Genomic DNA, 57671 nt, shown 5'->3' with positions numbered 1-57671 from the left:
GACGATCCGAGCGAGACCCCGGACGTCATCGAGTACATGACGATGATGATCGGGGTGATCTACGCGATCGTGCTGGGCCTGGCGATCGCCGGCGTCTGGGAGGGCCGCGGGGCCGCCCAGGAATACGTGCGCCAGGAGGCCCAGGCGCTCCACGAGGTGAGCATCCGCTCCGAGGTCTACCCGGCTCCGGTGCGCACCCGCATCCGCGCCGACGTCGACGCCTACGTGTCCCACGTGGTCACGAAGGAGTGGAAGGAGATGGCCGACACCGGAAACGTCTCGAACGAGGGCACCGCGATGCTCGACCGGATCCGCCGGGACGTGACCGACTACGAACCGCGGACCGACCACGAGGGGCAGGCCTACCAGCCGCTGGTGGACCAGGTCGCCATCGTGGACGACGCCCGCAGCGCCCGGCTGCAGAGCGCGGGGGCCACCATGCCGGGGGTCGTCTGGTTCGGCCTGATCACCGGCGCGCTCGTGACGGTGGGGCTGATCTTCACCCTGCAGATCCGGCGGTCCTTCCGGGAGCTGTTGCTCGCCGGGCTGTTCAGCGCGCTGATCGCGTTCCTGCTGTTCCTGATCTGGGATTTCGACGCGCCGTTCAGCCGGGGGGTCTCGGCCACCGCCGAGCCGTTCTTCCAGCAGTTCCCGCACCTGGGGCTCGGCGACGACTGATCCGCCGCCCCGGCGCCGCCCTGCGGCGACACGCCGTCCGACCGCCGCGGGCCCCGCCGGGCCCGCGGTCCGCGCAAACCGGGGACGGGGCGTCCTTCCCCGGTTCGGCGTAGCGCTGTGACCCGTTCGCCCGTTCCTGATCGCGGGCCACGGCGGGCGGACCTAGCGTGGCGGACATCGAGGCGCACGACCCCCCACGTGCGGAAACCGTTCCGCAGCTGCTCCTCGGGGATCCGGAGAAGAACATGGGCGCGATACGCACGTCAGCCACCGCTCTCCTCGCAGCCGGGGCCGCGGGCACCCTGCTGGTCTTCGGCGCTGCCGGCGCCGTCGCCGCGGAGGCACAGCCCGTCACGTCGTTCGGCTTCGCCGTCGCACCCTCCACGGTCGCGCCCGGCGGCACGGTCGTGCTCTCGGTCAGCGGCTGCGTGGCGGCGAGCACCACCGTCTCCTCGGGCGTCTTCGACACCGTCAGCGTGCCCAAGGGCCAGACCGTGCGGGTCACGGTGGACCGGGACGCCCGGCGCGGAGCCCGCTACTCCGTCAACTTCACCTGCAACAACGAGACCGGTTCCACCGACCTCACCATCGCGGGCGGTACGAGCACCCCCACCACGCGGTCCACGGCCGCGGTCCGCGGCGTGCGCGGCGGTCTCGGCGGCAGCGTCGCCGGGATGGACGTGCGCGAACTCGCGGCGGGCGGGGGTCTCCTGCTGGTCGCGGCGGCGGGTACCGGCTACCTGGTCCGGCGCCGTACGCAGACCCGCGGGCACTGACCGGGCGGCCGGCGGAACCGCTCCGCACCGTCCGCCCCACCCGCACCACCGTCTCCCGCACCGCCGTCTTCACGCACCACCCCATCGACCGCCGGTCGCCCCGAGTCCTGGCCAGGACTCGGGGCGACCGGCGGTTCACGGGCTGCCGGGCACGACCGGGGAGGCTGCCGGTCAGACCCGCCCGTGGACCGGGCGGCGACGGCGCACCACGTGGATGCCCGCGCCGAGGGCCGCCGTGCCCACGAGCCCCGCGCCGATGGCGGTCTCGGTGGCGGACGGCCCGATGGAGCCGCCGAGGCCGCCCTGTGCGCCCCGGCCCTCGAGGACCCGGAAGCGGTGCGTGGCGACGAGGCTGTTGTCGTGGCACTTGACCGAGAGGGTCTGGTCGCCGGTCCGGGCGTTGTGGCGGATGTGCACCGTGGCGAAGGCGGGAGACCCGCCCGACAGGTTCGCCTGCTCGAAGTTGCCGGGCGACCAGACCGTGCCGCCGCGGTTGCAGCCCTCCACTTTGACCTCCATCGAGGCACCGGGGTGCACCGAGTACGGGGAGACCGCGACGTTCCTCGGCCCGCCGCCCTGGCCGCCGGGCGGACCGCCCGCCGGCTGATTGGTTGCGCCGGCGAACGGGGTGGCGAGCCCGACGGCGGCGAAGGCCGCCGCGGTCACGGTGAGAGCGCGAGAAGCACGCATGGTGGAACCTCCAGCGGGAGGCGCCCCGGAGCGGTGGTCGCCCGGGATCATCGACGAGAACGTCTCCCAAGACGAACCCTCGGTCCGGTCCGCAACCAGCGCATTTCCGACTTTGGGCCGCCCGGTTGAGCGACACGCCGAGGCGCGCGCGGCCGATCTGACGGATCCGCAGGTCACGACCCGTCAGTCATTTATGTGACGATTACCTGGATGGGCGCATCCCGTACGGCCCCCCGCCCCGGCCCGGCCGCGGCCCGCCACCCGTTCGCCCCTCCCCCCTCGCCGTCCCGCGCGGACGCCCTTAGCGTGCGTGAAGCAGGGCGTACGAAGCAGTGCATCGGGGTGGGACGCGAACGCGGGTCGGGACCCCCGCGTCGGGAAGGGAGAACCATGGGCTGGGACGAGACCGTTCCGTCACGAAGACGCTCTCCATGGGGAGTGCTCGCCCTCGTCATGCTCACCGGCCTCGCCATGGTCCGGAACGGGGCGGAGTTCGAGGAGGGGCCGCCCCAGCCGGCCGCCGCGGCGGCCGTCGGGGTGCGCCCCGGGCAGCCGCAGGCGGCGCCGAGCACGCCCGCACCTGAGCAGCAGTCGGCGCAGCAGCCGGACCAGGCGCCGCAGCAGCTGCCGGAGCAGCCGTCCGGGCCGCCGCCGGAGCCGCTGGAGCACTCGTCGGTGCAGCGGGTGCGGATTCCGGCGATCAAGGTGGACGCGCCGGTGATGACGGTGGGGCTGGACGCGGAGGGCTGGATCGACGCGCCGCCGCCGCAGGACCCGAACCTGGCGGGCTGGTACCTCAACGGCATCTCGCCCGGCCAGACGGGTTCGGCGGTCATCGTGGGGCACGTGGACAACGCGAAGGGCCCGGCGGTCTTCTACGGCCTGGGCTCGCTGCGCAAGGGCAACCGCATCGAGGTGCAGCGCTACGACGGGCGCACGGCGGTGTTCGAGGTGTACGGCGTGGAGGTCTTCGCCAAGGACACCTTCCCCGGAACCCGGGTGTACGGGGACACCGGGGCTCCGGAGCTCCGGGTGATCACGTGCGGCGGGGGCTATTCGAAGGCCCGCGGCTACGACGGCAACGTGGTCGTCTTCGCCCGGATGGTGGAGACGCGCTGAGCCGGCCGGCCCGCGGTCCCACTGACGGATCGTATCTTCAGTGGGGCCGCAGGCTCGGCAGGGTCATCCGGTAGCCGCGGGCGAGCAGCTGGGGCAGGTAAGAGCCCAGCGCCTGGACGCTCTGCGTCCGGTTGCCGCCCGCGTCGTGCGACAGCACGATCACGCCGGGGGCGGCTCCCTTGAGGACCCGCGAGACGATCGTGGTGGTGCCCGGCTCGGTCCAGTCCAGGGAGTCCACGGTCCAGGCCATCGGCTCCATCCCCAGTTCCGCGCCGATCTCGAAGGCGGCCCGGTTCCACGCGCCGTAGGGCGCCCGGAACCAGCGCGGGGCCTCGCCCGTGGCCTGCTGGACGACCTCGCTGGTGCGGCCGATCTCGGAGGCGAGGTCGGGCCGGGTGAGCTTCGGGATGAGGGGGTGGGTCCAGGTGTGGTTGCCGATGACGTGGCCCTCGTCGGCCATCCGGCGGATCAGGTCCCGGTTGTCGGTGGCCATCTCCCCGCAGACGAAGAACATGGCGCGCACCCCGTACCGGGCCAGGGTGTCCAGGATCGCCGGGGTGTAGCGGGGGTCGGGGCCGTCGTCGAAGGTGAGCACCATCCTGCTCCCTACGGCCAGGTCCCCCGGCGCACCGGAGAGGTCCAGGATGGGGCGGGTGCGGACGGGGGGCATGGCCCGACGGTAGCGCGCCGGGGTGTCGGCGGCCATCGGGCTCAGCCGGTAGGTGTTGGCGGGCGCTCCCCGTCCGTTCGGCGCGGGCGCTCCGGGAGCGCCCGCGCCGCCCGCCGCGCGGCCGGGTCCGGGTGCGGGCCCGGCCGGATCCGCGGCCTCCTCCTCCCCGAGCAGGCCGGAGGCCGCGGCGGCGATCCCGAGGAAGACGGCGGTGCGCAGGAGCACGCGCCGCCCTACTGTCGGCTCGTCAGTTTTCATTACTACTACGTATCAACGACACCGCCGTGCGGCCCGGGAGACGCGGACGCGCCACCGGCCCCTCACCCGATCAGCTCTGGCGCACCAGCGGGAACGGAAGCGTCTCGCGGATCGTCAGACCCGTGAGGAACATGACGAGCCGGTCCACGCCGATGCCGAGCCCGCCGGTGGGCGGCATCGCGTACTCCAGCGCGTCCAGGAAGTCGTTGTCGATCTCCATCGCCTCCGGGTCGCCGCCCGCCGCCAGCAGCGACTGGGCGGTGAGCCTGCGCCGCTGCTCGACGGGGTCCGTCAGCTCCGAGTAGGCGGTGCCCAGTTCGGTGCCGAAGGCGACCAGGTCCCAGCGTTCGGCCAGCCGCGGGTCGCGGCGGTGCTGGCGGGTGAGCGGGGAGACGTCCGTCGGGAAGTCCTTGTAGAAGGTGGGGAGCAGCGTCCGCTCCTCCACCAGCCGTTCGTACATCTCCAGGACCACGTCACCGCGGGTGTCCTCGGGCGTGTGCGGCACCCCGGCCCGGTCGCAGTGGCGGCGCAGCGCCGCCTCCCCGGTGTCCGCGTCGACCGCCTCGCCGAGCGCCTCGCTGATCGCCCCGTACATCGTCTTCACCGGCCAGGCACCGGAGATGTCGTGGACGACGAGCTTCCCGTCGGGGCCCGCCTTGTGCGCGACCGGGGAGCCGAAGGCGGCGGTCGCGGCCCCCTGGATCAGCTCGCGGGTCAGGTCGAGCATGACGTCGTAGTCGGCGAAGGCCTGGTAGGCCTCCAGCATGGTGAACTCGGGGTTGTGCTTGTAGGAGACACCTTCGTTGCGGAAGGTGCGGCCCATTTCGAAGACCTTCTCCATGCCGCCGACGCACAGCCGCTTGAGGTACAGCTCCGGGGCGATGCGCAGGTAGAGGTCCATGTCGTAGGCGTTGATGTGGGTGCGGAACGGGCGGGCGTTGGCGCCGCCGTGGATCTGCTGGAGCATCGGGGTCTCGACCTCCAGGTAACCGCGCTCCAGCAGCCCTTGGCGCAGTGCCTGCACGGCGGTCGAGCGGGCCCGTACGACCTCGCGCGCCTCGGGACTGGCCACCAGGTCGAGGTAGCGGCGGCGGACCCGGGCCTCGGGGTCCGCCAGGCCCTTGCGCTTGTCGGGCAGCGGGCGCAGGCACTTGCCGGTGAGCTGCCAGGAGCCGACGACGACGGAGAGTTCGCCGCTCCTGCTGCTGCCGATCTCGCCGCTCGCGACGACGTGGTCGCCGAAGTCCACCTGGCTGGTGAAGGTGCCGAGGACCCCGGTTCCCGCTTCGTCGCGCGTGAACATCAGCTGCACGTCACCGGTCCAGTCGCGCAGCACCGCGAAGACCACGCCGCCGAGGTCGCGCACGACCATCACGCGTCCGGCGACGGTCACCTCTTCGCCGGTGCGCGCGCCGGGCGGGGGCGCGGGGTGCTCGGTGCGCAGCCGTTCCGCGGTGTGGGTGCGCTGCCGGATGCCGACCGGGTAGGGGTCGGTGCCGCCCGCGCGGATGCGTTCGAGTTTGCGGTGGCGGACCCGGACCTGCTCCGGCTGCTTCTCGGCCGCCCCCTCGCCCCGCTCCCCCACGGCGTCGAGGCCCAGGGAGGCGATCGAGGGGAGGTGAGCGGTGTTGGCGGGGGCCGTGACGCCCTTGGCGTGCCCCTTGCCCCACAGGGTGCGAAGGCTCGGTACGGAGACGAACCCCTCGGCGATGCCGGAGGCCAGGCTGACCCGGGCGAGGGAGCCCGCGTCCTGGTAGCAGAGGAAACGCGGGTACCACTCGGGTCCGTACTTGACGTTGGAACGGTACAGGGCTTCCAGCTGCCACCACTTGGAGAAGAACAGCAGGAGCCCCCGCCAGAGCTTGAGGACGGGCCCCGCGCCGATCCGGCCGCCCTCCTCGAAGGCGGAGCGGAAGACGGCGAAGTTGAGGGAGATCCGGCGCACGCCGAGCCGGGGCGCGGTGGCGCACAGTTCGGCGACCATGAACTCCATGACGCCGTTGGGCGCGGCCCGGTCGCGGCGCATCAGGTCCAGGGAGATGCCGTCCTTGCCCCACGGGACGAAGGAGAGCAGGGCGATGAGTTCGCCCTGCGCGTCGAAGGCCTCCACCAGCAGGCAGTCCCCGTCGGCGGGGTCGCCGAGCCGGTCCAGCGCCATGGAGAAGCCGCGCTCGGTCTCGGTGTCGCGCCAGGAGTCGGCGCGGTCGACGATCCGCTTCATCTCCTCCTCGGTGAGGGCGCAGTGGCGGCGGATGAGGGTGGTGGCGCCGGTGCGCCGGACCCGGTTGACGGCTTGGCGGGTGACGCGCATGTCGCGGCCGTCGAGGTCGAAGTGGGCGACGTGCAGGATCGCCTCGTCGCCGAGCTGGAGCGCGCTGAGCCCGGAGCGCGCGAAGGCGGTCGCGCCGTCCTCGGAGGCGCCCATCACGGCGGGCTGCCAGCCGTGGCGGCGGGCCACGCCGAGCCAGGCGTCGATGGCGGGGGTCCAGGCGCCGGGGTCGCCGACGGGGTCGCCGCTGGCCAGGCAGACGCCGGCCTCGACGCGGTAGGTGACGGCGGCCTTGCCGTTGGGGGCGAAGACGACGGCCTTGTCGCGGCGGGTCGCGAAGTAGCCCAGGGAGTCGCGCCGGCCGTAGGCGCCGAGCAGGGCCCGGATGCGGGGTTCCTCGTCGCCGTGCAGGGCGGCGGTCATGCGCTGCGAGCGGAAGAGGGTGGAGGCGGCGTTCAGCAGGGCGAGGGCGCCGAAGAGGCCGAGCAGGAAGTAGAGCGGCCGGGGCGGGTGGCCGTCGAACTGGCGGGCGGAGAAGAGACCGCCGAAGACCTGTTTGGCGGCCCAGTCCAGCCACTGGCCCTTGGGCAGGCTGCCGGGGAACAGTGCGACGAGTCCCCAGCCGAGGAAGACGGCGGCGAGCAGTCCGAGGCCGAGGACGAGCAGGGCCCGCCACAGGGCGCCGGGTCGCGTGACCGCGTAGAACTCCTTGCGGGCGGCGATCAGCAGCACCATGGCGGCGAGGGCGATGACGCCGGAGACCAGGGAGACCCAGTAGTCCCCGTCCGCGAGGATGACGACGTCGGCCAGGATGAGCAGGGCCAGATAGGTGACGACGATCCACCAGGCGACCTTCTTGCGGGTGCCGAGGGCCGCGGCGAGCAGGAAGAGGAAGACGGCGTAGGCGAGGTTCTCGCTGACCGGGACCACGAACATGTCGAGGAAGCGGACCACGGGCCGCAGCAGCCGCCGCAGGGTGGGGGACAGCGCCAGTACGGCGCACACCAGGCCCAGCGTTCCGAAGAACGCGCCGAATCCGTCGGGCACCCGGTTCAGGAAGCGGTTCCGGGTCCCGCGGGTCTGCTCCGCGGTGGCAGTCATGGTTCGCACTGTAGGGAGGCGCGCGCCGCTCCGCGCGCCGAACGAGCTACTGTCGGTGGGGTGACGGAGCACGTGAGTACGGGGTTCGAGCGGGGTACCGACGGTCCGAAGGTGATCCTCGCCGGAGTGGACGGAACGGATTCGTCGCTGCGCGCGGCGGCCTACGCGGCGGGGCTGGCCCGGCGCCAGAACGCCCTCTTGGCGCTGGTCTACGTCCAGCCGGTGCTGGCGGCCGGGGCCGCGATGGGTGCGGCGGTGGCCGGGACCACCGAGGAGATCGCGGAGGGGATCGTGGCGGAGATCCGGGAGTCCGCCGAGCGCCTCAAGGGCATCTTCGAAGTGCGCTGGCAGTTCCACACCTTCCGCGGGGACCCGTACGCGGGCCTGGTGACCGCCGCCGAGGAGCTGACGGCGGACGCGGTGGTCGTCGGGGCCTCGGAGCAGGCCGGTCACCGGATCATCGGGTCGGTGGCGGTCCGGCTGGTGAAGGCGGGGCGCTGGCCGGTGACGGTGGTGCCGTAGCGGGGGCCGTGCCGCGGGCCGGGCGGGGGCGCGAGCCGCTCAGCCGCTGCGCTACTTGCCGAGGGTCAGGCCGTCCTTGGCGGCGCCGCGGCTGAGGACGGCCTCGCTGATGGCTTCCTCCGCGGCCCGGTACGCCTCGTGGTCCGGGTCCTTGGCGCGGGCGGCCGGGAGGTTGACGATCCGGCCCGCGGTGAGGTCCATCATCTGCGGGACGTACGCGGCCCGGGTGACCCGCCAGCGCTGCCCGGGCGCGGCGGGGGGCTCGAAGGTGAAGCGGGCGAGGGAGCCGTAGTTGCCGCGCGGGTCGCGCTCGCCCTCGTCGTTGAACATCTCTCCGGCGATCTGGTCGCCCATGCCGTAGACGATCCAGGTGCCGTTGACCTTCTCGTAGGCCTGCGGGATGTGCGCGTGCGTGCCGAGGATCATGTCGATGTCGGGCCGGCCGTCGTGTGTCGAGGCGGTGAGGGCCTTGCCGAGGGTGAGCTGGCGCTCGTCCGGCGCGGTCTGCCACTCGGTGCCCCAGTGCAGGCTCACCAGCACCACGTCGGCGCCCGCCTTCCGGGCCGCCCGGGCGTCGGCGACGATCTTGTCCTGCCGCATCAGGTTGACCGCCCAGGGCTGCCCGTCGGGCAGGGGGTGGCCGTTGGTGTCGTAGGTGTAGGCGAGGTGCGCGACCTTGGCCCCGCCGGCCGCGTACGTCGCCGGCGCGGCCGCCTCCGCGGCCGTCCGGGCCGAACCGGCGTGCCTCAGGCCGACCTTGTCGAAGGCGTCCAGGGTCCGCTTCAGTCCGTCGGCGCCGTCGTCCAGGGTGTGGTTGGAGGCGGTCGAGCAGCCGTCGTACCCCGCGTCCTTCAGCGCCTCGGCCACCTGCGGCGGGGAGGTGAAGTCGGGGTATCCGGTGAAGGGGCCGCCGTCCTCGCCGTAGACGGTCTCGCTGTGGCAGAGCGCCAGGTCGGCGGCGGAGACCAGGTCCTTGACGCCGGCGAACATGGGCTTGAAGTCGTAGCCGCCGCCCCCGGTGGCCGCCGCCCTGATGATCGAGTCGTGCGGGAGGACGTCACCGCTCGCGACCAGGGTGAAGCCCTTGCCCGCCGTCCCCGGGGCCGCCTGGGTGCCCTGGGTCCCGTGGGGCGCCGTGGTTCCCCTGGCCGCCGGGTGTCCCGGGGTGCCCGGCGAGCCGGAGCAGGCCGCCGCCGCCGCGGAGAGCAGGACGGCCGACAGGACCGCCGCGGTCCGCCGCGTGCGCTGGGTCATGGGGTCCCGCTCCCTTTAGTAGGACTATCCGATGATCTGCATCCTTAAGGGTGGGTCGCACAAGTCAAGGAAGGGCTCGGTACGGCGCCCCGCGCCCACCCGTGTGGCGGCGCGCCCCGCCCCTGCGGCGGGCTGCCGCTCACCGCGCCGTTCGACCGTTCACCGCCGAGGGGGGCCGCCCACCGGACGGCCGGGGTGGTTGGGCGCAGCAGCTCCACCCGAAGGTTCCCGGGCGGCCCGCCGCAGGTCAGGGTGTTCATGTCGACCCGCACCCAGCCGGAAGGAGCCCTTCGGTGTCCCCCTCCCCCACCCTCTGCCGCACCGATCCCGAAGCACTCGCCGAACTCCAGCGCGAGCACGGGCGGGCCCTGTTCGGATTCCTCCTCGGCCTCTGCAACGGCGACGCCCAGCGCGCCGAGGACCTGGTGCAGGAGACCCTCGTACGCGCCTGGCAGCACCCGGAGGTCCTGGAGAGCCCGCACGCCTCCACGCGGCCCTGGCTGTTCACCGTCGGGCGGCGCCTCGCGATCGATGCCCGCCGGGCCCGGCTCGCGCGTCCTCAGGAGGTCGAGCCGGCGGGCCTGGAGCAGACGCCCGCGCCCCGGGACGGGGTGTCCCGCTCGGTCACCGCGATCGACGTGCGACGGGCGGTCGGCAGCCTGGGCGCGGAACACCGCGAGGTGCTGATGCAGGTCTACTTCCGCGACCGGTCGGTCGCCGAGGCCGCCCGGGAGCTGGGCATCCCGGCGGGCACCGTCAAGTCCCGCACGCACTACGCCCTGCGCGCCCTGCGCGAGGGACTCCAGGGATACGGACTCGGCGCCTGAGGCTGCCACAGAACTGGCCGGGAACCGCTCAAGGTTCGACCGGAGTGCGCGTGCGGGGCACTCGATTCGGTCGCAGACCGTTCAAGTTGAGTAAACATCGCCCGTCCTGCGAGCCGCGGAGGGAAGGCTCTGACCGACGGCGGGAAGCTCGACACGCGGGAGAAGGTGGAAACGGTGCAGCCCGAGGGTATGAACGGCACCAGTGACGGCGGGCTCGCGGTGCCCATGGCGTGGCTCTACGCCGAGTACATCGCGGACGAACTGCTGCGCACGGGGCGGCTGATCCCGGTCAGCACCCTGGAATTCCGGGCCGGGCGGGACACCCTGGCACTGACGATCTACCTGTCCGACGCCGCGGGCGAACTGTCCGGGATCCGGGTGGTCTCGCAGCTCGACGAGTGGCTGTCCCTGACGGCCTACGGCCACCCCTGGCGCGACTGGGTGCAGACCCGGTTCCTCCAGCTGGGCGAGGAGGCCCGGGAGCGCGGGGCGGGCGGCGATCCCGACCTCGAACTGGCGCGGGACGCGTGGAGCTGGCTGGAGCGGACGGAGCTGTTCGCCACCAATCTCGACCCCGGGCGCCACGGCCTGGAGGACCCCTCGCCGGGGCTCGACGAGAATGCCCGGGTGTGGACACCGGCGTGGCAACTGGGCCTGCCCCTGGGCCACTTGGCGATGCACCTGTTCTAGGACTGCCGGGGCCCCGGCTGGATCGGCGGGCGGCTAGGCCGGGGGTTCGCCGGGGGGCTCGGTGACCAGACCGGTGAAGTCGGCCTCGTTGCGCTCGGCGCGTACGACGTACCGGTGGGCGATCAGCCACATCACCGGGTACACCAGCACCCCGAGTCCCGCCCACACCAGCGGCCCCGAGGCGGTGTGCGGCAGGGAGAACAGCAGGGGCAGCGTCCCGACGAGCGCCAGCAGCGCGGTCAGCGCCGTCAGACCGGCCCGCAACTGGCTGCGCATCAGGGCCCTGACGTAGGTCGCTCCGAGCGAGGTCTGCTGGGAGATCTCCGAGCGCGCGGGGGTGTGCGCGGGCGGGCGGCCGCGGGCGCCGCGGGCCACCCCGGTGACGGTCTCCCGGCGCGATCCCGCGGGGGCCGGGGGCTGCCGGTGGCGGTCGTCGTCGGACATGGTGCGCCAGTGTAAGCGGGGCGCCGGCCACCGGGCGCGGGACGGGTCATTTCAGCAGGCGGGACAGGCGCCGGTCGGCGAGCGGCTTGCCGCCGGTCTGGCAGGTGGGGCAGTACTGGAGCGAGGAGTCGGCGAAGGACACCGAGCGGATCGTGTCCCCGCACACCGGGCAGGGCTCGCCGGTGCGGCCGTGCACCCGCAGCCCGCTCTTCTTCTCCGCCTTCAGGTTTCCGGCGGCCACGCCGTGCGTACGGTCGAGCGCCTCGCGCAGGGTGGCCCGGACCGCGTCGTAGAGGTGGGACACCTCGCCCTCGTCGAGCGAGGAGGCGAGTTTGAAGGGGGACATCCGGGCGTGGTGCAGGATCTCGTCGCTGTACGCGTTGCCGATCCCGGCCAGTACGCTCTGGTCGCGCAGGAACCCCTTGAGCCGGCGCCGCTCCCCCGTCAGGAGCGCCGCGAACTCCGCCCGCCCGAAGTCCTCGGCGAGCGGGTCGGGCCCGAGCCGGGCGATGCCCGGGACGTCCTGCGGGTCGTGGACGACGTACACCGCGAGTCGCTTCTGCGTCCCCGCCTCGGTGAGGTCGAATCCGCCGCCGTCCTCCAGGACGACGCGCAGGGCGAGCGGGCTCTTGCCGCCGGGCCTGGGGGGCTGGGCGGGGAAGGTGTCGTGCCAGCGCAGCCAGCCGGCCCGGGCGAGGTGGGTGACGAGGCACAGCGCGCCGATCCGCAGCGCGAGGAACTTGCCGTGGCGGGCGGTGGCTCCGGCGGGCTGCCCTTCGAGGGCGGTGAGCGGGGGATCGTAGGTCTTGAGCACGCTCACGTTGAGCGGGAGGACGCGCTCGACCACCCGCCCGGTCAGGTGTTCGTCGAGGAACTCCCTGAGGGCCTCGACCTCCGGCAGCTCCGGCATCCTCCCAGGGTGCCGCGTCCTCAGGCGAAGCGCGAGCCGGGCACCGGTCCGGGCGAGTCGAGGCGGTCGCGGGTGCCGCCGAGCCAGCCGGGGGCCACGGCCGCGGCGTAGGCCCGGAAGGCGGCGTCCGGATCGGCCGGGGTCTGCCCGTCGCCCTCGTCCGGGGCCGGGTCGGCCTCGATGACGGCGCGGGCGATGTCCTCCTCGGGGCGCCCGTCGGCGGGCCGGTCGCCGTGCGCCGCCCAGGGGGCGACGGCGTACTGGCACAGGAGCGCGCTGGAGTCGGCGCTGACCGCGGGCGGATCCGTCCAGCAGGTCAGGTGCTCGTGGAGGACCTGACCGGTGGCGCGGGTGCGCAGGGTGCGGACGAGGTCGGGGTCGCAGGCGTTCAGGTCGTGGGCGACGACGACCGTGTCGGTCCGCGCCGGGTCGTAGGGCACGGCCGGCAGTCCGAGCACCCCCGCCGCGGCCAGGCCGAGGATCCGGTCGGCGCGGCCGGGGAGCAGCGAGACGCTGGTGGGGCGCTGACCGGCGGCGGCGAGGGCGAGCGCGAGGCGGTCGAGGCCGCGCCGGGCCAGTGCATGGCTGTCGCCGAGGAAGGCGTAGCGGCCGGTCATCCCGGCGGCGTAGCCGTACGGGGAGAGGGTGCCCAGCAGGGAGCCGGTGAGCGCGAAGTGCCATCCGCGCAGGTCGCGGCCGTCGAAGGGGCCGGCTTCGCGGGCCAGTTCGGCGCGGCCCAGCATGCGGCGCTGGCGGCCGTGGGCGTCGATCCAGGCCTCGTCCTGCGGGGCGGGCAGCCGGATCGCGGCGGCCCGGGCGCCGTCGAAGTCCCCCGCGCAGAGCGTGTTGTGGACCAGCAGGTAGGTTTCGGGCCAGGCGGGCAGGCGGTCGCCGCGCGCGGCGAGCAGGGCGGCGGCCTCGGCGTGCCGGTGGCCGTCTTCGAGGGCGGAGACCAGTTCGGCGAGGAGCCTGCGGGAGTCGGGCGCCAGGGCGAGCGCGTGGCGCAGCGGGGCGACGGCGAGGAAGGACACGCCGCGTTCGACGCAGGCGTAGCCGAAGTCGTACAGCGCCTGGGGGTCGCGGGGTCTCCTGGCGGCGGTCTTCGCGGCCCGGGCGAGGTCGGCGAATCCGGCGGCGTCGGCGAGTTCCCGTGTCGCCTTGGCGAGTTCGGCCGGTGACGCGGTCTCGGCGTGGGGCCGCAGGGCGCGGACGGCTCCGGGCAGGTCTCCGGCCTTCAGCGACCGGCGGACGTCGTGCGTGGCGGTAGTCATCGCGTCGATCCTGCGGCACCGCCGCCGCGTGCCGCAACGGACTTTGGGCCCGACCGGGCCCGGCGGGTGTTCCGGTCGCCCTCCGCTCGGGTTCCGGTTCCGGTGGGCGCCCGCCGGACCGTCCGTGGCCGCGCGCAGGGCCCGTTCCCGTGCCGGTCCCTGGTCCCGGCCCCCCGGTCCGTCCCCCTGTCCGCCTTCCGTTCGGGCCGTCACCTCATGACGAACTCGCACCACACGCACTTGCCGCCGCCGCGGGATTCCACGCCCCACACGTCCGCCAGCCGGTCCACCAGCATCAGCCCGCGCCCCGAGACGCCGGAGTCGCCGGCGTCCCGGCGGCGCGGGAGGGCGCTGGAACGGTCCTCGACCTCGACGCGGATGCGGCGTTCGGGGCCCGTCAGGACGCGCAGGGTGACGATCGCCGGGCCGTCGGTGTGCATCAGGGCGTTCACGATCAGTTCGTCCGCGACGAGTTCGATCTCGTCGCCGCGGTCCCGGGCGCCCCAGGCCCGGACCGCCGCGCCGATCATGTGCCGGGCGGAGACGAGGGCTTCGGGGTCGCCGGGCGCCACGTGCTGCTGGAGGCGGCCGCCCGCCTGCGGGGCGTCCTCGGCGTGGCGGCGCAGCAGGAGCAGGGCGACGTCGTCCTCGCCGCGCTCGTCGGCGACCCCGACGAGCCGGTCCGCGAGCAGCTGGAGGTCGGCCGGGCCGGAGCGGACCATGGCGGTGAGGTGCCTGATTCCGTCGTCGAGGTCGGCTCCGGGCTGTTCGACCAGGCCGTCGGTGCACAGGAGAAGCGTTTCCCCCGGCGCCACTTCCACCGTGGTCACCGGATACTCCAGGCGGCCGAACTCGGCCGAGAGGCCGAGCGGCATGCCGCCCTCCACGGGGAGCCTGCGGCAGTCGCCGTCCGGTGAGCGCAACAGGGGGTCGAGGTGGCCCGCGCGGACCAGCTGGAACACCCCGGTCGCCAGGTCGGCTTCGACGTAGGTGCAGGTCGCGAAGCGGTCGGTGTCCAGTTCGTGGAGGAAGACGGAGGCGCGGGCCATGACCGTGGCGGGGGCGTGGCCTTCGGCGGCGTAGGCGCGGAGCACGATGCGCAGCTGGCCCATCACGGCCGCCGCGTGGGTGTCGTGTCCCTGGACGTCGCCGATGACGGCGCCGACCCGGCCGCCGGGCAGCGGGATGACGTCGTACCAGTCACCGCCGATGTCGCGGCCCATCCGGGCGGAGCGGTAGCGCACCGCGATCTCCGCGCCGGGCACGGCCGGGATCCGGCGCGGCAGCATGGCCTGCTGCAGTCCCTCGGCGAGGTCGTGCTCCTGCTCCAGGAGCATCGCGCGCTGGAGGCTCTGGGCGATGCTGCTGCCGAGGGCCACGAGCAGGTTCCGCTCGTCCTGGGTGAAGCCGTCCTTGTCCTGGTAGAGCAGTCCGATCGCGCCGATCGGGCGGGCCTGGGCGATCAGCGGCAGATAGGCGGCGGCGGAGATCCGCATGTACGAGATCTTCGACCACAGCCCGGGGTAGGCCTCGGCGAACTCCGCCTGCGAGTCGATGAACCGGGGCTGGAGCGAGCGGACCACCTCGCTCATCGGGTACTGCTCGTCCACGCGGGTATAGCGGGTGCCGGGGACGAAACTTCCCTCGGGCCCTTCCGCCACCAGGTGGATGCGGCCCGCTTCGACCAGCCCCATCACCATGCCCATGGTGCCGAGGCGCTCCAGGCCGTGCGCGTCGCTGAGCGCGTCGATGACGTCCCGCACGGTGCGCGCGTGGGCGAGGGCGGCGGTGGTGGCCTCGACCACAGAGGTCTGGCGGCGGCGTTCCTCGTCCAGGCCGAGGCGTTCGGCGGAGTGGCTCAGCTCCTCGGTCGCGTCCCGGACGATGCCGATGATGCGGAACGGGCGCCCGTCCCCGTCGCGCATCACCCGGCCCTGCGTGTGCGTCCAGCGCAGCCGGCCGTCGCGGCAGCGGATGCGGAAGTAGGCGCCGTAGCTGTCGACGCCGCTCTTGAGGGCGCTGGAGACGAGCGCGTCGAGGCGGGCGGCCTCGGTGGCCGGGACCCTGGGCGAGAGGGACTCCGGCCGATCGTCGTAGTCCTCGGGGAGGGTGTCGAAGACGTCGAGGGCGGGCGCGTCCATGTGCATGAGGCCGGTGACCAGGTCCCAGTCGAAGCTGCCCATCCGGTTCAGCGAGAGCGACCGGTCCGGGTGGGCGGGCCAGTCGTCCGGCAGCGATACGGTGCTCGGCACCGGTCCACCATGACACACGGGCGCGTCAGACGCTTTCGAGCGAGTACCCGGGGTCCGGCGTGAAGTGCCGGTCGGGGACGGCATAGGGGTCGGTGGGGTCGCCCGGGTCCACGGGGCCGTTCGGGTCGCCGGGCGCGTAGGGGTCGTACGGGCTCACGCTCGGCCCGTCGGGTGCGGGCGGCAGGTCCGGCGGGATCTCGGCCGGGGGCGGGTCGGAGCGGGGCGTCTCGGCGAGCGGCGGCCCGGTGGGCGGGAGCGGCTGATCGGGCCGGCCCGGGGGGTTCTGCGGGTTCGGCGGGTTCGGCCGGCTCGGGGTGTCCGGCGCGGTGTCCTGGGGCGGGGGCGGGGCCGGGGGCGTGGCCGTGGTGGTCCCGGACGGCGGGCAGTCGCCCGGGCCGGGCGGCGGCGGGACGGCTGCCTTGGGCGGTGTTGAGGGCGGCGCCGGGGGGCTGGTGCGGGCCGGGCTGCGGGGATCCGGGCTCGCGCAGGGCTGCGGCGGCGCGGAGGGGTCGGCCGGGCTCGTCGGATCGGCGGGCGCAATGCCGTCGGCCGGATCGTGCGGGGGCGGTACCCGGGGGGTCTTGTCCTGGGCGCCGTCGTCGCCGCTCTTGCGCTCGATCCAGGTGTTGTCGGCGATGTTCGCGATGACGAAGCTGTCGATGACCTGGACCGTCGGTTCGATGACGATGACCTGGTGGGGGTCGTAGCCGGTCCACTGGTCGCCCTTGAGGACCGGGGCGCCGTTCGCGGTGCGCGGGGACTGGAGCGGGTTCCCGCACGCGCAGCGGACCCGGGGCATGCCGTGGTCGTCGACGAGGACGGCGGTCCCGGCCTGGAGGACGGACTGGAAGCCGCTGGCCCGGCCGTCCTTGAAGCCGTGGCCGGTGACCCGGGTGTCGGCGCGCAGGACGAGGGGGGTCAGTCCGCGCAGGAATTCGGGGATCTTGGGCCGTTCGATGCCGGAGGCCTCGGCGAAGGCCTTCGCCTTGGCGTCGTCGGAGGTGAGGTAGCCGACCTGGCGTTCGACGTCGCAGCTGCCGAGCCGCTGGGTACCGCCGTAGAGGCCGGGGGTGGCGCCGCCGACGGTGCGGATGCCCTCCCCCGTCGCGTTGGGGACGGGCGGTTGCAGCGGTGCGGACTCCGCCGTCGCGGTGGAGGTGCTGAAGGGGTCGGGGCCCGCGGAGGCGACCGGCTGGAGCACGACGTCCTGACTCTCGGGGGCGGCCGCGGGCGCGGCCGCGCCGTCCGCGGGGCCGCCGCAGGCCGCGGCGAACAGCCCGAGGACGGCGAGGAGGGCGGCCCCCGGGGCGTGACGGCGGACCGGCCGGGGGGACGCCCGGCGCGGCGGGGGTTGCGGTACGTGCTGATCCGTCACGAGGTTCTCCCTGTCGGCCCCTGGTGCCCTGCTGCTCCCTCTTGTCTGCCGCATGTCCGGGGGTGTCGCAAGCGGAGCGTCACGGCGGGGCGGGGGCGGCGGTAGCGGCGGGGCGCGGCCGATCGGCCCCGGTCTTGAACATGTTCAAGAGAGCCCCTAGGCTCAGACCGTGAGTTGAACGCGTTCAAGCGTTCGGCCGTACGGGGGAGGGCTGTCCACGGTGACGACGCTGGTGAACCTCATCGTCACCGTGGGCATGCTCTGCGTACTGCCCGCCGGGCTGCGTCTGATCGACCCCGTCCGGCTGCGCACGACCGCCCGGTGGTGGCCCCTGCTGGCCGCCCCCGGAGCCGTGTGCCTGTGGCTGCCGCGCGGCGCCACCGCGGGCGCGCTCGCCGCCCTCTACGCGGCGGCCATCCTGGCACCGGCGCTGCACGCACCGGCCCGGCTGCTGCGCACCCGTTCGCTCGACCCGCCCGAGATCGCGGTGCTCACCGCCCTGGTCACGCCCACCGTCGCCGGGGCGGCGCTGGTCGCCGAGCGGAGCGGGCACCGGCTCTTCGGCTTCCACCTGGAGATCCTGGCCCTGACGGTCCCGCACTTCCACTTCGCCGGATTCACCGCCGCCCTGATCGCCGGTCTGGTGTGCCGGGCCGCCGGGCCGGGGCCGTGGGCGCGCTGGGCCGCGTACAGCGTCCCGGGCGGGACCCTGCTGGTGCTCGCCGGCTACTTCGTCGACGACTGGGCGGAGCTCGCGGGGGCCCTCGTCCTCACCTCGGGGATGTGGGCGGTGGCCCTGCTGACCTGGCGCGAGATCCGGCCCGGGGCGCGCGAGCGGGGCACCCGGGCGCTGCTCGCCGGTTCGGCCGCCGTACTGGCCGTCACGATGCTGCTCGCCCTGTGGTGGGCGCTGGGCGAGGCGAGCGGCCTCCCGCATCCCACCCTGACCTGGATGGCCGCGACCCACGGCCTCGGAAACGCCCTCGGCTTCGCACTGTGTTCGGTGCTGGCCTGGCGACGCCTGGAGGAGACCGCGTCATGACCCGCATCATCAGTGAGGGCGCCCGCCGGTCGCGCGACGCCGCCGGCCGGCCGGGCCGGCTCAGCTATCCGGACCGCGGGGCGACCCGGCTGCGGCCGCTGCCCCGCGGCTACCACCACCTGGAGCACCGGGTCCGGGTCGGTCACGGCCGCGCCGCCTTCGAGGCGGCCGGCGCCGCCGTCACCACCTTCGCCCTGCACCGCGCCACGGGGATGCGGGTCCGGGCCGAGCACGGCGCCGTCCGGCCCGGGACCCGCGTCGTGGTCGGCATCGGCCTCGGGCCGCTGCGCATCGACGCGCCGTGCGAGGTGATCTGGACCGCGTACGAACCGGGCCGTGCGGGCTTCGCCTACGGGACCCTCGACGGGCACCCCGAGTCCGGCGAGGAGTCGTTCCTGGTGGAGCTGGCCGAGGACGGTTCGGTCTGGTTCTCGGTCACCGCCTTCAGCCGCCCGGCCGCCTGGTACACCCACCTCGCGGGCCCACTGGTCCCGGCGCTGCAGCTCGGCTGCGCCCGGCTGCTGGGCCGCACCCTGCGCACCCTGGTGGCGCGCGGCTGATCCGGGGGCGCCCGATACTGGAGGCGATGGACTGGTTCACGGCGCCCGGCTACTGGCTCGGCCGGCTGGTCTTCCAGCGGGCCCTGGCGGTGGTCTACGTCATGGCCTTCGCCGGGGCCGCCCTCCAGTTCCGGGCCCTGATCGGCGCCCACGGCATGCTTCCCGTCCCGCGGCACCTACGCCGCGTGCCCTTCCGCGCGGCGCCCAGCCTGTTCCACCTGCGCTACTCCGACCGGCTCTTCGCCTGCTGCGCCTGGGGCGGGGCGCTGGTCGCTACGGCGCTCGCCGCGGGGGCGGGGGACGCCGTACCGCTCGGCGCGGCGATGGGGATGTGGGCGCTGCTGTGGGTCCTCTACCTGTCCATCGTGAACGTGGGGCAGACCTGGTACTCCTTCGGCTGGGAGTCGCTGCTGCTGGAGGCGGGCTTCCTCGCGGTGTTCCTGGGCAATGCCCGGGCGGGGCCGCCGGTGCTCGTGCTGTGGCTGCTGCGCTGGGTGGTCTTCCGGGTGGAGTTCGGGGCCGGGCTGATCAAGATGCGCGGCGATCCGTGCTGGCGCCGGCTGACCTGCCTGTACTTCCATCACGAGACGCAGCCGATGCCGGGCCCGCTGAGCTGGTTCTTCCACCGGCTGCCGCGGCCGGTGCACCGGGTGGAGTGCGCCGCGAACCACGTCACCCAGCTGCTGGTGCCGATCCTGCTCTTCACCCCGCAGCCGGTGGCGTCCGTGGCCGCCGGGATGATCGCGGGGACCCAGCTGTGGCTGGTCCTGTCGGGGAACTTCGCCTGGCTGAACTGGCTGACGATCGCGCTCGCGCTGAGCGCCGTGGACTTCACCGGCATCGCGGGGCCGCCGCCCGCCGCCGCGGCGCGCACCGGCCCGCTCTGGTACGTGGTGCTGGTGTGCGCGCTCACCGCGCTGGTGCTGCTGCTCAGCAGGCACCCCGTACGGAACATGCTGTCCCGGCGGCAGGTGATGAACCGCTCCTTCGACGCGCTGCACCTGGTGAACACCTACGGGGCGTTCGGGACCGTCGGGCGGATCCGGGACGAGGTGGTGGTGGAGGGCACGGCGGATCCGGCGCCGCACCCGGACGGGGCGTGGCGGGAGTACGGCTTCAAGGGCAAGCCGGGGCGGCCGGACCGGATGCCGCGCCAGTTCGCCCCGTACCACCTGCGCCTCGACTGGCTGATGTGGTTCGCGGCGCTCTCGCCCGGCTACGCCCGCGACTGGTTCGGGCCCTTCGTGGAACGGCTGCTGGCGGGTGACCGGGACACCCTGCGCCTCCTCGCCCACAATCCGTTCCCGGACGCCCCGCCGCGCTACGTGCGGGCCCGCCTGTACCGCTACCGGTTCACCACCTGGCGGGAACTGCGCGCGACGGGCGACTGGTGGACGCGCCGCCTGGTGCGGGAGTACCTGCCGCCCACCCGGCTGGCCGGCTCCGGTCCGGGGACGCGCGCGGAGCGCGGGTCAGGCAAGTAGGGCCGCCTCCTGCTCCGCGGTGATGCCGGGGGCGTTCCGGTCGGCGCGCTGCGGGGCCGCGCCGCCGAGACCCTGGAGCCAGCTCCAGGTGTCGGCCACGGTCTCCTCCACCGGACGGCACACGAGTCCGGTGGCCAGCGCCCGGGAGACGTCGCCGCCGAAGAGGTAATCGTGCAGCTCGCCCTGCGGAAGCCAGATGGGCAGCTCGGTCCACGGCTGCACCCCGGCGTCCGCTATCCGTTCCGGGGCGGTCCAGCGCAGTTCCGCGCGGCCCCCGGTCGTGGCGGCGACGGCGTCGAGGAGGGAGCCCATCGTGGCGTGCCCGAGCGGCGAGGCGAGGTTGTACGCTCCCCCGCGGCCGTCCCGGGCCGCGTCCAGCGTCCAGCGCGCGAGGTCGCGCACGTCGACATACTGGAGCCGCAGTCCGCGCGGACCGGGCGCGGCCATCGGGCCGCCGCGGGCGGCGCGGTTCAGCCACCAGGGCAGCCGCCCGACGTTCTCGTAGGGCCCGATGATCAGTCCGGCGCGCACCAGCAGGGCGTGTTCCGTACCGAAGGCGTCGAGGGCGGCCAGCTCGCCGCCGCGCTTGTCCTGGGCGTAGGCGACGAGCTGCGCGTCCGGTGAGCCCTCGACGACCGGGGCGTCCTCGCCGAGGCCGGGGGGCGAGGGATAGGCGTAGACCGAACGGCTGGATATGTACGTGTAGTGCCGGACCCGGCCGTGCAGCAGCCGGGCCGTGTCGTGGACGGCGATGGGCGCCCCGCCCCAGGTGTCGACGACGAGGTCCCACTCCCCCGCCGCGAGGGCCTCGAGCCCGCCGGGCCCGGTGCGGTCTCCGTGCAGCGAGGCGGCTCCGGGCGGCGCGGCGTGCCGTCCCCGGTGGAAGACGGTGACGTCCCAGCCCCGGTCCAGGGCGTCCTCGGTGATCGCCCGGCCCACGAATTCGGTCCCGCCCAGCATCAGCAGTTTCATACCGGTCAGCCTGCCCGGCGGACCGGTACCCGGTAACCGTTGATCGCCCACAGCGATGACGCTGTCGGCGTAGGGGGGTCCGGGAACACGGGCGGGGCACCGGACGATCGGTTCGCGGGCCGGGGGTCCCGCGTCGGGGGCTCACGCATCAGCGGCCCACGCGTCGACGGCTCACCCACCATCGGCCCACGCGGCGCGGCCACGCACCGCGCCCCCGCCGCCGGGTGGGCGCGGGGGCGCGGTACGAGCCGGGTACCTCAGTCGATTCCGGGCAGGATGTGCGGTTCCGCCAGGTCCTCTTCGTATCCGGCGAGCCGGATCGGTGCGGACCGGGCCCACACTTCCAGGCTTCCCAGCTCGTCCGAGCGGGTGCGGGAACGGTAGTCGGTCCGCTCCAGCAGTCCCTGGTCACGCTTGGTCAGTTCTGGTGTCACCGCGCACTCCTTCGTGTCGCGTAACCCGGCGGGCGTACCGCTGCCGGGCAGGGAAAAGGACATCCGGACGCGGTGGCGCCGTGGTTCTCGATACGGAGCGTGGCCTTGGTGAGGCCGTCCGTGTCCTCAGGGTACACATATGAGCGGGGCCCCGCTCGATGGAAAGGTAAAATCCGCTGTGTACCCCTTGTTTTCTCCCGGCGTTACCGGCCGCGCAACCCAGTGTGTCCAGAGCTGGTGGAGGACCGCACGAGTGCGCCCCGGCCCCCTGGGGAGGGGACCGGGGCGCATGGCCGTCCGCCGCGCGGCGGGAGCGGGAGGGACGGGGATTACCAGTTGCCGGGCGCGTAGTCCTTGAGGAATACGCCGAACAGGTCCTCGCCGGCCTCGCCGCGGACGATCGGGTCGTAGACCCGGGCCGCGCCGTCGACCAGGTCGAGCGGGGCGTGGAAGCCCTCCTCCGCGAGCCGGACCTTGTCCGGGTGCGGGCGCTCGTCGGTGATCCAGCCGGTGTCGACGGCGGTCATGAGGATCTGGTCCGTCTGGAACATCTCCTGGGCGCTGGTGCGCGTCAGCATGTTCAGCGCGGCCTTCGCCATGTTGGTGTGCGGGTGTCCGGCGCCCTTGTAGCCGCGGCCGAAGACGCCTTCCATCGCGGAGACGTTGACGACGTAGCGGCGCTCGGCGGCGGCCGCGGCCATCGCCGGGCGGAGCTTGCTGATCAGGATGAACGGCGCGGTGGAGTTGCACAGCTGGACTTCGAGCAGCTCGATCGGGTCGACCTCGGACACCGTCTGGATCCAGCTGTTGGTGTGGTGCAGGTCCGGAACCAGGCCGCCCGCGTCGATGGCGGTACCGGCGGCGATCCGCTCCAGGGACGCCGAACCGGAGACCAGGGCCAGCTCGGTGACGTCCTGGGCGCTGAGCTTCTCGCCCTTGCCGGTGGGCAGCGCCGCGACCCGGTCGACGGTGCCGCTGCCGAAGGTGCCGATGACCTCGGAGGCGGGCAGTTCGCCAGCGGGCAGCGGGGCGTTCTCCGCGGCGACCAGTTCGCTGTACGCGCCCGGGGAGCGGCGTACGGTCTGGGCCGCGTTGTTGATCAGGATGTCGAGCGGGCCCTCGGCGGCGACCGAGTCGGCCAACGCGACGACCTGCGCGGGGTCGCGCAGGTCGATGCCGACGATCTTCAGGCGGTGCAGCCACTCGTGGCTGTCCGGCATCGCCTTGAACCGGCGGACCGCGTCGTTCGGGAAGCGGGTCGTGATGGTGGTGTGGGCGCCGTCGCGCAGCAGCCGCAGCGCGATGTACATACCGATCTTGGCGCGGCCGCCGGTGAGCAGGGCGCGGCGGCCGGTGAGGTCGGTCCGGGCATCGCGGCGCGCCCGGTTGAAGGCGGCGCAGTCCTGGCAGAGCTGGTGGTAGAAGGCGTCGACCTCGACGTAGCGCGTCTTGCAGACGTAGCAGGAGCGCGGGCGCTGGAGTATGCCGGCGACCGGGCCCTTGGTGGCGGTGCTCAGGGCGTTGCCCTGGGTCTCGTCGTCGATGCGGTCGGCGGAGCCGGTCGCGGTCGCCTCGGTGACGGCCTTGTCGTTGGCGGTCTTGGCGGCGCGGCGGTCCTGGCGGCGGCGCTGCTTGACCGTGCGGTAGATGCCGGCGGTCGCGCGGCGTACGGTGACGGCGTCGGGGTGGTCGACGTCGAGCTTGTCCAGCTCGTCGAGCACGGCCAGGCAGACGGCCAGGCGCTCGGGGTCGATGCCCGGGCCGTACGTCTGGATGTCTTCGGTCACCGTCATGGCCGTTGCCGTTCCTCGATCAACTCGTCCGCGTCCGCGTGTCGCGAACTCCCCAAAAGAAGAACTGTACGGATCCGACGCGCCCGGAACCAAACCCGCTCGCGGCCGCCTCACGGGCAGCGGCCGGATCATCACGTTATGTACGCGGGGGACCTGTTGCAGGCGCCGTTCTGCGGGGTGGCGAAGGGGCCCGGAGCAACCCCCGGGCTACATCTTCGCTCGACGTGTACTACTCAAGGAGTACAGGCGATCACCACCTGTGGGACGAGGAATACTCGAGCCGGACCGGGCATTGTGGCCCACATGAGTGCCCTAGCCCTGTCAGTCCTCCTCTGCCTGATCTCCGCGCTCGCCTACGCGGGTGGCGCGATCGTGCAGGAGCGAGTGGCGGAAAGCAGCCCCGGGCGGCCGTACGCGCCGCTGGCCCGGGGCGGCTGGTGGCTGGCCGTGGCGCTCAACGGACTCGGCGCACTGCTGCACGTGGTGGCCCTCGCCTACGGCCCGCTCAGCCTGGTCCAGCCGCTCGGCGCGCTCACGATCGTCTTCGCCCTGCCGATGGCCGCCGTCCTCATCGGCCGCCGGGCGGGCACGGCCGCCTGGCGCGGAGCGGTGCTGGCCACGGTGGGTCTGGCCGGCCTGCTGGCCCTCACGGGGGGCGACGCGCGCGCCGAGGAGACCCTGTCGGGCGGTGAGCGCACCCTGCTGCTCGCCGTGACGGCCGGGCTCTCGGCGGTCCTGTTCCTCGCCGCCCGGCGGGTCCGGCGTGCGGTGCTGCGCAGCGTGCTGCTGGCGACGGCCGCCGGCAGCGCCTTCGGGATGGGCTCGGTGTTCACGAAGTCCGTGGCGGAAGGTTTCGAGCGGGGCGCCGTCTTCGGCCAGGCTCCGCAGCTGGCCTCGATCGCCGCGCTCGCGGCGGCCGGGCTGGTGCTGTCCCAGGCGGCCTACCGGGGCGCCGGGCTGACCGCGCCGCTGGCCACGGTGACCGTGGTCAATCCGGTCGTCGCGGCGAGCGTCGGCATCTCGCTCTTCGGCGAGGGCTTCCGCTACGGCGCGCTCGGCACGCTGGGCGCGCTGGTGAGCGCCGCGGTCGCGGCGGCCGGCCTGATCCTGCTCACGGCCGTACCGCCGCACACCCGGGTGTCAGCCGCCCCGGCCGCGGCTCCCTCAGATGCCGACTCCGTGGCCGCGGAGGTACTTGAGGGGATCGATGTCGGTGCCGTACCCGGGCCCCGTCCGGATCTCGAAGTGCAGGTGCGGTCCGGTGGTGTTGCCGGTCGAGCCGGAACGGCCGATCCGCGTTCCCCCGCTCACCTGCTGACCGGCTTTGACGCCGAGGGCCGACAGGTGCGCGTACTGCGAGTACCGGCCGTCGGTGTGCCGGATCACGACCTGGTAGCCGTAGGCGCCGGCCCAGCCCGCCGACACGACCTCGCCGGGAGCGACGGCCTTGACGGAGGTCCCGGTCGCCACCGGGAAGTCGACGCCCGTGTGGTAGCCGCTGGACCATGAGGAACCGGCCACGCGGTACGCGGTGCCCATGGCCGCGTCGACGGGCGCGCTGAAGCCGCCCCGGGCGGGGGCGGGCTTGGCCGCCGCCGGTTCGACGGGCTTGACGGGGTCCGCGGTGCGCGGCGGCTTGTCGGGCGAGGGCGTCGGCTTGGGTGTCGGCGTGGGCGCGGGCGCCGGGGTGTCCCTGGGCGGCGGCGTGACCGGCGGCTTCGGGGTGACCGGCGGCCTCGGGGTGACCGGCGCGGCCGTGACGCGCAGGGTGAGCCGCTGGCCCGGGAAGATCAGATCCGGGTCGGCGCCGACGGTGGCCCGGTTGGTCTCGTAGAGCGCCTGCCAGCCGCCTTCGACGTGCTGGCCCCGCGCGATCTCCGAGAGCGAGTCGCCCGGGGCGACGACGTACGGATTGGGCAGGACGGTCGTACCCGTCGGGGTGGGCGCGGCGGACCGGACCTGCTGGGGCTGGGGCTGCGGCTGCGGCTTGACGGCCTGCTGCGGCTTCACCGCTTCCGGTGCGGCGGTCCGCGCCTTCGGAGCCACGGCGGGTTTCACGCCGCCCCGGCTGAGCCCCGCCTCCTTGGAGCAGACCGGCCAGGCCTGCGGCCCCTGCGAGCCCAGCACCTTCTCGGCGACCGCGATCTGCTGGTCCCTGGTCGCCAGGTCGGCGCGGGCGGCGTAGGCCGTGCCGCCGAAGGCGCGCCAGGTGCTCTGGCTGAACTGGAGCCCGCCGTAGTAGCCGTTGCCGGTGTTGATGTGCCAGTTGTTCGTCGACTCGCAGGCCGCGACCTTGTTCCACGTGTCGACGGTGGCGGCGTGGGCGGCCCCGGCGCCGATGAAGGGCAGCGCGATTCCGGCGCCGCCCGCGGTCACCACCAGCGAAGCCCGGTTGATGGTGCTTGGCTGGTACCGGCGGTGCCGGCCCCGTACGCCCATGGGAGCCCCCTTGCAGACATCAGGAACCGCACAACCTAACGTCGCGACGAGGCCCTGACAAGTGGCGCAACACGGCGCACGGCAAGGGGTGTTGAGCGCTCCGGGCGTGGGCTTGATCCATCGGCGGGCCGCCCGGGGCAGCGTCGCCTTCATCGCCGCCGAGTCGGCGAAGGAGTTCGTCGACGCGCTCGAACGCCCCCGGCGCCTCGTCATCATGGTGAAGGCCGGCGAACCCACCGGCGCCGTGATCCGCGAGTTCGCCCCGCTGCTCGAAGGGGGCGACGTGATCATCGACGGCGGGAACGCGCACTTCGAGGACACCCGGCGCCGCGAACGCGAGCTGCACGAGCGGGGCATCCACTTCGTGGGCGTCGGCATCCCCGGCGGCGAGGAGGGGGCGCTGCTCGGCCCCAGCATCATGCCCGCAGGATCGCCCGAGTCGTGGGCGTCGCTCGGCCCGATGCTGGAGAAGATCTCCGCCAAGGCCGCCGACGGCACGCCGTGCACCTCGCACGTGGGCCCGGACGGCGCCGGCCACTTCGTGAAGATGGTGCACAACGGCATCGAGTACGCCGCCATGCAGCTGATCGCGGAGGCCTACCACCTGCTCCGCGAGGTCGCGGGGTACGCGCCCGCCCGGATCGCCGAGACCTTCCGCGCGCGGAACCGCGGGCGGCTGGACTCCTACCTGATCGAGATCACGGCGGAGGTGCTGGCGCACACGGACGCGGCGACCGGTCGCCCGTTCGTCGACGTGGTGGCCGACGCGGCCGAGCAGAAGGGCACCGGCCGCTGGACCGTGCAGATCGCCCTGGACCTGGGGGTTCCCGTGTCCGGGATCGCCGAGGCCGTCTTCGCGCGCGCCGTCTCCGGCCACGCGGAACTGCGCGCCGCCTCCCGGACGCTGGGCGGGCCCTCGGCGTCGCCGCTGCCGCAAGCGGAGGCCGACGCCTTCGCCGCCCAGGTGGCGCAGGCGCTGTACGCGTCCAAGATCGTCTCGTACACCCAGGGCTTCCACCAGATCCAGGCCGGCAGCGCGGAGTACGGCTGGGCCGTGGGCCCCGGCGCGGTGGCTTCGCTGTGGCGCGGCGGCTGCATCATCCGGGCCGCGTTCCTGGACCGGATCCGGGCCGCGTACGACGCCCGGCCGGACCTGCCGAGCCTGCCGGCCGACGAGCGGTTCGCCGAGGAGATCGGTGCGGCGCAGGACGACTGGCGCGGCGTCCTGGCCACCGCCGTCCGCCAGGGCGTTCAGGTCCCGGCCTTCGCGGCCTCGCTGGCGTACTACGACGCGCTGCGCGCGGACCGGCTCCCGGCGGCGCTGACCCAGGGCCGGCGGGACTACTTCGGGGCGCACACCTACCGGCGCACCGACCGGGGGGCTCGTTCCACACCCTCTGGAGCGGTGACCGCTCCGAGGTCCGGACCGACTGAGGGGCAGTGGCCGGGCCCGGCTCCTCGCGTGGTCGTCCTTCGCCTGCGGCTTCGCTCAGCTGAGGGGGCCGGGCTGCGGGAGGGGTGCGGGCCCCGGCGGCGGCGGGATCGGGTCCGGTTCCGGGACGGGGCCGGGCACGGGCGGCGCGGGCGGGGGAACCGGCTGCGGTCGGGGCGTGCCGGGGTCGGGCCGGCCGGGGTCCGGCCAGGGGCTGGGGAACGGATCCGGTACGCCCGGATCCGGTACTCCGGGCTCCGGTACGGGCTCCACCCCGGAGGGCGCGTCCGGCACGGGGTCCGGCTCGGGCACGGGCGCGGGGTCGGGCTCCGGCACCGGTCCGGGGGGCTGGTTCTCTGCGTATCGCACCATAAGCCCCACCTTCCCGCGATCCGGGACGCTACGCCCGCCGGAGCGCGCCGACCGCCGCCGCGAGCCCGGCCGAGGGACTGGTCAGCAGCGGTACCTGCGTCGTGACGCGGTCCACCGCCCCCGCCATCGACACCTGGGCCAGTACGATCACGTCCGCGCCGGTCACCGCGTCCGCCGCCGCGGCCACCAGGGCCAGGCAGCCCTCGGCGTCGCCCGCCTCGAACCGCTCCCACGCGCCCGGCACCACCCGCGGCCGCGGGGACAGGGCCGCCGCGCTCCCGGGGCGCTCCCGGTCCAGGGCGGCGGCCTCCTCCCGGAGCAGGGCCAGCGTCGGGGCGAGCGTGCTCTCCACGGTGGCGAGGACCGCGACGCGGGGGCCCGTACGGACGGCGGCCGCGGCCATCGGCCGGTCGACCCGCAGCACCGGGCGGCCCAGGGCGGGACCGAGGCCCTCCGCGACCGCGCCGATCGTCGAGCAGGTGCACAGCACCGGCCCGTCCCCGCCCCCCGCCGCGGCGAGCAGGGAGCGGACCTCGTCGGCCACCGCCGCCGGACCGGCCGCGCGGGCGCGGTCCAGCAGGGCGGGCTCGACCAGGTGCCGCAGTACGGTCCCGGGGTGGTGCCGGTCGCGCAGCGCGTCGAAGACGGGGACGTGCACCGGGGAGGTGTGCAGCAGGGTCAGCCCGCCGGGAGCACGGCCGCCGCTCACGGGGCGGAGTCGGCGTCCAGTTGCCGCTCCGCCGCCGCCACGACCTCCGCCGCCGGCTGGGGCGCCTCATCGGGGTGACGCGCGGCCCACTTCGCCGCGTACGGGCAGAACGGCACCACGGCGACCCCCTCGGCGGCCGCCATGCCGTAGAAGGCGCGGACGAGGTCCCCCGCGATCCCCCGGCCCTCGTGGCCCGGCTCGACCACGGTGTGCACGGCGACGAGGGCGCCCGCACCCGGCCCGGACGCGAGCACGAAGTAGGCGATCACACCGACCCGCTCCGCCCCCTCGAAGGCCCGCAGCCGCCCGGCCGCCCGGTCGTCCTTGATCTCGATCGCCATGCGGGCCGTCCTCACTTGCTCTTCGGGGTCATCTGTCGTCATCACGGTCCACGCGCGGCCCTCGGGCCGCCGCCGCGGGGTCAGATCGCGACCGCGTGCGGGCTGCGCCGCTGGTCCGTTCCCGGGACCGGGGCGGAGGGGTCCGCGCCGAGTTTGACGATCCGGTTGTCCGCGTCGACGTGCACCACCCGCGGGACGAACGTCCGCGCCTCGGCGTCCTCGAACTGCCCGTAGCTGATCAGGATGACCAGGTCACCGGGGTGCACCAGATGGGCGGCGGCCCCGTTGATCCCGATCACCCCGGAACCGCGCTCGCCCTCGATGACGTACGTCTCCAGCCGGGCGCCGTTGTCGATGTCGACGATGTGCACCAGCTCCCCGGGCAGCAGATCCGCCGCGTCGAGAAGATCGGCGTCGATGGTCACGGACCCGACGTAGTGCAGATCGGCCTGTGTGACGGTGGCCCGGTGGATCTTGGACTTGAACATTGTACGCATCATCGAGGTACCCCTGGATCTAGGCTCCCTGCCTGCGTTTTTGCAGGTCAAGGGCAGTTTCCCTACCTTACAACGAGTCGCATGTTCGGTCGGCTTTCCCCATGTTTTTCAGGACTGATGCTGACCAATTGCTGACTTTTCCGACTCACCGTCAGCTAACTTCGGAGGGGTTGAGGAGCCTTACCCACTCCCCCGCCGCGACGACGACGTCAGCCTACGCAACGACCCTCGGCAGCCACTAGCTAGGAGCCGAACGGGCGGTACTCGGTGCGGGGGCAGCGAGGGAACGTCTTCCGGCGTGCAGGACGAGGTAAGGGGACGTCACGGTGTCGCACCGGATGCGCCGCCGAGCGGCGGAGCCCGGCGAGGCGCAGCGTCGATTCTCCGAGCTGTCGACGCGGCTGCAGGGCCAGGTCCCCCCGGGCAGTGAGATGGCCGTCTGCGCCGACTGCCGCGCGTCCCGGGACTTGGCTCGTCCTCCCCACCCACGACCAGATCCGGCTGCGCTGCCGGACCGGTCACCCAGCAGCAGGAGATGCGCCTCGACACCGCCTGGTACAACCGGAGCGCCGGGCCGGGCCCGAGGCGAAGGCCACCTTCACCTACGCCGGCAGCAACAACTCGGAGGTCTCCGACGAGCTGTACAGCGACAGCGCGAACACGCCGTCCGACGGCATCGGCCGGATCTTCGACGCCGTGACCGGCTGTCCCACCTGTCAGCTCGGGGACGAGCAGTGGAGTCAACTACTGACGTTCTCCGCTGGCGGGCGAAGCACCTGGTGAAGCAGACCGCGGTCCGCGACGGCAGTCTGCTGCTGCTCGTCTCGGGCTCCCCGGCCCCCGTCGACCGTCACCTTGAGAAGGCTCTCGCCAAGGCGGAAAAAGTCGGCTGACCGGCCTGGAGATGCTGCTGTCCCCGACCGTCGCGGTCGAGGGCAGCAGCGCGTTGGCGCACGAGCGTTCCGTGCCTGCGCAGGAGCCGCTCCTGGGTGGCCTCGGGCCGTACCTGCCGAGGACCGGTGCGGTCGAGCTGAGGGCGGTGGCGAAGGCCGCACGAGATCGTGCGGGACGCTGGCGCCGAAGGACACCGCCCACAGGCATCGAACTTACCGCAGGACCCCACCTCGATTTACCGGCCGCGAACCGCTCCGCCACATCTGGCGGAAGACGAATGCGAGGGTCCGGCCCCGCCCGCCGGCGCGGGGACCTCGGGCACGTCGTGAGCGAGTCGGCATCGAGGGGGCTGCCGACAGCCCCTTCGCTCGAAACTATCCGCTTGCTGCGCCCTGGCTTATGGCACGGGCACGCTCGTCCAGTTCTCGGGCGAAGCCGAGCCAGGTCTCTGCATACTGGCGCGCTAGAGCGACGACCAGATCGCCGCAGTGGGAAGGCACCACATCGGCCAGCTTGGCCCACCCCTCATCCCCGATCGCATTCCGCTGTAGCAGCCTCAGCAACTGCCGCCCTTCCTCCTTGTAGCGAAGGGATGGATCCAGCAGCAACCGGTCGACCAGGGAGCCGGGATCCGTCGCGGGCAGCCGGGATGCCGGTGCAGCGCGGCGCTGCACCGGCACCACGGCGCAGCTGTCCTGATCTCCGGTGGACACGTCGCCGGGCTTCTCGGGCACAGGCAGTTCGCCGACCTGGAGCCGCTTTCGGACGTCACTCACGGTGGCCGGGGAGATGCCGGCCAACCGTGCGATCTCGCGCAACGAAGCGTCAGGGTTCTCAGCGATGAGCTCCGCGGCTCTCCTGCGCCCCTCGACACTGTTCAGCGGTCTGACTTTCCCGTCCAGCCCGACCCTGGCGTTCAGCTCCGGTGTGCCGTCGCCCGAACGCCGACGGATCGCCGCAACCGCCCGGGCACCCAGCCCCGAGGCCCTCGCGATCGCCCGGTCCGACATCTGCGAATGTGACGCGATGATCCGCCCGGCCGCAGCCACCCGGTCCGATCGCGAAAGCGGCAGACCATGTGTCACATTTGCTTCTACAGCCCGAAGGAAGGCTTCTTCGGCAGTCCCGTCGAAAAACTCGACATTAATCGTTTCGTGACCCTTGAGGAAGGCGGCCACCAGACGGTGCATTCCGTCAATTACCTGAAGTGTGCGCCGATCGACCAGAATGGGGGGAAGTAACCCCTCAAATTCCACCAACCGCGCGACGTGATCCGCATCCTGCCCTTCGGAACGCGGCGATTCGCCCGGGAGCAGCGATGCTATCGGGAACGCCACGACTTCCCGGACGGAAGGTTCGCTGGGTGCAGTTACTCCGACTGGGTTAACAGCATGCCCATCCCGCACCAAACCAAGTGGACTGACATCTTGACGATTCAAACTCATCCCCCGTTGGATGTAAGAATCTATATTTCCCGAGAATCATAAGATCAAAAGGACTCGCGGGTTGATATGATCATACGAAGTCGACCGATGTGTGCGGCCAGGCCGATAGAGGGCATGCCAAAGGCCCCCCTCTCTCATTGACCCCGCACGACCTCCAACCCCGAGCGTCACACCTGCAACAGCACGTCTCATACTGGCTGTTGGAGCAGGAGCTGTCGAGCGACGCGTTCAAGTCTGGCCGAAATCGAGTCGATCTTGAGGGGTGACGCCCCGCAGACACAGACCATCGCCACTGCCGCCCGTGTTCAACTGCTGCGCTACGCCGTTTGAACCTTCCGCCAACTCAGTCGGGTGGGCGGTTCCTCACGTACGCGCAGGTCCGGCTCAACTCGGCAGGTTCGCGCCATAGTGCCGGTGCCGCGCACATGCAGGGTCGCCAGCCGGCCGTCAAAACTCCGGGCGTCTCTACGTTCGCTCTCAGGGCGGCGTCCCGATTTAACTCCGCGGCAAGGGCCTGGCGGTGAACAAATGGAATCGAGGGCCTTCGGTCACGTGGGTAACAGGCTCCCAGCCGTTCTTCTGCCAACGGTACATGCTGTAACCAAGACTGACGGTGAGGCTACGGATCAGGCTGCCTCGGGCAGCGTCACACCTCACGAAATGAGCGTCGTCTATTTCCAGCAGGATCGAGGGGCGATCGCGCAGCAGGGTATGGAAAGCCCCGACGAGCGCGGCCTCGAGGTCCTCCGAGCCGAGCTTTATGAAGTTGACCTTTGTCAGCCCCACCTGCCGGCACAGGTTGTCGATGGTGCCGGGCCGCTGCCGCCCGTCTCCGGAAACCATGGCGTGCAGGGTGACGTTGCCGCAACCGAGCAAGATCGTCCCAAGGGCCAGCCGGCCGATCGGTCGGAGCCGTCGCTCGATGCTGTGGACCTGTCCGGTCGGCCCTGCGAGCACGGCCAGGGCCCGGGTGTACCGACCGTGCTTGGCGCGGACATCCAGACAAACGTCACCCGAACCCACCAGTCCGGACAAGCCGACCAACTCCTGTACCGCCCATAGCCCCCCCAGACAGGAAGCCCACCGCAGAGCGGCTGCCGCAGATCTGAGGCGAATGCCAGGCCGTCGGCCGTTGTCTTCGTCGGGACGGTTCTGCCTGCCCGGGTGCGGCGAGCTGTGACCCATCGACCACCTTCCGAAAATGCGCTGCTCCGGTATGACGGCCGCGGTGATCGAAGGTGCCCCGCGGCAGACTGATGCGCGCACGAGCCTAGGGGCCATGACTACGGCGGCGCATCAGCCCACGGGTGACATCGGATGGCCTCCGGGCGTACCTCTTTGTCATCCTGAGGTGTACTCATGAACGAGGAGCGCAGCACGTGTCAGGTGGTGTCGTGGCTGGTCAACCGCTGGCCATGCGCCTGATGTGCCTCGGATCGGTGCGGTGACGTGGTGGCATTTCCGTGGTGGCCCGGCTCGGCTCGAGGATGCCCACCCTGCGGCCTGGTCGCAAGGTGCGCGGAGGACCGCAGCCGAAGCGTCCCCGCCGACGGCGGGAGTGGGCAACTCCACTGTCTGAAGGCGAAACCACGCGCAGCCGACACGCCCTTGCGGCGGTCGGCTGCGCGCGCTGCGGAAGCGCCTACTTTTCCATCGCCGCTATCAGGCTCTTGGGGCGCATGTCGGTCCACGACTTCTCGATGTAGTCGAGGCAGTCCTGGCGCGCGGCCTCGCCGAACACCGACTGCCAGCCCTCGGGCACGTCGACGAAGACCGGCCAGAGGGAGTGCTGGCCCTCGTCGTTGACCAGGACCAGGTAGTTGGCGTCGGGGTCGTCGAACGGATTCGTCACCACGTCGTCCTTTCTCGGGGGCATGATGTGGACCGCTCGGCCCAACCGGACCCACTATGGCCCAGGCCTCTGCGGACAAGTCAACCACCGGCCAGGAGTGCTGGCTTCTCCGCGTTCAACTGTGCCGACGCGTCAGTTGGACAGCCTGTTCCGCGCGCCACCGACTCCTTGATCAGCGTGCCGCGACGGTGCGAAGGTGAGGCTCGGGTAGTGCCGTATCTCGGCCGGAACACCCCCCTCCTTCCAGCATCGGGAGACACCCTTGTCCACGACGACCGTCAGCGAGGGTGCGCCATGCCCTTCGTGAAGACCAACGGAATCCAGCTGTCCTACCAACGCGCCGGCCGCGGCCAGCCGGTACTGCTCATCATGGGATCGGGCGCGGCGGGCCATGTCTGGACCCTGCACCAGACGCCCGCGCTCCATCAGGCCGGGTACGAGACGATCGTGTTCGACAACCGGGGCATCGCGCCCTCGGACGCGCCCCCCGGCAAGTACTCGCTCGATGACATGGTGGCGGACACCCGAGGTCTGATCGAGGTGCTGGGCATCGGCCCGTGTCACGTCGTAGGGACCTCCATGGGCGCCATGGTTGCGCAGGAGCTGGCTCTTGAGGCGCCCCACCTGGTGCGGTCTGCGGTATTGATCGCCACCCGGGCGCGCTCGGATCTGGCCCGACGGGCGTTGTGGACGGCGGACCGGGCACTTCGGGACAGTGGCGTCGTGCTGCCCGCCAAGTACGCGGCCATCCGCCAGGTGCTCGAAATGCTGTCGCCCGCGACCCTGAACGACGATGGCGCCATTTCGACCTGGCTGGAGATCTTCGAGCTGACCGGTGGCGGCGCGGACGCGGACGGGCAGAGCTGGGTGGACCGGACCGGGGACCGCCGCGAGGCGCTGGGCCGGATGACGGTGCCGTGCCACGCCATCGGTTTCACCGATGACCTGATCTGTCCGCCCCACCTGGTTGCCGAGGTCGCCCATGCCATCCCGGACTGCGATTTCGTGGAAATCCCCCACTGCGGCCACCTCGGAAACCTGGAGCGTCCGGACGCGGTCAACACCGCGATCATCGAGTTTCTCGACAAGAACTGACGGACCACCACGAGAGCGAGGCAGGTTTCCATGGCGCCAAAAGGCGGCCCGCCGCTGAGGCCATCCAGGCTGCGGATGGAGAACAACGGGATCACCAACCAGCGGGTCAAGCCGGGTACGGTGCGGCGGATCCTGCCGTACGCCCTGCGCTACCCCTGGCATCTGACCCTGCTGCTGCTGACCACGATCGCCGACGCGGTGGCCACGGCGGCCAGTCCCCTGATCCTGAAGCTGATCATCGATGACGGCATCATGCCCGGACGCACCGGTGTCGTCGTGGGCCTGTGCGGGGTCGTGGCCGGGATAGCCGTGCTCAACGGGGGCGGCCTCTACGTCCAGGCCTGGTGCTCCGGCCGGATCGGCGAGGGCTTGGTCTTCGACCTGCGCACGAAGGTGTTCGCGCACGTACAGAACCAACCGCTGGCCTTCTTCACCCGTGCTCAGACGGGTTCCCTGGTCAGCAGGCTCAACGCTGACGTGGTGGGGGCCCGCCAAGCCCTGACCACCCTGCTCACCACAGCGGTGTCCACCGTCTTCACGCTGATCCTGATTCTCGCTGCGATGTTCTACCTCTCCTGGCAGGTGACCCTCGGCGCGCTGCTGATGATTCCGCTCTTCCTGCTGCCAGTGCGCCTGATCGCCGGCCGTCTGCAGCGGCTCACCCGGCAGACGATGAACCTGGACGCCGAGATGAGCTCCATGATGAACGAGCGGTTCAACGTCTCGGGCGCGATGCTCGTGAAGCTCTACGGCCGTGCCTCGCACGAGTCCAGCCTGTTCGCGAGCAAGGCAGGCCGGGTCCGCGACGTCGTTGTCATGCAGGTCGTCTACAGTCGGATCCTCTTCCTCATCACCTCCTTGCTCACCGCGCTCACCACCGCCCTCGTCTACGGTCTCGGCGGCAGCCTGACCATCGACGGCACCCTGCAGATCGGCACCCTGGTGGCCATGGTCACCCTGCTGATGCAGCTCTACGGGCCGATCAACCAGCTGTCGACACTTCAGGTGAACGCGATGACCGCGCTGGTCAGCTTCGACCGGGTATTCGAGGTGCTCGACCTGGAGCCGCTCATCAAGGAGCGGCCCGGGGCCCTGGAGCTGCCCCCGGCGGGGGACGGGGCCGAGGCACCGGCCGTCGAGTTCGAGCGGGTCTCCTTCCGCTATCCGAAGGCCGACGAGGTATCGCTCGCCTCGCTGGAGAGCATCGCGCACCGGCTGCCCGAGCGCGCGGACGAGACGTGGACGCTGGAGGCTCTGAGCTTCACCGCCCCGGCCGGTAAGCTGACCGCCCTGGTCGGCCCGTCCGGCGCCGGCAAGACCACCATCACCCAGCTGGTGCCCCGGCTCTACGACGCCAATGAGGGCACCGTACGAATCGGTGGTCACGACCTGCGAGATGTGACCCTGCAGTCGCTGCGCGACACCGTCGGCGTCGTCACCCAGGACGCGCACCTGTTCCATGACACGCTCCGCGCGAACCTGGAGTACGCGCGTCCCGGGGCGAGCGAACAGGAGCTGATCGAGGCCTGCCGGGCGGCGATGATCTGGGACTCGATCAGCAGCCTTCCGGACGGTCTTGACACCGTGGTCGGCGACCGCGGCTACCGGCTCTCCGGCGGTGAGAAGCAACGGATCGCCCTGGCCCGGCTGCTGCTCAAGGCCCCACCGGTCGTGGTCCTCGACGAGGCCACCGCACACCTGGACTCGGAGTCCGAGGCGGCCATTCAAGAGGCCCTGAAGTCCGCGCTGGCCGGGCGCACCTCGCTGGTGATCGCCCACCGACTGTCCACCATCCGCGAGGCCGATCAGATCCTGGTGGTGGAGGCCGGCCGGATCCGCGAGAGCGGGACCCACGAGGAACTGCTGGCCCTGGGGGGTCTGTACTCAGACCTCTACCATACGCAGTTCGCCGACCAGCGCCCCGCAGACGAAACCGAACTGGTCACGGAACTGCGCTGAGCAGGGCGGGTCACCACCCGCGCGAACGCCGGGAGGCCGACTTCCAGTCGACTTCCCGGCGTTCGGTCCGGCCGCGACACTTCCCTGGCGAAGACGATCTGCAGGAACTGACAGACATGTGAAAAGGATCCGCGGCGCCGCTCCTGATGAGCGGCGCCGCGGATCCGTTTCGGAACGGGATCGCAGGTCAGCGGCCCTTCCACACGGGCTCGCGTCCCTGCGCGAAGGCCCGCGGTCCCTCGATGGCGTCCTCGCTGCCACGGCGCCGTTGCTCCCAGCCGAACGGGGTGCTGAAGGCCGCCTCAAGCGGCATGTCGACCGAGCGCATCACTGCCTCCTTGATTGCCCGCACCGCTAGCGGCGCGCTGCGCAGCAACTCCTCGGTCCACTCGGCCACGCACGCGTCGAGCCTGTCGTGCGGAACGACCTCGTTGACCATCCCCCACCGCAGTGCATCGGCCGCGCTCATCCGCCGGCCCGTCAGCAGATGGCCGAGCGCCACCTTCATCGGGACCTGCCGGGCCAGCCGGAAGGCGCCGCCGGCGCCCGGGACCAGGCCGAGCCGGGCCTCCGGCAGGGCGAAGACGGCCTGGTCGGAGGCGATGATGAGGTCACATGCGAGGGCGAGTTCGAAGCCTCCGCCGAGGGCGTACCCGTTGACCCGGGCGATGACGGGCTTGGAAAGGGTGAACCGCTCGGTCAGCCGGGGCCAGCCGGGCCGGCCCCGGCTGCCGAAGGTGGACCGCGGCACCCCCTGCTCATCGAGCCGGGCCCGCTCCTTGAGGTCCTGCCCGACGGTGAAGGAGCGTTCTCCCGCGCCGGTCAGGACCGCGACCCGGACCTTGTCATCGGCCTCCACATCGTCCCAGACCGCGGCGAGTTCCTCGTGCATCCGCAGGTCCATCGCGTTGAGCACCTCGGGCCTGTTGAGCGTCACGTGGGCGACGTGGTCCTTCTTCCGGTACAGCACGCGCTGCTCGTCCGCGTGGACCGTCACCTGTGCGCCTCCTTCTCCGCGGTGAACCGGCCGACCTTGTGGATCACATCGGAGCTGTACAGGCGTAGCGCCTGCTGGAGCGCGAACTCCGCCATGTAGCGGCGGAATTCGTACGCGGACTCCTCGGCGAGGTGGAGCATCCGCCGGTTGGCGACCACAGCCGGGCCACGCAGGCGCTCGACGCTCCGCTCGACGGCCTCGTCCAACGCATCGGCTTCGTGTACTTCGTCTACCAGCAGGCGGGCCTGCGGCTCGGTCGCCCAGATCCGGCGCCCCTCCAGGATGACCTGGCGTGACAGCCGGGTACCGGCCGCCCGGCTCAGCCTGAAGTTGCCGGCGCCCGGGATGATGCCCTCCTTGGCGGCCGGAAGACTGAAGAAGGCGTCCGAGGCGGCGATCACGTGGTCGAAGACGAGAAGGAGCTGGGCACCACCGCCGATGGCGAAGGTGTCCACCACCGCGACCCAGGGCTTCTCGACGGTCCGTGGCCGCCAGGCGGCCCCGTCCTCGACCACGAGTCCCCGCAGGATCTTGTGGATGTAGCCGAGTTCCCGCCGCAGCAGGAAGTCGACCAGCGAGATGCCGCCGCCGTGCAGGGACTTGAGGTTGATGCCGGCACTGAAGACGCGCTTGCCGTGGTAGCGGGGATGGGTCATCTCGCCGCCGCGCAGCAGGGCCACCTCCACGGCCGGATCGAGCAGGGCGAGGTCCACCGCGGTTTCGATGTCCTCGATCTGCTGGTTGTCCTCAGCATTGAGACAGTCGTCTCGGCACATGGTCAGCCGCGCCACGCCGTCGGTGCGCTCCATGCGTACGGAGCCCAGATCCGCCCGGCCCGTGCGGGTGAATTCCGGCAGGATCGCCAGGGCCCGCGGGGTCGGACGCAGCATCGCGTCGAGCAGGTGAGGGCCGGCCAGCGGCGACCCCAGTACCTTCCCGAAGAAGATGCCCTGGTCGATCTCGTGCCCCTCCTTCCCGGCCTGCGCCCTGATCCCTTCCGTCTCCAGCTGGGAGGTGGTGGGCACCAGCCCGGGGAACGCTTCCGCGGCCGCCGAGGCCAGCTCGGCCACCCGCAGGTGGCGGGTACGTGCCTCGGTGAGCTCGTCGTAGACCGCGTCGACGTGCGTGTCCAGGAAGACGGCGCGCAGCGACCTGACGGAGTCGGTGGCCTCAGCGGCCGTCGCCCGTTGTTCCTGGGTACGGTGCTCCGGCGCGGGCAGAAGTCCCAGCACCTCTTCGGCGTGCATGGCAGCCGCGGTGAGCGCCGTGCGGGCACTGCCCAGGTCGGCCCGCACGGCCCGCAGGGTGTCCTGCGGGCCTGCGGCCGTCACGAAGCGGCTCCGACGGCCGCCCGGCGCAGCGCGCGGTCGCAAGCGGCGAGGTGGACTCCGAGCGCCTCCTCGAAGGTGGTGGTCGTGGCGTCCAGCATCAGCTGACGCCGGATGGCCAGTTCGGTGCCGGTGACGGCGCCGGCCCGCTCCCCCGCCGTGGCCTGGGCGGCGGGCAGGTCCTGCACGAGTTCGTCGACCAGGTGGAGGGCGAGCGCATCGGCTGCGTCGACCGGGGTGCCGAAGAGCACCGCCCGGCGGATCGCGGCGGCGGCGACGCCGTGCTGGGCCAGCCGGTACAGCGCCATTCCCGGCCAGGTGGCCCCGTCGCCCACGGGTACGACCAGGCGCACCGTCTCGGTCGCGATGCGGTAGTCGGTGGCGAGCAGCGCCTCCAGGGCGAGTCCCCCGCAGTCGCCGTCGGCGACGGCGATGGTGGGTGCGGGCAGCCGCTCCAGGCGCCGCAGGGCCCGCTCCCACTTGCTGACCAGCGCCACGGTCAGGTCGCCCGGGGGCACCCCGTCGGGTATGCCGGACACGTGGACGATGACGCGGCTGCGGCCGGCGTGGTCCTCGGCCCGGTCACAGACCGCGCTCACCAGGGCGACGGACTCGGCCGACAGGCCCTTGCGCCCGTCGATCCGTAGGACGAGGCCTTCGCCGTCGATCCGTACGGCCGTGCTCTCAGCTTCGTTTTCGCTGTTCATCTGATTCTCCGTCACCATTGCACCAGCACGGTCTCGATGGTCGATCCAGGGCCCATGGTCATCAGGACGCCGTAATCCCCTGCCCTGGTGGCGCCCTCCTGCATCAGCCGTTCGTAGGAAAACAGGAACGAGCCGCTGGACAGATTCCCGTAGTCCCGCAGTACTCCGGTGGTGTGCCGGACGTCGTGGCGGGTGAGGCCGAGATTGACCCGGACCGCGTCGATGACCTTCTTGCCGCCGGAGTGCACCAGCCACTGACTGATGGCGCTGCGACGCAGTCCGGCGCCGGCGAGCAGCCGGTCGACGACCTGCTCCGCGTTGGCCCCGACCACGTACGGGACGTGCGGATCGAGATAGAAGCTGAACTTGCCCTGCTCCTCGTCCCAGTCGTAGCGCATGGCCTCGATGGCGTCGGTGATCAGATGACTGGCGAAGCCCAGGATTTTCGGGCCTGCCGAGGCGGCCGGCGGGTCGGACGGGGTACGCGCGGCGTCCGGGCTTTCGGCGACGACGGCGATGGCGGCGGCGCCGTCACCGAAAAGGCTGTTGACCACTGCGGTGCGCATGGACCCGTCGATGACGTAGGCGGCGGAACAAGCTTCCGCACACAGCATGACGGCGACCTTGCCGGGGTTGGCCACGGCCCAGCTGGCGGTGGCGTTCAGGGCGTTCAGGCCCGCGTTGCAGCCCATGCCGACGACATCGACCCGGCTGGTTTTGGGCAGGATTCCCATCTCTCGGATCAGGTGCGCGCTCAGACCGGGGGTGAGGAAGCCGGTGGTGGTCGTGCAGCACAAGTAGTCGATGTCCGACAGCGCGAGGCCGGAGTTCTCCAGGCAGGCGCGCACGGCGCGTGCTCCCATGTCGAGGGCCAGCCTCTTGTGCTTGGCCAGGAGCTCGCCCTGCGCTTCGGGGAGGCAGGTGCCTTCCTCGTCCCGCGGTGGGATGGTCAGGTAGCGGCGTTCGATCGCGCTGTTGAGGAAGACCGAGCGGACCTTGGGGTCCGTGATCTTGAATATGTCGAGTAGTTCCCGCTGGGAGTAGGAGTGCCCGGAGTTGGCCGTGCCGATGCCCACGATCCGGGCGGCACCCGCGGATGGCTTCCACTCGGGAACCGCGGGGACGAGGAGATCGTTGGCCGGTGGACTCATGCTGGTGGTCATCGGAAGGTCCATCCCCACATACGGGTCTTGCTGCGGACAGGGCACACTGCAACGGACACGTCAATCAGCCTTCCAGGTAGCCGGCAGGTGGTGCCGGGGGGACGCACGGGTCACTCCCGCAGTTCGAGCGTGCAGCACTTCACGCTGCCCCCCGCCTTGAGCAGTTCGGTCAGGTCCACACCGATCGGTTCGAAGCCGCGCGCCGCGAGCTCCTTCGCCAGGCGGGTGGCTACTTCCGGGAGCAGCACGTGGCGCCCGTCGGAAAGGGCGTTGAGGCCGAAGACGGCAGCGTCCTCGTCGGTGGCCAGGACGGCGTCCGGGAACAGCTCGCGCAGAACGGCCTGACTGCCTTCGGAGAAGGCGGCCGGGTAGTACATGACCTCGTCCTCGGAGAGCACCGACAGCGCGGTGTCCAGGTGATAGTAGGACGGGTTGACCAGGCGCAGGCTGGTCACGGGCACTCCGAAGAACTCCTGGGCCTCGGCGTGCGAACGCGGGTCGGTCCGGAAGCCGGTGCCGGCCAGCAGGCGCCGGCCCACGGGGAGGTAGTCGCCTTCACCTTCGTTGATGTACTCCGGCCAGTGGGTCTCCTCGTAACCGTGCCGGCGGAACCAGTCCAGATACGCGGGGCCCTCGGCGGTGCGCTCCACGTGCCGGAACCGGGCGGCGAACACCTTCCCGTCCAGCACGGTCGCGCCGTTGGCCGCGAAGACCATGTCGGGCAGCCCCGGGATCGGGTCGATCTCCCGGACGGTGTGGCCGAGGTCACGGTAGAGGTCGCGCAGGGTCTCCCACTGGCTGAGGGCGAGTGCGCCGTCAACCGGCTTCTCCGGGTGCATCCAGGGGTTGATGGAATAGCGGACGTCGTAGAACGCGGGGCGGCACATCAAGAATTGGCGCGGGATCGCGGTTCGGCGCCGGCCGGACTGTGCGGAGACTCGGTCGGTCATAGGTGCTTCTCCTCACGCTGATCGGGGGACCAGCGGGTGGCTCGATACGAACGGCCGTTTCCGCGTGGTCGCGAAAACGGCCGCCGTGTGGTGCTGCCAGTGCCGTGCGGCTCCGGTCAGTTCTGTGCCATGGCCTCGATGAGGCTCTTGGGGCGCATGTCGGTCCAGGCCTTCTCGATGTAGTCGAGACAGTCCTGGCGGGCGGCCTCGCCGTGGACCTTCTGCCAGCCTTCGGGCACGTCGACGAAGACGGGCCAGAGGGAGTGCTGCCCCTCGTCATTGACCAGGACCACGTAGTTGGCGTCGGGGTCGTCGAATGGGTTCGTCATCGAATCGTCCTTTCTGAGGTGACAGTTGGTCCGGCCTGGGCCGCCTGCACTCTGATGAAGGCGGCCAGCCTCTTGATTCCGTCGGAGATCTCGGAATCGGTGAGGGAGCTGACGGACAGCCGCATGCCCTGCTCTCCGCCGCCCTGGGGGTAGAAGTAGGACATCGGTGTCCAGACGACACCGAATTCCTTCGCCGACCTCACCAGTGCGGTGTTGTCTGCGTGGAAAGGCACAGTGACCGACAGGAAGAATCCCCCGCTGGGCTCGTTCCAGCGGATCCCGAGTTCCTCTCTTTCGCCGGCCGGGAAGTTCTCGTCCAGCTGCTGCAGCGTCACCCGCATCGCGTGTCCGTAGTACGCGGCCGTCTCGGTGTTGAGCTGCGATGTGCGCCCGTCCGCGGCGAGCAGCATGCCCGCCACGACGGCCTGGCTCACCGCCGATGTGTTCACCGTGATCATGCTCTTGATCTTGGTGAGCTCATCCGCCAGCAGGCCGACGGTTCCGGAGCTGTCGGTCACCGGCTGGTCGGCGACCGCGTAGCCCACCCGGGCGCCGGGGAAGAGAGTCTTGGAGAAGGAGCCCAGCTGTACGACCCGGTGTTCGCGGTCGAGTGATTTGAGGGTGGGCAGCTGCCGCCCCGGACTGACCATCCGGTAGGGGCTGTCCTCCAGCAGGAGGATGTCGTGGCGGGCCGCGAGTTCGAGCAGCTCGTGCCGGGTCTCCAGGGGCATGGTGGTACCCGAGGGGTTCGAGTGGTCGGGGATCACGTAGAAGGCGCGGGGGCGCCGTCCGCGTGCCCGTTCGGCGGTGATCGCCGCCTCCAGGTCGGCGCAACGGAATCCCTGCTCGCGCTCCGCGACCGCGGTCAGCTCGACGTCCAGCAGGCGGGCCGCGCCGGTGATCCCCACGTAGCAGGGACTGGAGACAAGCAGCACGTCGTCGGGGCCGGAGATGAGCGCCCGCACAGCCAGGAACATCGCCTCCTGGCAGCCGACGGTGACCACGATCGACTCCGGGGGCACGTCGACGCCCTCGTCCTTGCGCAGCGAGTCCGCGATCAGCTCTCTGATGTGGCCGCTGGTCGGGCCGTACTGGAAGAGCATGGAGCGGATCCGGCTGGGCGAGGCCCCGCCTGTCTCCAGGTGGTCGAGGTAGCGGCGCAGATGGTCGAAGATCTGACCGGTGTCGAAGAAGCCGTCGTACGGACGGCCGGGCGCGAACGAGATCGCCTCGGGGAACCGGTGGGTGATCTCGTTGAGGAAGTTCATCGTGTCCAGCACCGGATCACGCAGGCTGGCGTGCAGTTCCTCCCTGCGCAGCGGCCCGCTGGGGTGCGGGGCCGGGCTCCGGGGAGCGGTCCGTACGGCCGGCTCCGCATACGGCTGCGGGGTGACCGTGTGAGACTGCACCAGTTCTGGTCCGGCGTCGGCTACCAAACGCGTACCCGTCAGCATCATCGCCTCGGTCAGTCCGTCGGTGATGATGTCCAGCACGCGTGCCACGCCCTGCTCCTGGCCCAGCGCCAAGCCGTCCAGTACAGGTCGGCCGAGGAGCGCTGCGTCCGCGCCGAGCGCAAGGGCGGCCAGTACGTCCGAGCCGCGCCGGATCCCTCCGTCGACGAGGACCGGGCAGGCGCCTGCGACGGCCGTCGCGATCTCGGGCAGCACCTCGAGGGTCGACGGAGCACCGTCCAGCTGCCTGCCGCCGTGGTTGGACACCACGATGCCGTCGACACCGGCCTCAATGGCCGCTCGTGCGTCGTCGGCTGTGAGTATGCCCTTGACCAGCACGGGAAGCGAACTGACGGACCCCAGCCATTCGATCACGGACCAGTCCAGGCAGGCATCGAACTCGGCCAGCGCGTGGGCGCTGGGCGAGGAGAATCCTCCGCCGACGAGGTTGGCCGGCTCGATGCCCGGCGGCAGCCTGAAGTTGTTGCGCAGGTCGCGCGTCCGCCGACCCAGCCGTGGAGCATCCACCGTCAGGACGAGCGCCTCGAATCCGGCCTCTTCGGCGCGTTCGATCAGCGCGCGCGTGGTTGCGCGGTCGCGGAAACAGTACACCTGGAGCCAGAGGGGGCTTGAGGCCGCAGCGGCGATGTCCTCGAAGGTGCGGCCCGCGAAGGTGCTGACGATCAGGGGGACTGCGGCCCCGCCGGCAGCGCGGGCGGTGGCGACCTCACCCAGCGGGTCGGCCAGTGTGTGATAGGCCATCGGTGCGATGGCGACCGGCGCACCCCAGGTCCGGCCGAGGATCTTGGTCTCGATGTCGGGCAGACCGAAGCCGGCCAAGACGCGTGGCCGCAGTTTTATCCGGTCGAAGGCCTCTAGATTGGCCGCGAGCGTCCGTTCATCGCCTGCGCCGCCCGCCAAGAAGTCCCAGACTGCGGGGGCCATGCGACGGCGAGCCAGGTCGGCGCAGTCTGCAAGGGTGTGGAACGTGTCCGTCGCGGCAGTGAGGGGTTCGTTTCCGGTCATCGGGCGGCCAGCCGGTCACGCTCTACCGCTTCGTACAGGGCGCGGATGTTGGCGCTGCCGAACCCACGGGAGCCGTTGCGCTGGATGAGTTCGAAGAACAGGGTGTTGCGCTCGAACGGCGACCGGCTGAAGAGCTGGAGCAGATGACCCCACTCGTCGCGATCGGCCAGCACCTGGGCCTCCCGCAGCTGTTCGATCTCCATCCGCAGGCCGGCGAACCGCTGGGCCAGCAGGTCGTAGTAGCCGTCCGGGGTGCTCAGGAATTCCACACCGCGGCCACGGAACTCGTGGACCGCGGGGATGATCTCCTCGACGAGGAAGGCGATGTGCTGCACGCCAGGACCGGCGTTACGGGCCAGGAAGCCGTCGAGCTGGCCCGGTTCCTTGTCCGGGTCCGGTGCGACCAGGGTGAAGGTGACACGGTCTGATGCGCTGCGGACGACTATGGAGTCCATGGCCTGACCACCGACGGCCACGTATTCGGCCGACAGGCGGGAGAAACCGAAGGCCTCCTCGTAGAAGTCCGCGTGCGCGGCGAGGGTGCCCCCTTCGAGGCAGACCGCGATGTGGTCCAGGGCCAGGATCAGGCGCTCGGCCCCAGCTGACGTGCCGGGCGAGGGGGTCCACCGGCGGCCTGCGGGCAGCACCGTTCCCGGGTGCTCCGCGGTCTGCGGCAGCAGGGTGTGCGTGACGTCACCGAAGGCGGTCACGGCCGGGCTCTGTCGTAGGGAGCCGACGGGTTTGGCGCCGGCCGCGATCGCCGAGTCTCGGCTGGCCGCGACATCATCACAGGTCAGCGCGATGTCGGCGATGCCCTCCCCGTGGTCTTCCAGAAACCTCCAGGTTCCTGGTCCTGACGTGACGACCACCTGGGTGGTGCCCTGCCGCAGCAGAACGGAGCTACGGTCGACCTCAACCGAGTCCGCGACCCGAGTGAAGCCCATGGCTGACTCGAAATATTCGGCCATAGCCAATTTGTCCCGGGTGTACAACTCGACGAACGCTATGTCCTGAACAGCCATGGAGTACCTCCTGAGGATGGCCAAGAGACGGTCGGTGCCTGTCGGCCGGGCCCGCCGCACAGGGGGGACACGCCTGCCGCCCGTTCTTCGCGACTTCCGTGCACCGCCCTGGGCGACGCTCCCGTACCGCTAAGCGGCGCCTACCAGCGCCACTCCTGCTGCTTGAAGAGGTGGCCGGCCTTGATGCCGCGGTCGGCACACCACTTCATGAACTCCTCGATCTGCTTGATCTGGTAGGTGTCCTCGTGGTAGGTGGTGGCCATGACGTGGCCGAGCCAGTCTTCCTCGCCCATGGCATAGACGTACGCTTCCGTGGCGCCCAGCTCGGTCATGATCGCGGCGGCCTGCTCGGCGTTGGAGCCGGACAGCTTGCGCGAGTTGCTCATCTTCTTGGTGACCGGGATGGTGAGCAGGGCCTGGTAGAGCCAGGTCAGGGGGGCGCCGTCACACTCCATACCGAGGAAGGCGATGTCGGCGGTGCCCAGGTGCTGCTTGATGTAGCGGTAGAGCGAGGGCTCGATACCCGAGGAATCTGCGCCGATGAAGACCTTCTTGCCAGCCAGCTCGGCCCAGTAGGTCGACTTGGCGCGAATGTCGAGGTCGCAGTGCTCGCCGAGGAAGGGGGTGGCGGTGATCTTGCCCCCGGGGAACTCTACTTCGTCGAAGTCATCGACCTCGATCACGTTGAAGCCCTGGTGGCGCAGCATCAGTGCCATCGAGGGGTCGGCCAGGTTTCCGCGCGAGGAGCGGGGGACCACGATCGCCCCGAGGCGGCCGCGCAGCTGGAGCAGCGTCTCCAGGACGATGTGGTCCTGGTGGCCGTGGGTGATGAGGACCAGGTCGATGTAGTCCGGCAGGTCGTCCAGGGTGTAGCGGTCACCGGCTGTGCTGTCCGCGCTGATGAACGGGTCGGTGACGATCGCGGCCTCGGGCGTCTGGAGTACGAGGCAGGCGTGGCCGAAGTAGCGGATGCGGCCGCCGCCCTCGATGTGACGGTCCTCGGCCAGGCTCGGACGATCAGTCAGCATGGTGCGAACCTGGGCGGCCTGGGCGTCGTTCAGTTCCAGCGCCTCGCGCAGGTGGGCCAGCGTGGTGGGATTGACCCGGGACTTGAACAGCTCGGCCAGGCCCTCGTGACGGAACGGGATGTTCAGTTCCAGCACGTCCGCCGAGGGAAGGCGCGGCGTGCTCAGGATGAACGGACGCTCGATGCCGGTCTCGAAGGAGAGCTGCACCGACTGGCGCGCCTCCTGGTAGACGTTGCTCTTGTAGACGACGGGCTCCATGAAGCGCATCTGCGCCTGGTTGTCGGTGTCGTAGGCCAGCTCGACCAGACCGCCCAGCTCCGGCGGGAGCTTCGGGTACAGCGGGGTCAGGTCGAAGCCGGTGGCGTTGGCGCGCAACAGCTCCTGGCCGGCGGCGATCGCCTCCGCGAAGCGCAGCATGTCGGCCCGGTCCCGCTTGATGGCGGCCAGCAGGTCACGCACCTCGTCGGCGCGCTCCTCGGGGATGTTGATGAAATAGCCGCCACGAAGTTCGGGGTTGTTGCTGGCGGCGATGTGGACCTGCGGTGACTGCAGGTACGACTCGAGCAGGGGAACCTGGAGGAATGCCAGATTCATCGCCGCCTGTACCGGCGCAATGGTGTACGGCCAGGCGAAAAACCTGTCCACCAGCGGCTCGATAATAACTTTGGACCGCAGAAACAGCTGCTCTTCAGACATCTGCGCCCTCCCTCCAGGAGAAATGGAAACAATGGACCGATCCGGGGCACGCACGTGTGCCCGTAGCCCTTTTCAGGGCAGCAGATGGTGGAGAAACAAAGAGCCACAGCGAATGGCAAGGCCCTGAAGTTCGAGGCGCCGACGACAACGCCGGCCTCCCGAAGGAGGATGGCCCGGAGACATGTGTTTGATCAATACTCCCTGCGCCTCGCGGCCGTGCACAGGGCGACGGCCGGCGGCCGAGCTGTACTGCTCTTGTTCAACTGCTTTGACGCGACAGTTGAACACTGGTGGGCCGGGCGGCGGCTCCGCCCGCCCACACCATCAGGCGGCTATCGGCGCGACGGCCGGCCTGGCGAGAGCCAGGTAGTCCGAGACGGAGAGCGCAAGGGACAGGTCGAGCCGTCCCGCGTTGAAATAGATCTCATCGTTGGCCAGCAACCCCTCGTCGACGAGCAGTTCCAGCTCGGGCGAGAACGCGAACGGGGTGATGGAACCGCTGACGCTGCCGGCCAGCCGTTCGGCGACCTCTCGGGCCGCGAACGCGGCCTCGCGACCGCCGTAGCGGTCGGCCAGCGCGTCCAGGTCCACCTGACGGTCACCGGGGACCACCGCGAGCACGTAGCGCCGGGCACGCTTGCCGAGGGCGACCCGGACCACCATGCATTTGGCGGCCTGTTCCAGCGGGTGCCTGCGCAGGAGGCTCGCCGCGGCGGTACGGCCCTCGGGTTCGTGCGGAATCATCCGGTAGGACGCGGAGCTCGCCTCCAGCAGGTCGATCAGCTTCCCCAGGACGTCGCGGCCGTCAGGCATCCGCTGATTCCGGGAGATGGGGGACGGCGGACCGGGAGTGGAGCGGTCGGCAGGCCATGGCGCCTCGCAATCAGGAGGAGGGATACCTGGAGCCGGGGTGGCCCCAGGAGGCACGGCGCGGGATCGGTCCGCCTGCTCGCGCCCGTGCGCGTACGGCTCATGGGGTACGCGGAGATCTTGAGGTGCCCCCATAGTGACCGTGCGGTCAGCTCGCCGTCACGTGAACAGCCCGCTCAACACCCGTCCCCCGGTGGCCGCTCCCGACGCCTGCACCGTTGGTGCCGGAACCCGTCAACGCAAGTACCCCCCTGCGGCCGACGCTCGGCGCCGATCGCAAGGGGGTACTGGTGGTGACCTCTGGTAATCGATGACACCCTGTCGTGTTTGCTCGGCCCGCCGGGGCCGTGTCCTCACACGTCGCGGCGGGAGGGGACCACCACGGTGAGCACGGCGGCGATCAGCCCCCATACGGCGTAGACGATCCATGCTCCGGCGACAGTCGTCGGGTAGGCGTACTGGGCCCACGTGATGTTGTCCCCCTCCATCAGGTGCGTCCACGCGTAATGGGGCGTGGCGTGACCCAAGAGGGCCGTCCAGTAGTGGTCGCCACTGAGGCTGATCGGCAGCATCAGCAGGATGGCGACGCTGGTGACGATGGTGGTCGCGCTGTGCCTGATGATCGCGCCCAGGCCCATCCCGACCAGTGCCGACACCGGTGCGAGGAGCGCGGCGCCGGCCATGGCCCGCAGCGCGCCGGGGTCGGTGATCGACATTCCGGCATGCCGCCCCGACAGGATCGCCTGGGTCAGGAAGAAGGACGCTCCCGCGGACAGCGCGCCGTATCCCGTGGTGACCACCGTGACGACGATCACTTTGGCCACCATGACAGAGCGGCGGACGGGTACGGCCGCAAAGGTCGTACGGATCAACCCCGTGCTGTACTCGCTGGTCACGGTGAGCGCGCCGATGGCACTGATGGCCAAGATCACCCCGTTGCCGGCGAAATTGGTGAACGCGTCGCGCAGGGCCCAGCTCGGGATGAACTCGGCCCTCGTCTCCTCGCTGTAGCCCGGCCAGTTGCTGTAGTCGGCGTACGCCGCGTTCACGTTGAAGAGGACGATGACCACCGCGGCGGCCACGAAGGCCCATACCGTCGAACGCAGCGACCACAGCTTGATCCACTCGGCGGAGACAAGGTCGCGGAACCGGGCGCGGGGCTCGTCGATCGAGACGTTGACCGGCGCGTCCAACGTTGTGGTGCTCATCGGTGCTCTCCTGCGAGGTATTCGACGCTGTCAGCGGTCAGTTCCATGAAGGCGTCTTCCAATGTGGCGTTCCGGGTTGTCAGTTCATGCAGCAGCACGCGGTGGTTGAAGGCCAACTCGCCGACCTGGGCGGCCGTGAGGCCGGTCACCGTGAGCAGCGTGCCATCCGCCTGCACGGTCGCGCCCTGGGCGCTCAGCACAGCGGTGAGCGCGGCCGGGTCGGGGGTGTCCACCGCCACGCTCAGCCGGGTACCGCGGGCGGCGAACTCCGCGAGGGTCTCGTCGGCGATCAGCTCGCCTCGGCCGATGACGATGAGGTGGTCGGCCGTGGCCTCCATCTCGCTCATCAGGTGGCTGGAGACGAACACGGTTCGGCCTTCGGCGGCAAGCCTGCGGAACAGGCCGCGGACCCACATCACGCCCTCCGGGTCCAAGCCGTTGAGCGGCTCGTCGAAGAGCATGACCGGCGGGTCGCCGAGCAAGGCGGTGGCGATACCGAGGCGCTGGCGCATACCGAGCGAGTACCCGCCGATCCGGCGGCCCGCGGCGGCGGTCAGGCCGACCTCTCCCAGAACCTCGTCCACCCGGCTGCGTGGAATGCGGTTGCTCACGGCCAGCGCGGTCAGATGGGATCGCGCGCTCCGCCCGCCGTGGACGTCCCCCGCGTCAAGGAGGGCGCCGACGTGGCGCATCCCGCGCGGGAGATCGCGGAACGACCGGCCGTTGATGGTGACGCTGCCGCTGCTCGGCTCGTTCAGTCCCAGGATCATCCGCAGCGTGGTGCTCTTACCCGCGCCGTTGGGGCCGAGGAAGCCGGTGACGTGGCCGGGCCGCACGGTGAAGGTCAGCCCGTTGACGGCGGTGGTACCGCCGTAACGCTTCGTTAGTCCGTTCACTTCGATCATGTTCCGATGGTTCCGCAATCCGCCCCCCGAGCGCATCGGACGGGCGGCTGACCTTGTCCTCCGGCACTGTCGACCGCGGGTGTACACCCGTGGTTCGACGTCCCCTCAGAGGTCGGCGGATACCATCGTGTCCATGTCCGCCACGCCACCTCTTCCGCTGCTGAAACGCCTGTCACCGGAAGCCTGGACGGCTCTTACCTGGTGCGCGGCCACGGCGTACTCGATCCTCGTGCACGTCAGGCTCCCGGGTGGGCAGGACCCGATGAGCCCCGGCTCCAGCCCCCTGCGCTACACGCTCGTCATCGCCGCGGCCACCGTCATGGCGCTGCTCGCCTGCGCGCTGATGCGCCACCGGCCCCTGTCGGCCCTGGCGCTACTGCTGGGCGGTTCGGTCGCTGCCTCGACGACGCTGAGCGTGCTGGACATCCCGCTGGCCCAGTTCGTGGCCTTCGACGTCGCGCTCGGCTGCATCACCGCGACCCAGCCGCGCCGCACGGGTCGCGCCGCCGCCGGATGGGCCCTCGGCATGATGTCCTGCTACTTGCTCACCCGGCTGCTGCTCGGGGCGAGCCTCGGCGCCTCTGCCGTACTCGTCATGGTGCTGGCCTCCGTCGTCGCCTGGCTGATCGGGCGTTCGGTACGCGAGGACCGTCGGCATGCCCAGGCACTGCGCACCCAGCTGACCACCCAGGCGGTCACCGCGGAACGACTGCGTATCGCCCGCGAGCTGCACGACATGGTCGCGCACAGCATCGGCATCATCGCCCTGCAAGCCGGTGCGGCGAGCCGGGTCATCGATACCCAGCCGACCACCGCCCGTGCCGCATTGCAGGCGATCGAAGCCGCCGGCCGGGAGACCCTGTCGGGCCTGCGCCGGATGCTCGGAGCCCTGCGTCAGGCGCAGCCGGGGGAGCAGGCGGAGACGGCACCGCTCGATCCGGCGCCCGGCCTCGCGGACATCGACCGGCTGGCGGAACGGACAACGAAAGCCGGGGTACGGGTCGATGTCCGCTGGCGCGGCCAGCGGCGGCAACTTCCCCCGGAAATCGACATGTCCGCCTACCGGATCATCCAGGAGGCGGTCACCAACGTGGTGCGTCACGCCGCGGCGGGCTCCTGCCAGGTGTCCATCGACTGTCAGGACGACGAGCTCTCCATCGAGGTCCTGGACAGCGGGCCCGGCCGCAGCAACAGCTCGGGCTCCGGTTACGGACTCATCGGCATGCGCGAGCGAGTCGACCTACTGCACGGGGACTTCCGTGCAGAACCACGCCCAGAAGGCGGCTTCCGGGTCGCCGCCCGCCTCCCCGTACCGTCAGGAATCTCATGACCATCCGTGTTCTGCTCGCCGACGACCAGCCGCTCATCCGGGCCGCCCTGCAGATGGTCATCACCGACTCCCCCGACATCGAGGTAGTGGCGGAGGCCAGCACCGGCATCGAGGCGGTCGAACTCGCCGTGAGTGCCGACCCCGACGTGGTGATGATGGACATCCGCATGCCGGGTATGGACGGCATCGGGGCCACACGGCAGGTCATCGCTGGGCCCAGCAGGGCGCAAGTCATCGTGCTGACCACCTTCGACGACGACGACTACGTCTACGGGGCGCTACGTGCCGGCGCATCGGGGTTCCTCGTCAAGGACATGGCGGTGGACGACATCCTCTCGGCGATCCGGGTGGTAGCTGCGGGGGACGCGCTGATTGCTCCGAGCATCACTCGCCGCCTGATCAAGCGCTTCTCCGTGGGCACCACGGCGGCGCCCAGGAAGCGGCGGGAACTGACCGCCATCACCGACCGGGAACGCGAGGTGCTCAGCCTCGTCGGCACCGGTCTGTCCAACAGCGAGATCGCCGCCCGCCTGTTCATCAGCATCGCGACGGCCAAGACGTACGTGACCCGGCTGCTATCGAAGCTGGAGGCCCGCGACCGGGTCCAGCTGGTCATCATCGCCTACGAAAGCGGCCTGGTGGAGCTCCCGAGCTGAGCGGCCAACCCCTTTGTCTTTGAAGGAATTACCACTTCCAGCTCGGACATCGGTGCGAACATTCCGCTGGGAGAACCTCCATGCCAGGATGACGGGCATGTCTGCGGCATTCGCAGATTCGCCCTCATAAGGAGCCCTCAGTGGGTCATGCATGGACGCGGGAAGAATTGGCCATATCGCCGGGCAACGAGATTCCGCAACTCACCAGCATGGACATCGATCGTGCCGCGGACCGCCTGGCGGGTCGGGTATGGCGGACCCCTGTAGTTCGCTCCGACCATTTGGACGCTCTGTCGGGCGCCCGTTTGTGGCTCAAGGCCGAGAACCTCCAGCGCGGGGGATCGTTCAAGGTACGCGGCGCGCTCCTCGCGGTCGAGCGACTGGCCTCAGAGGGCAGCCGCGGGGTCATCGCTCAGAGCACCGGGAACCACGCCATCGCCGTGGCGCTGGCCGCCCGCGAGCACCGGCTCCCGGCCGTGCTGGTCCTGCCCTCCGACGCGGCACCGATCAAGGTCAGGCGCATTCGCGACAGCGGAGCCGTGGTGGTGCTCGCAGGTACGGTGCTCGCCGAACGTGAGGCGGTGGTCGAGGAGCTGCGCGAACTGCACGGCCTGGACGTAGTAGACCCCTACCAGGACCCCGATGTGATTGCCGGTCAGGGCAGTGCCACCGCGGAGCTGATCAAGCAGGTGGCCGCGGAAGGCGTGAGCCTGGATTCCGTGGTGGTGCCGATCGGTGGCGGGAGCGCGATCGCGGGCGCCTGCCTGGCGGCCTCCGGGCAGGGCCTGACGGTGGTTGGGGCGGAGCCCGCGTCGGTACCGGCGTTCGGCGCCGCTCTTCGCGCGGGGCAGCCGGTGACAGTGTCCGCGCTCGAAACCATCGCCGATGGACTGCGTCCCGACCGGATTGGCAGTCTGCCCTTCCACCTGGCGCGTCGGAGCGTATCCACCGTGATCACGGTCGAGGAATCTGCCATAGCCGATGCGCTGCGCGTCGCCTTCCTGCACGCCCGGCTGGTGATCGAGCCCGCGGCGGCCACCGCTCTGGCCGCCGCGCTGCAGTACTCCGCCGGCCGTGGCACTGATGTCGGGGTACTGCTGAGCGGCGGCAATGTCGAACCGAGCCTCGTATCGGCCGTCCTGGATCCGGTCTGAGCCTTCCGCGCACGCACAGGGTGGTCGCCCCGAGGGGTGGCCACCCTTTTTCGCGCGCCTGCTGCCCTGCCGCATCCGGCATGAACGCGGCGGGGCGGCCCAACGGCACGAAGCCGTCGGACCGCCCCCGCGGTCGGTGGATCAGCCTTCCAGGCCGAGCCACTCCGAGATTGCTTCCCACACTCCGGCCAGGCTCTCGGGCTTGGCCAGCTCGTGGTGTGCGCACTTCATGCCGGTCTCCACGATTTCACCCGTCACGTACGGCTTCCAGGACGCCCCCGCGGCGAAGTCCTCGGACTTGCCCTCCTCCGCCACGATCAGCAGCGCGTTGCCGTCGAACCGTCCGTGCTCGTGCTCCCGCTGGATCACACGGTGGTTGAGGACGATCCGCGCGATGGTCCGGTACTCCTCGTCGGTCGTCGCGCCGAGCGTGTCGCCGGCCTGCTGCCGTACGAATTCAGTGAGCCGCTCCAGGCGGGTCTCCTCGTCGTCCGGCTCGGGCTCGGCGGCCTCGTCCCGGTGGGCGGACTCGCCGTCCGCGTCGGTCGAAGGCTCCGGGTCCGGCTCCCACGGGTACTGGTCGAGGATCACCAGCGCCGCGACCTCCTCGCCGGAGTCCTGCAGCTGGACGGCCATCTCGTGCGCCGCGACGGCGCCGAAGGACCAGCCGAGCAGGTGGTACGGACCGTGCGGCTGTACGGAGCGGATCTGCTGGACGTAGTCCGCAGCCATCTCCCGGACGGAGCCGACCAGTTCGGTCGTGCCGTCCAGACCGCGGTCCTGGATCCCGTACAGCGGGAAGTCGGCCGGAGCGAACCGGGCCAGCGGCATGTAGCACCAGCTCAGGCCGCCCGCCGGGTGGATCGCGAAGAACGGCGGCCTGGCGCCCTCGGCCCGGATCGGCAGCAGCACGTCGAGTGCGTCGCGGACCGACGACAGGCTCATCCGCTTCATCAGCTCGGTCACCGTCGGGGCAGCGAACAGGTCGCGGACCGCAACAGACACGCCGCGCTCCCGCAGCCGGTCCACGAGCCGGACGGCGAGCAGGGAGTGCCCGCCCAGCGCGAAGAAGTCGTCGTCCACGCCGACCGTCTCCACGCCGAGTACCTCGGCGAACGCCTCGCACAGCCCCTCCTCGAAGGAGGTGACCGCACGGCTGCGCGGTTCCTCCCCCGCCGTGCTGTCGGGAGCGGGCAGCGCCTTGCGGTCCAGCTTGCTGTTCGGCATCAGGGGCAGTTTCTCGATCACGACCACCGCCGAGGGCACCATGTACGCCGGCAGGCGGTCCTGTACCAGCGCTCGCACCGCCTGGCCGAGCCCGTGGAGCTGCTCGGCCGCCGCGTCCCGCTCCGGCACCACGTAGGCGATCAGCCGCTTGTCACCGGGGGTGTCCTCCCGTACCAGCACCACGGCCTGGGCCACCAAGGCGTGCGCGGACACGACCGCCTCGATCTCGCCCAGCTCGACGCGGAACCCGCGTACCTTCACCTGGTCGTCGGAGCGGCCCACGTACTGCAGGTCGCCGTCCGCGGTCCAGCGCACCACGTCCCCGGTGCGGTAGACCCGCTCGCCCTGGGCGAACGGTGAGGCTACGAACCGGCCTGCCGTCAGAGCGGGCCGTCCGAGGTACCCGCGTGCCATGCCCTGACCTGCGATGTACAGCTCGCCGGCGACGCCCGTCGGCACCGGGGCCAGCCGCTCGTCCAGCACGTACACCTGCGTGTTGCCGATCGGGACGCCGATCGACGACGCGTCGGCCGAGTCCCCGCTGAGCTCCTTGGCGGTCGACCAGACCGTGGTCTCGGTCGGGCCGTAGAGGTTCGTCAGGGTCGGCGTCTTGGCGAGCAGGATGCGGGCCAGGTCGCTGGGGAGGGCCTCCGCACCGATCAACGCCCGCACCTTCGTCCAGTCCACCTCGTCGCCGGTGTCGGCTGCCAGCCCACGCCACAGGCTCGGGGTGGCGTGCACCATGGTCACCCCGGCGGAGCGGATCAGCTCCCGCAGCGCCCACGGGTCGAGCACCTGCTCCTGCGCGGCGAGCAGCAGTCGCGCACCGTTGACCAGCGGCAGGTAGAACTCGAAGCCGGCCATGTCGCAGCCGTGCGTGCTGACGGCGAGCAGCCGGTCGTCCGCGCTCAGAGGGAACCGGTCCTGCATCGACTCCAGGAAGTTGACGATCGCCCGGTGCTCCACGAGGACACCCTTGGGCCGGCCGGTGGAACCGGATGTGTAGATCACCCACATCGGGTGCTCGGGCAGCAGGGCCCGGGTCCGCTCGCTCTGGGCCACGACGCCGTCCGGGAAACCGGCCAGCTCATCGGCCACCACCGGGTCGTCGAGGAGTACGACCGGTACGGAAGTCTGCTCCGCGCTCCCCACCTCGAACTCGCTCAGCCGGTCGCGCATGCCCTCGCAGGACAGCAGACAGACCGCGCCCGAGTCCGCGATCACATAGGCGATCCGGTCCGCCGGGTAGTTGGGGTCGATCGGCAGGTATCCGGCCCCGGCCTTGATCACGCCGAGCAGCCCCACGACGAGGTCGACGGTGCGCTCGAAGACGACCGCGACGATCGACTCCGGCCCGACGCCCCGCCCGATCAGGTATCGCGCCAGGCGGTTCGCCCTCGCGTCCAACTCGGCGTACGTCAGCTGCACGTCACCGAAGGTGAGCGCGACCTCGTCGGGCGTACGGGCGACCTGGGCCTCGAACAGCTCCACCACCGTCGTGTGCGGCACCTCGAGGGGGGTGTCGTTCCACTCGGTGAGCATCCGCCGGCGCTCGTCCTCGTCCAGGACGTCCACCGCGCTGACCCGGACTCTCGGCTCCGCGGAGACCGTGGCGAGTACCCGTACGAGGCGCTCGGCCATCCGGGTGACCGAGGCCGGGTCGAACAGGTCCGCCGCGGCGGTCATCGCGCCGTGCATCCCGGCGGGCGCGCCGTCGCCGTCGAGGAGCTCGACCATGTTCACATCCAGGTCGAACTTCACGGTCGAGGTGCCCGCCGGGTCGCCGGCCGGCGCTGCTCCGGGGCCCCGGCCGATGCTGAGACCCGGCATGTCGAGCACCGCCTGGGCGGTGTTCTCGAGCAGCAGCATCACCTGGAAGAGCGGGTGGCGGGCCATCGAGCGGGCCGGGGACAGCTCCTCGACGAGCTTCTCGAAGGGCACGTCGGGGTGGGCGAACGCACCCAGACCGGCCTCCCGGACCCGCGCGAGCACGTCCTGGAAGGTGGGGTCGCCGGACAGGTCGGTGCGCAGTACGAAGGTGTTGACGAAGTAGCCGACGAGGTCGTCCAGCGCCTCGTCCGTACGGCCGGCGTTCGCGGCGCCGATGGGGATGTCGGTGCCCGCACCGAGCCTGGACAGAAGTACGGCCAGACCGGCCTGGAGGACCATGAACATGGTCACCCCCTCGGCACGGGCGACCTCTCGGAGCTGCGCGTGCACGCCGGCGGGGATCACCAGCGGCACCCGGTGACCCCGGTGGCTGGCTATGGCCGGGCGGGTCCGGTCGAAGGGCAGTTCCAGCTCTTCGGGCAGGCCGGTAAGCGTCTCGCGCCAGTAGGCGACCTGGCGGGCGGCCAGACTGTCGGGTTCCTCGCTGTCACCGAGTACTTCGCGCTGCCACAGCGCGTAGTCGGCGTACTGCACTGGCAGCGGCTCCCAGTCGGGAAGCCGGCCCTCGCCGCGAGCGGCGTAGGCGGTGGACAGGTCCCTGGCCAGCGGGGCCCAGGACCAGCCGTCACCCGCGATGTGGTGAACCACCACGACCAGTACCTGCTCCTCGGAACCCGCCCGCAACAGCCACGCCCTGATCGGGACCTCGGCGGACAGGTCGAACTCATACCGCTCCGCTTCAGCGACAGCAGCGGGCAGTTCTTCCGGCGTCACGTCGGCCACGGCCAGCTGCCAGTCGAGCTCTTCGCTGTCCAAGATCCGCTGATAAGGCTCACCGTCCACGGTCGGGAAGACCGTGCGCAGGACCTCGTGGCGTACGAGAACATCCCGCAGAGCGGTGTTCAGGACCTGCTCGTCGACAGCACCGGAAAGGCGCACGGCGACCGGGATGTTGTAGGTGGCACTGGGGCCTTCCAGCTGGGCGATGAGCCACATCCGGCGCTGCCCGTAGGAAAGGGGAACCCTCTGCGGGCGCTCTGCGGCCGTCAGCGGCATCCGGGCCGCCTCCGCACCGGCCAGCCCGGCAGCCACAGCCGCCACCGTGGGCGACTCGAACAGCGTGCGGATCTCAATCTCCACACCCAGCACGGACCGGATCCGGCTGACCAGGCGCACCGCGAGGAGCGAATGCCCGCCCAGTTCGAAGAAGTCATCCTCCACGCCGACTTCGGGCAGACCCAGCACCTCGGCGAAGGCCAGGCACAAGATCTCCTCCTGCACCGTGAGCGCCCGACGGCCCCCCGCACC

General features: G+C 71.3%; 46 protein-coding genes and 3 pseudogenes (1 of these 49 running past the window's edge). 17 read left to right on the top strand and 32 right to left on the bottom strand.

The window, feature by feature from the left end; translation table 11 throughout:
• Positions 1 to 678: the 3' portion of a bestrophin-like domain gene (locus AC0693_RS09650; protein ID WP_478801400.1), read on the top strand. 96 nt of this gene lie to the left of the window's left edge; the window shows 678 of its 774 coding nt (coding positions 97-774); its start codon lies off the left edge, out of view; it ends in the stop codon at positions 676 to 678.
• A gap of 167 nt (positions 679 to 845) precedes the next feature.
• Positions 846 to 1454, top strand: coding sequence for a hypothetical protein (locus tag AC0693_RS09645; protein ID WP_478801399.1), 609 nt, complete (start codon positions 846 to 848; stop codon positions 1452 to 1454).
• 171 nt (positions 1455 to 1625) lie between these two features.
• Here the strand turns inward: AC0693_RS09645 and AC0693_RS09640 are convergent, their stop codons facing one another.
• The gene (locus AC0693_RS09640; protein WP_356416741.1) at positions 1626 to 2144 is read right to left on the bottom strand and encodes a hypothetical protein; all 519 of its coding nucleotides are present in this window, start codon (positions 2142 to 2144) and stop codon (positions 1626 to 1628) included.
• 390 nt (positions 2145 to 2534) lie between these two features.
• On the opposite strand from AC0693_RS09640, the gene AC0693_RS09635 reads away from it, so the two are divergent.
• A complete protein-coding gene (locus tag AC0693_RS09635) occupies positions 2535 to 3263 on the top strand; it encodes a class F sortase (RefSeq protein ID WP_469315625.1) in 729 nt (242 codons plus the stop codon).
• A gap of 37 nt (positions 3264 to 3300) precedes the next feature.
• Here AC0693_RS09635 and AC0693_RS09630 read toward each other — a convergent pair whose 3' ends face one another.
• Both AC0693_RS09630 and lysX read right to left on the bottom strand, forming a co-directional pair.
• Positions 3301 to 4191 carry a polysaccharide deacetylase family protein gene (locus AC0693_RS09630; RefSeq protein WP_468468547.1) on the bottom strand — a complete coding sequence of 297 codons (891 nt, stop codon included), beginning with the start codon at positions 4189 to 4191 and terminating at the stop codon, positions 3301 to 3303.
• Positions 4192 to 4261: 70 nt separating this feature from the next.
• Positions 4262 to 7561 carry a bifunctional lysylphosphatidylglycerol synthetase/lysine--tRNA ligase LysX gene (lysX, locus tag AC0693_RS09625; protein WP_468468549.1) on the bottom strand — a complete coding sequence of 1100 codons (3300 nt, stop codon included), beginning with the start codon at positions 7559 to 7561 and terminating at the stop codon, positions 4262 to 4264.
• Positions 7562 to 7621: 60 nt separating this feature from the next.
• Between lysX and AC0693_RS09620 the strand changes: the two genes are divergently transcribed.
• Positions 7622 to 8083 (top strand): universal stress protein, encoded by a 462-nt coding sequence (locus tag AC0693_RS09620; protein ID WP_468468551.1) that lies wholly within the window; start codon positions 7622 to 7624, stop codon positions 8081 to 8083.
• A gap of 51 nt (positions 8084 to 8134) precedes the next feature.
• Here AC0693_RS09620 and AC0693_RS09615 read toward each other — a convergent pair whose 3' ends face one another.
• The gene (locus tag AC0693_RS09615; protein WP_478737815.1) at positions 8135 to 9337 is read right to left on the bottom strand and encodes a CapA family protein; all 1203 of its coding nucleotides are present in this window, start codon (positions 9335 to 9337) and stop codon (positions 8135 to 8137) included.
• Positions 9338 to 9630: 293 nt separating this feature from the next.
• On the opposite strand from AC0693_RS09615, the gene AC0693_RS09610 reads away from it, so the two are divergent.
• Both AC0693_RS09610 and AC0693_RS09605 read left to right on the top strand, forming a co-directional pair.
• Positions 9631 to 10164 carry a sigma-70 family RNA polymerase sigma factor gene (locus AC0693_RS09610; protein ID WP_356416728.1) on the top strand — a complete coding sequence of 178 codons (534 nt, stop codon included), beginning with the start codon at positions 9631 to 9633 and terminating at the stop codon, positions 10162 to 10164.
• A 174-nt stretch (positions 10165 to 10338) separates the two neighbouring features.
• Positions 10339 to 10854: a hypothetical protein gene (locus AC0693_RS09605; protein ID WP_478801398.1), complete on the top strand. Its 516-nt coding sequence runs from the start codon at positions 10339 to 10341 to the stop codon at positions 10852 to 10854.
• A 33-nt stretch (positions 10855 to 10887) separates the two neighbouring features.
• On the opposite strand, the gene AC0693_RS09600 is transcribed toward AC0693_RS09605, so the two are convergent.
• The 5 genes from AC0693_RS09600 to AC0693_RS09580 all read right to left on the bottom strand — a co-directional run bounded on the left by AC0693_RS09600 (position 10888) and on the right by AC0693_RS09580 (position 17106).
• Positions 10888 to 11298 (bottom strand): hypothetical protein, encoded by a 411-nt coding sequence (locus tag AC0693_RS09600; RefSeq protein ID WP_469334902.1) that lies wholly within the window; start codon positions 11296 to 11298, stop codon positions 10888 to 10890.
• A gap of 46 nt (positions 11299 to 11344) precedes the next feature.
• On the bottom strand, positions 11345 to 12208 hold the full coding sequence (locus AC0693_RS09595; protein WP_478737819.1) for an Fpg/Nei family DNA glycosylase: 864 nt from the start codon (positions 12206 to 12208) through the stop codon (positions 11345 to 11347).
• 20 nt (positions 12209 to 12228) lie between these two features.
• Complete coding sequence (locus tag AC0693_RS09590) at positions 12229 to 13479, bottom strand: hypothetical protein (protein WP_478737821.1); 1251 nt, start codon at positions 13477 to 13479, stop codon at positions 12229 to 12231.
• 209 nt (positions 13480 to 13688) lie between these two features.
• Positions 13689 to 15749: a SpoIIE family protein phosphatase gene (locus tag AC0693_RS09585; protein ID WP_468468567.1), complete on the bottom strand. Its 2061-nt coding sequence runs from the start codon at positions 15747 to 15749 to the stop codon at positions 13689 to 13691.
• 7 nt (positions 15750 to 15756) lie between these two features.
• The gene (locus AC0693_RS09580; RefSeq protein ID WP_478801397.1) at positions 15757 to 17106 is read right to left on the bottom strand and encodes a DUF6777 domain-containing protein; all 1350 of its coding nucleotides are present in this window, start codon (positions 17104 to 17106) and stop codon (positions 15757 to 15759) included.
• Positions 17107 to 17326: 220 nt separating this feature from the next.
• On the opposite strand from AC0693_RS09580, the gene AC0693_RS09575 reads away from it, so the two are divergent.
• Genes AC0693_RS09575 through AC0693_RS09565 form a run of 3 tightly spaced genes read left to right on the top strand, consistent with a single transcriptional unit; the run spans position 17327 to position 20192 of the window.
• Positions 17327 to 18148 (top strand): YndJ family protein, encoded by an 822-nt coding sequence (locus AC0693_RS09575; protein WP_478801396.1) that lies wholly within the window; start codon positions 17327 to 17329, stop codon positions 18146 to 18148.
• Positions 18145 to 18708, top strand: coding sequence for a DUF1990 family protein (locus tag AC0693_RS09570; protein ID WP_478801395.1), 564 nt, complete (start codon positions 18145 to 18147; stop codon positions 18706 to 18708). Before AC0693_RS09575 ends, AC0693_RS09570 begins: the two co-directional genes overlap by 4 nt.
• 26 nt (positions 18709 to 18734) lie before the next feature.
• On the top strand, positions 18735 to 20192 hold the full coding sequence (locus tag AC0693_RS09565; protein ID WP_478801394.1) for a lipase maturation factor family protein: 1458 nt from the start codon (positions 18735 to 18737) through the stop codon (positions 20190 to 20192).
• On the opposite strand, the gene AC0693_RS09560 is transcribed toward AC0693_RS09565, so the two are convergent.
• From AC0693_RS09560 to AC0693_RS09550, 3 genes are all read right to left on the bottom strand, one after another.
• Positions 20181 to 21164 carry an NAD-dependent epimerase/dehydratase family protein gene (locus AC0693_RS09560; RefSeq protein ID WP_478801393.1) on the bottom strand — a complete coding sequence of 328 codons (984 nt, stop codon included), beginning with the start codon at positions 21162 to 21164 and terminating at the stop codon, positions 20181 to 20183. The two genes, AC0693_RS09565 and AC0693_RS09560, sit on opposite strands and share 12 nt — an antisense overlap.
• Positions 21165 to 21421: 257 nt before the next feature.
• Positions 21422 to 21598, bottom strand: a complete 177-nt coding sequence (locus AC0693_RS09555) for a hypothetical protein (protein ID WP_356415501.1) — start codon at positions 21596 to 21598, stop codon at positions 21422 to 21424.
• Positions 21599 to 21927: 329 nt separating this feature from the next.
• Positions 21928 to 23391, bottom strand: a complete 1464-nt coding sequence (locus AC0693_RS09550; protein ID WP_469315614.1) for an SDR family NAD(P)-dependent oxidoreductase — start codon at positions 23389 to 23391, stop codon at positions 21928 to 21930.
• 138 nt (positions 23392 to 23529) lie between these two features.
• On the opposite strand from AC0693_RS09550, the pseudogene AC0693_RS09545 reads away from it, so the two are divergent.
• Positions 23530 to 24474, top strand: a pseudogene (locus tag AC0693_RS09545) (DMT family transporter); the annotation flags it as partial.
• 81 nt (positions 24475 to 24555) lie between these two features.
• Here AC0693_RS09545 and AC0693_RS09540 read toward each other — a convergent pair.
• Entirely contained in the window at positions 24556 to 25830 is a 1275-nt protein-coding gene (locus AC0693_RS09540; RefSeq protein ID WP_478801392.1) for a transglycosylase family protein, read from the bottom strand.
• An 88-nt stretch (positions 25831 to 25918) separates the two neighbouring features.
• Here AC0693_RS09540 and gndA point away from each other — a divergent pair.
• A pseudogene (gene gndA, locus AC0693_RS09535) lies at positions 25919 to 27264 on the top strand (NADP-dependent phosphogluconate dehydrogenase).
• A 398-nt stretch (positions 27265 to 27662) separates the two neighbouring features.
• Here gndA and AC0693_RS09530 read toward each other — a convergent pair.
• The 3 genes from AC0693_RS09530 to panD all read right to left on the bottom strand — a co-directional run bounded on the left by AC0693_RS09530 (position 27663) and on the right by panD (position 29184).
• A complete protein-coding gene (locus tag AC0693_RS09530) occupies positions 27663 to 28343 on the bottom strand; it encodes an arylsulfatase (RefSeq protein WP_469315612.1) in 681 nt (226 codons plus the stop codon).
• Positions 28340 to 28684: a GNAT family N-acetyltransferase gene (locus AC0693_RS09525; protein ID WP_478801391.1), complete on the bottom strand. Its 345-nt coding sequence runs from the start codon at positions 28682 to 28684 to the stop codon at positions 28340 to 28342. Before AC0693_RS09525 ends, AC0693_RS09530 begins: the two co-directional genes overlap by 4 nt.
• An 80-nt stretch (positions 28685 to 28764) precedes the next feature.
• Positions 28765 to 29184, bottom strand: a complete 420-nt coding sequence (gene panD / locus AC0693_RS09520) for an aspartate 1-decarboxylase (protein WP_478801390.1) — start codon at positions 29182 to 29184, stop codon at positions 28765 to 28767.
• Positions 29185 to 29763: 579 nt separating this feature from the next.
• Here panD and AC0693_RS09515 point away from each other — a divergent pair.
• Positions 29764 to 30074: pseudogene (locus tag AC0693_RS09515) on the top strand (hypothetical protein); the annotation flags it as partial.
• Between the two features lie 375 nt (positions 30075 to 30449).
• Here the strand turns inward: AC0693_RS09515 and AC0693_RS09510 are convergent.
• From AC0693_RS09510 to AC0693_RS09500, 3 genes are all read right to left on the bottom strand, one after another.
• Positions 30450 to 31412 (bottom strand): winged helix-turn-helix transcriptional regulator, encoded by a 963-nt coding sequence (locus AC0693_RS09510; RefSeq protein WP_356415484.1) that lies wholly within the window; start codon positions 31410 to 31412, stop codon positions 30450 to 30452.
• A gap of 603 nt (positions 31413 to 32015) precedes the next feature.
• Positions 32016 to 32555 (bottom strand): class I SAM-dependent methyltransferase, encoded by a 540-nt coding sequence (locus AC0693_RS09505; RefSeq protein WP_478801389.1) that lies wholly within the window; start codon positions 32553 to 32555, stop codon positions 32016 to 32018.
• A 607-nt stretch (positions 32556 to 33162) separates the two neighbouring features.
• Entirely contained in the window at positions 33163 to 33372 is a 210-nt protein-coding gene (locus AC0693_RS09500; protein WP_351049409.1) for an MbtH family protein, read from the bottom strand.
• 294 nt (positions 33373 to 33666) lie between these two features.
• On the opposite strand from AC0693_RS09500, the gene AC0693_RS09495 reads away from it, so the two are divergent.
• Positions 33667 to 34467 (top strand): alpha/beta fold hydrolase, encoded by an 801-nt coding sequence (locus tag AC0693_RS09495; RefSeq protein WP_478801388.1) that lies wholly within the window; start codon positions 33667 to 33669, stop codon positions 34465 to 34467.
• Positions 34468 to 34542: 75 nt separating this feature from the next.
• Positions 34543 to 36426, top strand: a complete 1884-nt coding sequence (locus AC0693_RS09490; protein WP_478801387.1) for an ABC transporter ATP-binding protein — start codon at positions 34543 to 34545, stop codon at positions 36424 to 36426.
• Between the two features lie 187 nt (positions 36427 to 36613).
• On the opposite strand, the gene dpgD is transcribed toward AC0693_RS09490, so the two are convergent.
• The 12 genes from dpgD to AC0693_RS09430 all read right to left on the bottom strand — a co-directional run bounded on the left by dpgD (position 36614) and on the right by AC0693_RS09430 (position 50106).
• Complete coding sequence (gene dpgD / locus AC0693_RS09485) at positions 36614 to 37423, bottom strand: enoyl-CoA-hydratase DpgD (RefSeq protein ID WP_478801386.1); 810 nt, start codon at positions 37421 to 37423, stop codon at positions 36614 to 36616.
• Positions 37420 to 38670 (bottom strand): (3,5-dihydroxyphenyl)acetyl-CoA 1,2-dioxygenase DpgC, encoded by a 1251-nt coding sequence (gene dpgC / locus AC0693_RS09480; protein ID WP_478801846.1) that lies wholly within the window; start codon positions 38668 to 38670, stop codon positions 37420 to 37422. Before dpgC ends, dpgD begins: the two co-directional genes overlap by 4 nt.
• Before the next feature lie 80 nt (positions 38671 to 38750).
• Positions 38751 to 39458, bottom strand: a complete 708-nt coding sequence (dpgB, locus tag AC0693_RS09475) for an enoyl-CoA-hydratase DpgB (protein ID WP_478801385.1) — start codon at positions 39456 to 39458, stop codon at positions 38751 to 38753.
• An 11-nt stretch (positions 39459 to 39469) separates the two neighbouring features.
• Positions 39470 to 40621, bottom strand: coding sequence for a 3,5-dihydroxyphenylacetyl-CoA synthase DpgA (gene dpgA, locus AC0693_RS09470; RefSeq protein WP_478801384.1), 1152 nt, complete (start codon positions 40619 to 40621; stop codon positions 39470 to 39472).
• A 110-nt stretch (positions 40622 to 40731) separates the two neighbouring features.
• Positions 40732 to 41571: a dimethylargininase gene (gene ddaH / locus AC0693_RS09465; RefSeq protein ID WP_478801383.1), complete on the bottom strand. Its 840-nt coding sequence runs from the start codon at positions 41569 to 41571 to the stop codon at positions 40732 to 40734.
• Between the two features lie 116 nt (positions 41572 to 41687).
• Positions 41688 to 41900: an MbtH family protein gene (locus AC0693_RS09460; protein ID WP_478801382.1), complete on the bottom strand. Its 213-nt coding sequence runs from the start codon at positions 41898 to 41900 to the stop codon at positions 41688 to 41690.
• On the bottom strand, positions 41897 to 44377 hold the full coding sequence (locus tag AC0693_RS09455) for an aminotransferase class I/II-fold pyridoxal phosphate-dependent enzyme (RefSeq protein ID WP_478801381.1): 2481 nt from the start codon (positions 44375 to 44377) through the stop codon (positions 41897 to 41899). The genes AC0693_RS09460 and AC0693_RS09455 overlap by 4 nt, the downstream gene beginning before the upstream one ends.
• Positions 44374 to 45399: a 4-hydroxyphenylpyruvate dioxygenase gene (hppD, locus tag AC0693_RS09450; RefSeq protein ID WP_478801380.1), complete on the bottom strand. Its 1026-nt coding sequence runs from the start codon at positions 45397 to 45399 to the stop codon at positions 44374 to 44376. The genes AC0693_RS09455 and hppD overlap by 4 nt, the downstream gene beginning before the upstream one ends.
• A 140-nt stretch (positions 45400 to 45539) precedes the next feature.
• A complete protein-coding gene (locus AC0693_RS09445; protein ID WP_356415449.1) occupies positions 45540 to 47123 on the bottom strand; it encodes an MBL fold metallo-hydrolase in 1584 nt (527 codons plus the stop codon).
• A 324-nt stretch (positions 47124 to 47447) separates the two neighbouring features.
• A complete protein-coding gene (locus tag AC0693_RS09440; protein ID WP_478801379.1) occupies positions 47448 to 47936 on the bottom strand; it encodes a YbaK/EbsC family protein in 489 nt (162 codons plus the stop codon).
• A gap of 410 nt (positions 47937 to 48346) precedes the next feature.
• Positions 48347 to 49201, bottom strand: a complete 855-nt coding sequence (locus AC0693_RS09435) for an ABC transporter permease (protein ID WP_478801378.1) — start codon at positions 49199 to 49201, stop codon at positions 48347 to 48349.
• Complete coding sequence (locus AC0693_RS09430) at positions 49198 to 50106, bottom strand: ABC transporter ATP-binding protein (RefSeq protein ID WP_356415441.1); 909 nt, start codon at positions 50104 to 50106, stop codon at positions 49198 to 49200. The genes AC0693_RS09435 and AC0693_RS09430 overlap by 4 nt, the downstream gene beginning before the upstream one ends.
• A gap of 133 nt (positions 50107 to 50239) precedes the next feature.
• Here AC0693_RS09430 and AC0693_RS09425 point away from each other — a divergent pair, with 133 nt between their 5' ends.
• The 3 genes from AC0693_RS09425 (at position 50240) to AC0693_RS09415 (ending at position 53246) form a co-directional block, all read left to right on the top strand.
• On the top strand, positions 50240 to 51436 hold the full coding sequence (locus AC0693_RS09425) for a sensor histidine kinase (protein WP_478801377.1): 1197 nt from the start codon (positions 50240 to 50242) through the stop codon (positions 51434 to 51436).
• On the top strand, positions 51433 to 52092 hold the full coding sequence (locus AC0693_RS09420; RefSeq protein ID WP_478801376.1) for a response regulator: 660 nt from the start codon (positions 51433 to 51435) through the stop codon (positions 52090 to 52092). The genes AC0693_RS09425 and AC0693_RS09420 overlap by 4 nt, the downstream gene beginning before the upstream one ends.
• A gap of 140 nt (positions 52093 to 52232) precedes the next feature.
• A complete protein-coding gene (locus tag AC0693_RS09415; protein ID WP_478801375.1) occupies positions 52233 to 53246 on the top strand; it encodes a threonine ammonia-lyase in 1014 nt (337 codons plus the stop codon).
• A 141-nt stretch (positions 53247 to 53387) separates the two neighbouring features.
• On the opposite strand, the gene AC0693_RS09410 is transcribed toward AC0693_RS09415, so the two are convergent.
• Positions 53388 to 57644 carry a non-ribosomal peptide synthetase gene (locus tag AC0693_RS09410; RefSeq protein ID WP_478801374.1) on the bottom strand — a complete coding sequence of 1419 codons (4257 nt, stop codon included), beginning with the start codon at positions 57642 to 57644 and terminating at the stop codon, positions 53388 to 53390.
• Between the last annotated feature and the right edge of the window lie 27 nt (positions 57645 to 57671).

This window comes from Streptomyces sp. NPDC043876 (genome assembly GCF_056435825.1).
The sequence above is the reverse complement of the archived record's forward strand: the minus strand, read 5'-3'. Positions and strand labels throughout refer to the sequence as shown.

Coding starts and splice junctions, on each gene's coding strand:
- dpgB (WP_478801385.1), bottom strand. CDS start 39,458: ATGAACAGCGAAAACGAAGCTGAGAGCACGGCCGTACGGATCGACGGC.
- AC0693_RS09595 (WP_478737819.1), bottom strand. CDS start 12,208: ATGCCGGAGCTGCCGGAGGTCGAGGCCCTCAGGGAGTTCCTCGACGAA.
- AC0693_RS09570 (WP_478801395.1), top strand. CDS start 18,145: ATGACCCGCATCATCAGTGAGGGCGCCCGCCGGTCGCGCGACGCCGCC.
- AC0693_RS09525 (WP_478801391.1), bottom strand. CDS start 28,684: ATGGCGATCGAGATCAAGGACGACCGGGCGGCCGGGCGGCTGCGGGCC.
- dpgA (WP_478801384.1), bottom strand. CDS start 40,621: ATGACCACCAGCATGAGTCCACCGGCCAACGATCTCCTCGTCCCCGCG.
- AC0693_RS09565 (WP_478801394.1), top strand. CDS start 18,735: ATGGACTGGTTCACGGCGCCCGGCTACTGGCTCGGCCGGCTGGTCTTC.
- hppD (WP_478801380.1), bottom strand. CDS start 45,399: ATGGCTGTTCAGGACATAGCGTTCGTCGAGTTGTACACCCGGGACAAA.
- AC0693_RS09560 (WP_478801393.1), bottom strand. CDS start 21,164: ATGAAACTGCTGATGCTGGGCGGGACCGAATTCGTGGGCCGGGCGATC.
- AC0693_RS09615 (WP_478737815.1), bottom strand. CDS start 9,337: ATGACCCAGCGCACGCGGCGGACCGCGGCGGTCCTGTCGGCCGTCCTG.
- AC0693_RS09490 (WP_478801387.1), top strand. CDS start 34,543: ATGGAGAACAACGGGATCACCAACCAGCGGGTCAAGCCGGGTACGGTG.
- AC0693_RS09455 (WP_478801381.1), bottom strand. CDS start 44,377: ATGACCGGAAACGAACCCCTCACTGCCGCGACGGACACGTTCCACACC.
- AC0693_RS09495 (WP_478801388.1), top strand. CDS start 33,667: ATGCCCTTCGTGAAGACCAACGGAATCCAGCTGTCCTACCAACGCGCC.
- panD (WP_478801390.1), bottom strand. CDS start 29,184: ATGATGCGTACAATGTTCAAGTCCAAGATCCACCGGGCCACCGTCACA.
- ddaH (WP_478801383.1), bottom strand. CDS start 41,571: ATGACCGACCGAGTCTCCGCACAGTCCGGCCGGCGCCGAACCGCGATC.
- AC0693_RS09635 (WP_469315625.1), top strand. CDS start 2,535: ATGGGCTGGGACGAGACCGTTCCGTCACGAAGACGCTCTCCATGGGGA.
- dpgC (WP_478801846.1), bottom strand. CDS start 38,670: ATGCACGCCGAAGAGGTGCTGGGACTTCTGCCCGCGCCGGAGCACCGT.
- AC0693_RS09445 (WP_356415449.1), bottom strand. CDS start 47,123: ATGTCTGAAGAGCAGCTGTTTCTGCGGTCCAAAGTTATTATCGAGCCG.
- AC0693_RS09435 (WP_478801378.1), bottom strand. CDS start 49,201: ATGAGCACCACAACGTTGGACGCGCCGGTCAACGTCTCGATCGACGAG.
- AC0693_RS09590 (WP_478737821.1), bottom strand. CDS start 13,479: ATGACTACCGCCACGCACGACGTCCGCCGGTCGCTGAAGGCCGGAGAC.
- AC0693_RS09430 (WP_356415441.1), bottom strand. CDS start 50,106: ATGATCGAAGTGAACGGACTAACGAAGCGTTACGGCGGTACCACCGCC.
- AC0693_RS09420 (WP_478801376.1), top strand. CDS start 51,433: ATGACCATCCGTGTTCTGCTCGCCGACGACCAGCCGCTCATCCGGGCC.
- AC0693_RS09425 (WP_478801377.1), top strand. CDS start 50,240: ATGTCCGCCACGCCACCTCTTCCGCTGCTGAAACGCCTGTCACCGGAA.
- AC0693_RS09630 (WP_468468547.1), bottom strand. CDS start 4,191: ATGAAAACTGACGAGCCGACAGTAGGGCGGCGCGTGCTCCTGCGCACC.
- AC0693_RS09640 (WP_356416741.1), bottom strand. CDS start 2,144: ATGCGTGCTTCTCGCGCTCTCACCGTGACCGCGGCGGCCTTCGCCGCC.
- AC0693_RS09460 (WP_478801382.1), bottom strand. CDS start 41,900: ATGACGAACCCATTCGACGACCCCGACGCCAACTACGTGGTCCTGGTC.
- AC0693_RS09550 (WP_469315614.1), bottom strand. CDS start 23,391: ATGACGGTGACCGAAGACATCCAGACGTACGGCCCGGGCATCGACCCC.
- AC0693_RS09600 (WP_469334902.1), bottom strand. CDS start 11,298: ATGTCCGACGACGACCGCCACCGGCAGCCCCCGGCCCCCGCGGGATCG.
- AC0693_RS09440 (WP_478801379.1), bottom strand. CDS start 47,936: ATGCCTGACGGCCGCGACGTCCTGGGGAAGCTGATCGACCTGCTGGAG.
- lysX (WP_468468549.1), bottom strand. CDS start 7,561: ATGACTGCCACCGCGGAGCAGACCCGCGGGACCCGGAACCGCTTCCTG.
- AC0693_RS09540 (WP_478801392.1), bottom strand. CDS start 25,830: ATGGGCGTACGGGGCCGGCACCGCCGGTACCAGCCAAGCACCATCAAC.